The following is a 57671-nucleotide window of genomic DNA, read 5'->3' on the forward strand; positions in this document are numbered from 1 at the left end:
CCTGGTCCCAGACACGTCAGACCAACGGGTTCCTGGAAGCCATCAACGGCCTGTTTCAGGCCGCCAAACGACGTGCTCGCGGCTACACGAACTTCGAAACTATGCGCACCGTGCTGTTCCTGATCGCTGGCAAGCTCGACTTCACTTCGATCAACCCGCATACCGCATAACCCATTCAGATTTCAAAAGAGCCGCAAAAACTCCTTTCAGTGGAATGACCTTTGGGCTGACGACGTTGCGTGCAAAGTCGTTGCCGTCTGCGAGCATCTACTCGAATTCGCACCTTGAGAACGCCGACGCGTGGACCTGTCCTGGGACCAGCGATACGTATGGAAGAACGCCCTGGGGCGTCCGGAACGAGAAGGAGGCGCGGCGCAAGACGGATTGTCGAACTCACAATCAAATTGTGCAATCGACAGTGTAATTGTGTAATGCACAATCTCGACACGTATGACGAGGGATGGACCCGACCGGGCCGTCGCGACCGGAAAACTGTCGCCGATCGCAGACGCGTAAATTTCGACTTGCGTCGCGATCGGCCAGGCGTTGAGCACGGCTGCAAGTGGCCGGCCAACCCATGGTTGGACCGATCCGTGTGACGCGCCGTTCGTATGCCCTGGGGCACTACAAAAACAAACGATAGGAAGGGTTATCGCTTTCCTCGACATACGCATAACCAAGCGTCGCGAGGAAGCGGTCGAATTCAACGTTGTCCACCGGCGGTACCTGAATGCCGACGAGAATCGAGCCGTAATCCGCGCCCTTATTCCGGTAATGGAACAGGCTGATGTTCCATTCCGGCGCCATCGCCGACAGGAACTTCATCAGCGCGCCCGGGCGCTCCGGGAATTCGAAGCGGAACAAGCGCTCATCGTTAGCGAGTGGTGAAGGACCGCCAACCATATAACGGACATGCTGCTTCGACAACTCGTCGCCGGTCAGGTCGACGGTCTGGAAGCCGTGCGATTCGAAGTTCGCGGCGATCTCCGCCGATTCGCCGCGCCGCTTGATCTGCACGCCAACGAAGATGTGAGCAGACTGCGCATCGGCGATCCGGTAATTGAATTCGGTCACGTTCCGATCACCCACCAGCGCACAGAAGCGCTTGAAACTGCCACGCTCCTCGGGGATCGTGACCGCGAACACGGCTTCGCGCGCTTCGCCGACCTCCGCGCGCTCCGCGACGAAGCGCATCCGGTCGAAGTTGATGTTTGCGCCCGATGTAATCGCAACCAGCGCCTGGTTCTCGATTCCTTCGCGCTCCGCGTAGCGCTTCGCGCCGGCGACCGACAGCGAGCCGGCTGGCTCGAGTACGCTCCGCGTGTCCTGGAACACATCCTTGATCGCCGCGCACAGCGCATCGGTATCGACCGTGATCACCTCGTCGAGCAATTCGGCGCATAGCCGGAAGGTTTCCTCGCCGACGAGTTTCACCGCAGTGCCGTCCGAGAACAAGCCGACCTCGGTCAGCTCGACGCGCTTGCCGGCATCCATCGACTGCGCCATTGCGCACGAGTCTTCCGTCTGCACGCCAATCACCTTGATCTCGGGGCGCACGGCCTTCACGTAGGCTGCAACGCCAGAAGCCAGGCTACCGCCACCGATCGGCACGAAGATCGCGTGAATCGGCCCCTGATGCTGACGCAGGATCTCCATCGCGACTGTGCCTTGGCCGGCGATCACATGCGGGTCGTCGAACGGATGCACGAAAGTCAGGCCGCGCGCCTCCTGCAGCTTGACCGCGTGCGCGTACGCGTCGCTGTACGATTCGCCGATCTGAATCACCTCGGCGTTCGGGCCACCGTGTGCGCGCACCGCGTCAACCTTCACCTGCGGCGTCGTGACCGGCACGACGATCACCGCCTTCACGCCCATTCGCGCGGCCGAGAACGCGACGCCCTGCGCGTGGTTGCCGGCCGACGCGGTGATCACGCCACGTGCGAGTGCATCAGCGGGAATGTGCGCCATCTTGTTGTACGCGCCGCGCAGCTTGAACGAGAACACCGGCTGATTGTCCTCGCGTTTCAGGTAAACGGGGTTGCGCAGCCGCGTGGACAGGTTGCGCGCCAGTTCGAGTTCGGTCTCGAACGCAACGTCGTAGACGCGTGCCGTGAGGATATTTTTGACGTACTCGCTTGGCGTGAGGGCGCGCCCGACGGGTTGAGCGCAAGTGTCCAATGAGTTTCGGTACGAAGGCACAATGATTTCCTCTCCAGATCGCGTTTGATGTAACCGGAGGCGGAAATAAAAAAACCCGCCTCTCGGCGGGTTATCGTCATTGCGCGCAGATGTGCACTAACCCACCATTCTGAGAATGGCGGGAATAATCAGCGCGATAGCGAATGTTCGATAGTTCATGTCGAGAATCTTTGACCATTGCTCTGGCGTTGTCAACGGCTTGTTTCGGACGAGCCGGTTCGCGTCGGCCGTCATACGGTGCGCAACCGCATCGTGTCGGTGCCTCGCGACCGTGTGCCGCGGCGGCGCGCATGCTCAAAATGGTTCGTAGCATTCGACACGCGTCTGCCATGCGCGTCGCTTAATTTGGATGCGCACCGGCCGCCGCCACGCCGCGCGACGCGGGCCGGCGCATCGATATCCGAGACCTGACTGACGCAGTGGTGCCGCGAACGGGTGACCAACGGGGGCGCATGCGTGACGACCGATCGACAGACGTGGGCCATGTGCGGCGACCAGGCAGACCAAGCATTCCAACCAGACCGAAGAGACCATGACGCCAGCCGCGTCCGTCGCGTGCCGCACGCAACGCCGCTGCCGCAAACGGGCTTCACGCTGATCGAGGTGCTGGTCGCGCTCGCGATCGTCGCGGTCGCGCTGGGCGCGGTGATGCGCGCGATCGGTTCGCTCGCGTCCGATACCGACACCGCGCGCATGCGGCTGCTCGCGCTCTGGAGCGCGGACAACGCGCTCGGCGCGATCCGCATCGCGTCGGGCTGGCCGCCCGTCGGCAGCGACATGTTCGCGTGTCCGCAGGGGCCGTACCGGTTCGTGTGTCGCCAGTCGGTGACGGCGCTGCCGAGCCCGCTCGTGCGCGAGGTGACGGTCAGCGTCTATCCGTCCGCGTCGAGCCGCACGGTGCTCGCGCAGATGACTACCGTGGTGCAGGATGAAGCGCGGCACTGAAGCGCGCGTGCCGCGGCGCGCGCGCGGCTTCACGCTGATCGAGATGCTGGTCGCGATCGCGCTGCTGGCGGTGATCGCGCTGCTGTCGTGGCGCGGGCTCGACGCGACGATCCGCGGACGGGACACGATCGCGTCGACGCTGTCGCAAACGCGTCTGCTCGGCCGCTATTTCTCGCAACTGCAGTTCGATCTGCTGAACCTCGTGACGGCCGACGAGGTGTTCGGGCCGCCGCTGCGGCTGCGTCCGAACGAGCTGGTGCTCGTGCGGCATGTCGGCGTCGGCGGCGGGCCGACGCACGTGCAGGTGGTGCGCTACGCGCTGAACGGGCGCGAGCTGACGCGCAGCGCGTCGCAGCCGCTTGCGTCGCTCGCCGAGCTCGAGGACGCGCTGCATCACATGGACGCGTTCGCGAGCGTGGTCGTGAGCCGCGACGCGCGCGCGATGCAGCTGTCGGTATGGATCGCGCCGGGCGGGTGGACGGCCAGCCAGGCCGTCGTCGAAGAGACGTACGCAAAGTTTCTCGCGCAGCACGGCATCAGCAACATCACGTCGCTCGGGATGCCGCTGCCGCGCGGCATCCGGTTCGCGGTCCAGATCGGGACGCCGCCCGTCGAATACGTGCGCACGATGCCGATCGGCCAGTGAGCGGCTGGTGCGGGTGCGGGGTTGCCGTTATGCGAATTTGCGGATTTGCGGATTTGCGGTATTCGGCCGCTCGATACGTCTTGGTTAACGTGAGCCGGACGGAGGTTCGGCGTGCGGTATTGAAGCGTTGAGGAGTTGAATTCGTGAAATCAGTTGTCGAAGGTATCTGCAAGGCAGCGCACGCCGTGTTGCGGCAGCGTCCGGGTTTCGTGCTGCGATTCGTTTGCCTGCTGCTGACCGGTGCCGTGACGGCCTGCGCAGCGGAGGGTGGCGCCGATGCCGCTGACGCCGGCGCGGGGGCCCGGCGGGTGAAGGTCGCCTGCGTGACGGCAGCGCGCCGTGGCGAATCGCCGTGTGCGGAAAACGCGGTGCGCGCGTGCGGCGGCCCCGCGACGTTGCGTACGGTCACGCTCAACGCAGCCATTCCGGTGACTGAAGGTGTCGATCAGCATCCGGCGCCGATGTATCAGTATTCGGCGATCTATACCTGCGGCACGGATACCGGGAAGTAGCGCAATCAGTCGCCACCCGTCGCGCCGACAAGCGGTTTGTCATGTTCGCGTCAGGTCATATCGATGTCATCGGGCGCCTTTACGATCGCGTGATCCGTTCCACGCGTGGCGCTGGTGTCGCGCGCGACGGGCTGATCTCTTTTCCCTGTCGATCCGATGAGCCGGACCTGGGCTTCAATTGCGGTCTTGGCGGCGGCCCTTGCTTCCGTCGCGTTGCCCGAAGCGGTGCGGGCCCAGGCGTCGTCGACGTCGATCGCGGCTCCCGCGGGCGGCGACGGCGGCGGCCCGGTCGATTTCGATATTCCCGTGCTGCCGCTTGCCGCGGCGCTCAAACTCTTCAGCCAGAGAAGCAACTTGTCCGTGATGGCGCAAAGCAGCCTGCTGGATCAGCACACGAGCACCGCGGTGCACGGCGTCTACACGCCGCGCGACGCGTTGCAGCGTCTGCTCGGCAACACGGGGCTGGAGGCTCGCTTCCCGTCGTCGAGCGCGGCGGCGATCGTGCCGTCGCCGGCTGTGCCGTCCCCGTCGTCCGGGGCGATCACTGCCGACTCGCCGCTGTCGTTCGAGATCGCCGAGTCGGCGATCGACGGGATCCATCGCGGCGGCGCGGATTACGGCCCGTACGTCGCGTCGATGCAGGCGGCGCTGATCGGTGCACTGTGCCGCTCGCCGCGGACGCGCCCCGGCGCGTACCGGCTGGCGGTGCAACTGCGCATCGGCCCGGCGGGCGACGTGAGCGCGTTTCGCACGGCGGGTTCGACCGGCGATGCGACGCGCGACGCCGCGATCGGGCGTGCGATCCGGTCGCTCGCACTCGACGCGCCGCCGCCCGGCATGCCGCAACCGGTGACGATCCTGCTGCGTCCGGCGCAGGGTGGCGTCGTGCCGGGCTGCGCGTCGCAGGACGGAGGCTAGCGATGGCCGAAGACGCGCGAACCCGCTTGCGCTCGCTGTTCGTCGCGAAGTACGCGCACCTGCGCCGCCGGCTCGAGTTCATCGTCGGTTCGCGCGATGGCGCGGCCGACGCGATGCAGGAGACGTGGCTGCGGCTCGACACGATGAACGATCCGGCGCAGGTCGCCAATGCCGACGCGTATCTGCTGCGGATGGCGGCGAACGTCGCGATCGACCAGCACCGGCGCGAGCAGCGGCACCTGAGCGCGGGCGAGGTCGACGAGCTGTTCGAGGTGCGGGACGAACTGGCCGATCCCGACCGGATCGTCTCCGCGCGCCGCGACGTCGACGCGCTGCAGCAGGTGCTCGACACGTTGCCGTCCCGGCAGCGGGGGATTCTGGTCGCCGCGCGGATCGACGGGCTGCTCAATCGCGAGATCGCCGAGCGCTTCGGCATTTCGGAGAGCCTCGTCGAAAAGGAGCTACGCTATGCGTTGCGCGCGTGCCGCGACGGCCTGCGGCAGCAGATGGCGCTGGAAGATGGCAGCACGCGCGGGCGGCGCAAATTCTGATGACTTTCTCGATGACGAACACCGAAAGCTCGCGGCAGGACGCGATCGACGAACAGGCGGAGTCGTGGCTGATCCGGCTGCGCTCGGGCTCGGCGTCGCCCGAAGACGCCGCGGCGTTCCGGCATTGGTGCGAACAGGATCCGCGTCATCGCGAGGCCGCGCAGCTGCTCGGCCGTATGTGGGGCAACCTCGCGCCCGCGCTTCGCGAAGCGGCGCCGGCGCGCGGCGCGGCCGCGCAGTCCGGCCGCCGGCTTGCCGCAGGCGGCCGTGCGCAGATGGGCCGGCGCCTGTTCGTCGGCGGCGCGGTGGCGGCCGCGGCCGGCTGGCTCGCGTTGCGGCCGCCGCTCGCGCTGTGGCCGTCCGTCGCCGATCTCGCGGCCGACTACCGCACCGGAACGGGCGAGCAGCGCAAGCTGACGCTCGCGCACGACGTCGTCGTCGACCTGAATACCCGAACCCGGGTCGACCTGCTGTCGTCGGCGGCGCCTGCGGCCGGGATCCGGCTGCTGGCCGGCGAGGCCGACATCCAGACGGACATCTCCGGCACGCCAGGCGCGGCGGCCCGCCCGTTCGACGTCGTGGCCGCCAGCGGACGGGTGCGTGCGTGGCGGGCCGGGTTCAATGTGCGGCTGTCCGGCGATGCCGGCTGTGTCACGTGCGTGACGGGCACAGTCGAGCTGCGGCATCCGCACGGCCGGGCGACGCTGTCGGCCGGGCAGCAGGTCGTTTATGACGATCGCGCAGTGCACGCGCCGTCGAACGTCGATACCGCGAGCGTGACCGCGTGGCGTCGGGGCGTGCTCGTGTTCGACGACGTGCCGCTTGCCGCCGTGATCGACGAGATCAACCGCTACCGGCCGGGCAAGCTCGTGCTGCGCAATCCGCAGCTCGGCGACGCGCGCGTGCAGGCGCAATTCTCGCTGCGCCGGCTCGACGACGCGATCGTGATGGTGCGCGACGTGTTCGGCGCCCATGTGACGACGCTGCCGGGCGGCATCGTGCTGCTTAGCTGATCGGGCGGTCGGGCGATCGGGCGATCCGGCGATCCGGCGTGCGCCAGGACGAGCGGCGCGGCCGGCTGGGCCGGGCTGCCGCACGCCGCAAACCAGTGTGTGGTCGAACTCCGCTGACCGAAAAACCGGGTTCCGTGTTGCACGGGACCCGGTTTTCTTTGTGCCTCATTCGAAACCTCGAGACCAACAGCTCAGGAATGGCACAACCGCAACGTCACCTGCACGTCGAGAGCGCACCCGTCGTGAAACAAACATACATGTTTGTTTAAACCCTGCCGTCGCTGACTTGGGAACCTTCGGGTCGGCGTGACACAGGCAACGACAAGGATTCACCCGATGTTCAAGTTTCTCCGGGCAGGCTGGCTGTCCGCCACCTGCGTGGCCCTCGGCGCTGCTTTCGCGCTCGCGGCCGCTTCCCGCGCATTCCATGTGACACAGTCATGACTATTCCATTCTCGAACGATCGCCGGCGATTCTTTGGTCAGAGCACCGCCGTGATCCGCAGCGGGTTGCTGTCCGCGTGCGGCGGCGACATGAGCGGATCGCTCCCGACCTTCCCCGACGGTTTCGTATGGGGCGTCGCGACGGCGGCGGCACAGACCGAAAGCCGCGACGGCCGCGGGCAAAGCAATTGGGACGTGTTTGCCGACCAGCCCGGCAAGATCGCCGACGGCTCCACGAACGCACGGTGCATCGAATTCGAAAAGCGCTATCCGGGCGACCTGGCGCTTCTCGGGCAGGCCGACATCCAGGCGTTTCGCTTCTCGGTCGCGTGGCCTCGCGTGCAACCGGATGGCCCCGGAACAGTGAGCAAAACGGGCCTGTCGACCTACGACCGCATGGTCGGCACCATGCTGGCGAACAACCTCACGCCGTACCTGATTCTCTTTCACTGGGACATCCCGGTCTGGGCAGGCGACTTCCGGAGTCGCGACATCGCGTATCGCCTGCCCGTCGAGGCCGCGGCCGTCATCCCAACAGCGGATGAACTCGCCTCGAAGGTCGGGAAGACGGAACGTATTGCTGCCGTTGCCCGTGGAGAAGCAGCCGGTGCGGCCGTTGTGCCAATCGGCATCCGACACAATCGTGCCGCTTGCCTGCGCATAGGCCCAGAGGACGGGATAGTCCACGCGCTTCAGTTCGGCACCATTCAGCTTCAGGTAGCCCACCCGGGCCGCTGTACGCGCTTCCCATACGATCTGGCCGATCTGAGCGTTGAGCAATGCCGCCGCGAACCAGGCGGACGTGATGAGCTTGTTCGAGCTGTCGCCGGCCGGCGAGGCGCCCGCCGCGCTCAGGCCGCCAACGTTGACGAGTACCGACGCGGGATCCTTGGCCGGCGCGACTAACACGCGGCCGCCGTTTTGCATGAGCGCCATATTGCCAACCGAGTAGCCGCTGCCACGTGTGATCGAGATCGCATTCTGCGAACTGCAATATTTCCAGAGCCCTTCGAGATCTTGACGGGGCCGGTGAAGCGGGCGTCGGTGAGCGCTGCGTATCTGTTCGCCGCGGTCTTCGGCGTCAATGCGCGCGTGTCGTCGGTTCCGGCGTCGACCTCGGCCTGCGTCGCGATTTTGATTACGCCTTTCTGCTCCGTCGTCGCTGGCGGATTGAGGAGCGTCGTCGGCCCGAACGCCGGGTTCGAGATGTCGATCGATTTGAAGACGGCAACAGCCTCGAGATCGAACCGTTGAAGGCGAGCCTGCGCGAGGTGAACGACTGGCTCGGGATAGAAGTCGTGCGCTTCAGGGACTTCGAGACGCCGACGGGCTGACGCCCGACCGCGCAACCGGCAGAGAGAAGCCGCCGGGTACTTCGGTGCCGGCGGTTTATTTGAGTCTGGCGTCCGTGCGCGGGCGCGGCGGAATAGGGCGCCTCAGAGCGGCCGTTGGGCTGGCCGTCGGCGCACCTGCCGAGCCTGCTGCAGGGCCGTAGCGGGCCGCCTGACGCGCTGGGGAGGCATTAATGGAGCCGGACCCTGTCAGGATGCTGCTGATCTCGACCCCGCGCGCAGTTGTGCCCACGCCCCACCTGCCCGCAAAAACGAGCGTTTTTTTGCATACATGCAGTGGGCGCTCCAGCTCGGCCGGCGCGGGCTGTGCGGGGATCGATCGATTTTGATGTGCAGTTTTATGCACGTTGGTTATGCAGGCTCGAAAAAGCATTACCGTTTCAACAGATATCATCAGTAAGGGGTGAAAATAGTTGCATACGTAAGTAACGTTTGCTAGAGTTCGCTGCATCTAGCCCTTGGCAGTACGCCGACGCACCATATCCAGCGCCGCGCCGAACCCTTGGGCTTTTTTGCGCTCTGGGGTCAGAAATAGACAAGAGTCGGGGACAACGATGCCAACTGCGATCCTTATCGACGGCGCATTCTTCATCAAGCGCTTCCGCGCCATCGAGCCGCAGAACGCGCACAACGCGCGGCGAGCTGCCGAATGCGCACACCGATGGGCATGCGCCCACCTCACACCACCGACTCGACCCGGGCGGCGAAATCCTGGCGAGGCTCCAGATCCTGATCGTCAGCCAGTTCGTCAGCAACGACACGAGCTGTACCGCATCTTCTTCTACGATTGCCCGCCGCTCGACAAGAAGATGCACAACCCGATCAGCAAGCAATCGGTCGACTTCGGTAAGTCGAATGAAGCAGCATTCCGACTCGAGTTGCACGAGCACCTTCGCGGCAAGCGCAAGGTCGCACTGCGCTTGGGCCATCTGTCAGCATTCACTCAATGGATCATTAAGCCGGACAAGGTCGCGGCGCTGCTGGCGGGGCGCATTGAGATGAAGGACATTACACCCGACGACGTGACGGTGGACGTTCGCCAGAAGGGTGTCGACATGCGGATAGGTGTAGACGTGTCGTCACTTGCGTTCAAGAAGCAGGTCGACCAAATCGTATTGATTGCAGGTGATGCCGATTTTGTTCCTGCAGCGAAACAGGCGCGCCGTGAGGGAATCGACTTTATCCTCGATCCAATGTGGCAGCGCATCCCGCCGAATCTCAACGAACATATCGACGGGCTACGATCGACCTGCCCACAACAGCGCAGACCTGGTCTACAGCCGGCTGCACAGCAGGCACAACAGGCCCAGCAACAACCCGACCCGGAGGAGTGAACTGCCACCGGCGTCGAGGTAACGCGGTTCCGGCCTGTCAGACTGGCCGTCAGTCACTACCAGATCAGGTCAATCTGACAATGGTGTCTGACCAGCGCATGTAAAAAAGCATGTAGGGATCTCGAATGTTCAGGACTTCATTGTCGCTGTCCCATTCGATCAACACCTTCGACTGACCGTCGTTCGCAAGCTGCGCGATGTGCAAACAAGCGCCTGACGTGCTTGAGCCTGATGGAGTCGTGGTTTTGCACACATCGCCGATGCGCGCGAGTAACTGCGAGTACGTAAATCGAAACTGTGGCGGATCTGCGGCAAGCGCGCGGAGCACAATCGTATATACGTCGCCGTTATCCCCGTCGGCCAGACGGTAGTTCAACCGCTCTGTCCCACCCGTTTTCGGGCCTTCGCGCAGTTTCTCCATGGTGCTAGAGAAGTCGGTGCTGGACGTTCGGCTGCAGACGTCCTTGATAAACTGCTTGTCGTCCGGCACGTTGAGCGGCGGCTGCCTAGTTTCGCGTGAGTCGAGCTGAAAGCACGCATTGAGACATATCGACTGCATGAGCTGCGGCGACCCCGCGGCTTCGCCGGCGAATGCCGCCATGAGTCCAGCGTCGACGTTCAGGCCGAGCTCGGCGAATCCGCGCTCGGCGATCTGCGTCAACGTCGGCGTATCCCAATAGTCGAAGTCGATGGCTATGAATCGGCCTTGCAGGTCGGGGTTCGCGCGAAGCATGTCCTCAGAATGATACGGAACCGACGCACCGACTATTTCGACGCCCTTGTCGATCGCTTCCTTGATCTGTTCGGCGACTTGCTTCTGCACGTCGCGAGGGATGTAGTGAAAGTCGTCAATGAATACGACAAGGCCTGTCCCGGCAAGCTCCTTGATCAGCAACTGTAAGGTGATCATATGCGACCGCCGCGATGGTATCTACGGACTTTGTGCCGGACGCGTGTGTGACGTTGCCGTTCAGTTCGACGCTGGCACCGAAAAGCTTGAGTTGTCCCTTGCCGCCGCCAGTTCCAGACGTCGAACTGTTCGCTTCCGCCGACGACGTCGTTGGGACAGTAGTGCCGATCTGGTGAAATACTTTCAGCCAGAGTTGATCTGGCGATTGCACACCCGCGCCCGTAACGGACACGAGGTTGTCGGCACCGACTACGTTGCGGACGAAAACCGTCTTGCCTGACTTTGAGGGCCCCGAGATCGTGATCAGCAAATGCTGCTCTCGTGCATCCCTGAACGTCTGTTCTCGGCGCTCGAGGTGATCTCGAACGAAGGTAACGGTGGGCGTTTGCCCAGGGGTGAAAACTTCAGTCGCCCGCATGGACTGGCTCTCCATATAGTGGTGCACAGTCATCCATCGGACGGGCTGTTGGTGCAAGCAATCGCTGTCTAACTTGCGTTGGAAGACTGGCGGAGATCCGCGCCGGATGCTGCTCAAAATTTCCGCAAAATGTTAGAGAGGTTTGTGTAATGCTTTGATTTTCCTAGATTTTGGATCCGTAAGGCGTGCGGCTTGGCGGGGTGTTCTATTGGGCCGGCCTCGACAGTTGGGAGTGGGGCAGCGGGTTCACGAAGAAATTCGGCCTGATTCACGTTGACCCGAACACCCAGCAACGCGTCCCGGAGCGCAGCCTCGCCTACTATTCGCGCTGCATCGCGGCCAACGCGGTCGCCTAGGCGCGATCGCGCTGGCGCCGGCCAATCCCGGCCCGGCGCGCCGCGCGTGCATACACGCGACATACGGCTCCGCAAGAATTCCCCCATCGGCTGTCCGGCGCCGTGCCGGTTCCGACCCGGTCGCCACACAGAAATGCGATATCCCGCGAGCCGCTTCGTCAGGGCGTTAGATGACGGATGTTGCTAACGGGGAATTCGCTATGAGCGGTCGTACGCAGAGGCAGTCGAAATCGGTCCAATCCGCCGCGCAAGCGCGCTTGCTTCGGGTCCGCCCGCTGTGTCATGCGATCGCGCTGATGCTCGCGGCGGGCGTCGGCGCGCATGCGCACGCGGCGGGCATCATGAATCTCGGGCAGGCCACGGCGCGCGCGTCCGGCGGCGGCACGGGCGGGGTCGGCGGCGTGCCGGGCATGCCGAACCTCGGGGTGTCACCGCAGCAGGCGCTGCAGGCGAGCCAGCCGTCGATCCGCAACCTCGGGCACGCAGCGCAGGCGGTCGCCGCGCAAATCGCCGCGCAACAGAGTGCGGCCGCGGCTGTGGCCGGGTTGCCGTCGACCGTGCCGAACGGGCTCGTGCCGGGCGGCCTGCAGGTGGCTCCGGGCATCACCTTCGTGACGAACGACAAAGGCGACCGGGTCAGCCAGAACACCGACGCGAGCAATCCGCTGTTGTGGGTCAACGCGAACGGGCCGCAGCAGACGATCGACAGCAGCGGCCACGTGAACGTCGACGTGAAGCAGACCGGACAGAACGCGGTGCTGACGTGGGAGACGATGAACGTTGGCCGGCAGACGACACTGAACTTCGACCAGTCGGCAGGCAAGCAGACGAACGGCGCGAACAACTGGGCGGTGCTGAACCGGATCAATGATCCGAGCGGGCGCCCGAGCCAGATTCTCGGCAACGTGAACGCGCAGGGCGCGGTGTATGTGATCAACCGCAACGGCGTGCTGTTCGGCGCGGGTTCGCAGGTGAACGTGCATTCGCTGGTGGCGTCGTCGCTCGACCTGCTGAACATGAACGACTACAACCAGACGTTCGTCAACCGTCTCCCGGTGGTGGTCGGCAACATGATCCAGGACGCGGCCGGCATCGCCGCGAGCAACCAGCAGTTCCTGAGCCTGCCGGCCGGCACGACGGGCGGACTCGCATATCCGGCATCGGGATCGTCGGGGACGGTGCAGGGCGTGGGTGGTGTGCCGTACGAACTGCTCGGGCTCGGCAATCAGGTCGGCGTGAGTTCGCTGAGCCAGTATCAGCCGCCTGGCGACATCACGATCGAGCCGGGCGCATCGATCACCACGCACATCAACGGCACGATCAGTGACGGCGGCTTCGTGCTGGTGGCAGCACCCAACGTGAGCAACGGTGGGCACATTACCGCGACCGCCGGCCAGGTGGTGCTGGCCGCGGGCGTCGGCGTGAGCCTGCGGCCGAACGTGGACAACCCGCAGGTGCTGCTGCCGGAACTAAGCGGCAGGATCATGATTCCGATCGACCCATACACGTCGATCGATCTCACACCGCCTGGCACACTGACCAATACCGGGATTATCGAGGCCGCGCGCGGCAACGTGAACCTGCTAGGCAGCCGCGTCGCGCAGAACGGCGTGGTGGGCGTGACGACGAGCGTGAACGCGCCGGGCACGATCACGATCTCGACGGTCGACGAATACAACGCGAACAACCCGGCCGGCAATGCGTATCTCGGCAGGGGCTTGCTGACAGCGAGCGACGGATCGGGCGTGAACGACACCAACCGCGCAGGATTGCTGAGCTTTGGCCCGACCTCGGTGACCGCCGTCCTGGCCGATCAGGACGGCCAGACGGTGACATCGTCGCCGGGCACGACCTTCACGCCCGGTGCGCTCAAGGTGACCGCCGGCTCGGTCTGGTTCCAGGGCGGCTCGCTCGTCGAGGCGCCGGGTTCGACCGTTTCCGTCGCGGCACTGTCCGCCACGACTTACGCACCGTCGCCGGACATCCAGGCCGTGGGCGGCCGGATCTACGTGGACAACGGCGCGACGATCGACGTATCGGGGCTCGCGAACGTCGAACTGCCGATCTCCGATACGCTGGTGACGGTCGGCCGCGTCGGCCTGAACGAGCTCGCGGATTCGCCGCTGCTGCGCGACGGTTTCCTGTTCGGACTGAAGAATGTCGTCGTCGACAGCACGCTGACCGGCACGCGCAGCGACGGCGTGCAATGGGTCGGCAGCCCGATCCTGAACCTGTCGGGCTACGTGAACCTGATCCCGCGCACGGTGGACCAGCTGCTGATCAACGGCGGCACGATCACGCTCGCGGGCAACGATGTGATGACGGCGCAGGGTTCGTCGCTGAATCTGAACGGCGGGTACATCCACTACGACGGCGGGATCGTGAACACGACGCGCCTCGTCGACGCGAACGGCGCGCTCGTGCCGATCGGTCAGGCGAGCCCGTACGACACCTACGTGGGCATCGCCGGCCAGTTCACCGAGACTCACCCCCGCTGGGGCGTGACGAAGACCTGGTACAACCCGCTGCTCTCCGGCGGCATGTTCGCGAGCGACTACATCGTCGGCGGCAACGCCGGCACGTTGAACGTATTCGCGTCGCAGGCGCTGGTGCTCGACGGCGACATCAGCGCGCAGGCGTTCGCCGGATCGAAGCAGGTGCAGGGCAATGCCGAGCCGACGGGCGGCACATTCAGCCTCGGCGGCAACGCGCAGCTCACGCAGGGCAACTCCGCGACGACGTCGGGCGATCAGAGCCTCGTGATCCTTCAGCCGCAGGCGCCGCAACTGGACTCCGTTGCACCCGGCTTCGGGATCGCGACACCACTTGACCGGAACGCGCTGAATGCGCTGCCCGACACCGATCCGGACAACCTGCTCGCGACGCACGTCGTGCCGGTCGACACGCTGAACAGCGGCGGATTCTCGAAGCTCAACGTCATCGAGGACAAGATGGGGGGCAAGGGGTATGTCGTCACGGACGGGACGCAGCTGAAGCTGCAGCCGGGCGGCAGCATCACGCTCGCCACAGGCGCGCTCAGTAAACGCCCGATCACGGTGCTCGGGGATCTGGTCGTGCCGTCGGGCACGATTGCGCTGTCGACCGCGGGCGACATCGTTGTGGGCACCGACGCGCTGCTCAGCGTCGCCGGCCAGTGGGTCAACAACGACACGCAGACCGCGGCCGGCACGACGCCGGGCGGCAGCCACTACGTGAACGGCGGCAGCATCACGCTGTCGGCCGGTGGTGGTGTCGACCTGCAGGCGGCCAGCGTGCTCGACGTGTCGAGCGGCGGGCAGATGCTGTCGAATGGCCGGCTGCTGTCGAGCAACGGCATTCCGGTCGGCAAGGGCGGCAACGTGTCGCTGATCGCGGACGCGAACCCGCTGTCGTACCTCGCGCCGCCGCCGGACGTCAACCTGAAGATGGACGGCACGATCCGCAGCTTCGGGTTTGCCGGCGGCGGTGCGCTGACGTTGCAGACGTCGGGATTCCAGATCGGCGGCGACGCGGCGTCGGCGCCCGCGTGGGCGCTCGCGTTGCCGACCGATTTCTTCGCGAGGCAGGGCTTCGGCAGCTATGTGCTGAAGGCAATGTTCGATGCGAGCGTGGCACCGGACACGACGGTGTTCGTCACCCAGCAGAACCTGATTCCGAACGTGCCTGCGCTGCAGCAGGCGGCGAGTGGCGCGAATCTCGCATCGGGCGGCCTCACGTCGATCGGCGCGATCGACGCGTATCACCGGCAGCCGACGAGTACCGTGCTCACCGGCGGGAACTACCTGTGGGCCGGGCCGAACTACCTCAACATGACAGGGCTTTCGGCCGGACCCGTGCCGATCTACCCGGACGCGACCGGCCGAGTGATCGTCGGTCATGGTGCGTCGATCGTCACCGATCCGGGCGGTAGCATCGGGCTCGGTTCGCCCGTGCAGGTTACCGTGCTCGGATCGCTGGTGGCGCCGGGCGGCGCGATCACGCTGAGCGCCGACTCGCACACCAACAGCCCGTACTCGCAGAGCGGACAGTTCGACTCCGGCTATGCGAGTGCCGGCAAGTCGGTGTGGCTGGGATCGGACGCGGTGCTCGACGTGTCCGGGGTCGCGCTGACGAACCCGCTCGCGGCGCCGGTGAAGAACGGCCAGACGACCTACCTGCCCGTGACGGGCAAGGTTCTGCCGGGCGGCACGGTGGCGCTGTCCGACGATTCGGGTTACGTGGTCACACAGGCGGGTTCGAAGATCGACGTGTCGGGCGCGTCGGCGAACTTCGACCAGTTGCAGGCGAACGGCACGTACGCGTCGCAGCCGGTGTGGAGCGATGCCGGCTCGATCGCGCTGGCGGTGTCGCAGGGCCTGTTCCTCGACGCCACGCTCGACGCGCATCCCGGCGCGGCGCAGGCGAAAGGCGGCGCACTGACGATCCTGCCGCGTCAGAACTACAGCGGGATCGGCGCGACCGCGCTGGTCGTGCGGCAAGGTGGCACGCTCGTGCCGGCCGGATTGACGCCTGGTCAGGATTTCGCGACGGCGATCGATCCGACGACCGGGCTGCCGCTCGTCACGAAGGGCGGCGTGATCCAGTTCGCGGCCGATCGCCTGAATGGCTCGGAAATCGCCCGTCTCGTGCTCGGCGATGCGAACGTGGTCGGCAGCCCGGTTCCGATCGCCTTTGCCGGCGACGTCGATCTGAAGCTGGCGGAATCGGTGATCGTGAATACCGGACGCATCGCCGCGATCAGCGACGCGCAACTGAATACGCTGCTGTCGACGGTGCCGCCGCAACCCGACCCGAACTCGGCCCCGACGCCCGTGCTGCCGACCCTGCTCGCGCAGCCGCAACACGCGATCGGCAGCACGGTGACGATCGATGCGCCTTATGTCGCGTTCGCCGGGCCGGCGATCACGGGATCGTCGGCGCAGTTCAGCCCGGTCGCCGCGGCCTCCGATGCGACGCTGAACGTGAACGCCGCGTTCATCGATCTCGAGAACCAGTTCCAGCTCAACAACTTCGGCAATGCGAACTTCACGAGCCGCGGCGACATCCGGCTCAGCTCGACGAACCCGCCGCTCACGACGAATGCGTCGCTTGCGCCCGGCAAGCTCTATACGCCCGGCAACCTGACGTTCAAGGCGGCCGACGTGTATCCGGCGACCGGCAGTACGTTCATCGTCGACGCCGTTGGCCCGACCGATCCGGTCACGGGCACGCCCGCGCCGACGACGGTCACGTTCGCGTCGAACGGCCCGTCGGGCACGCCGCTGTCGGCGGGCGGCACGCTGCTGGTGGACGCGACGAACATCGTGCAGGGCGGCACGGTGCGCGCGCCGTCGGGCACGCTCGTGTTCGGCGTGGGCGACCCGACGAACGCCGCGACGAAAGCGCAGTTCGACAACTTGCCGCTCGTCGTGACCGATTCGGTGACGCTGGCCAACGGCAGCGTGACGTCGGTCTCGAACAGCGGACTGACGCTCCCTTACGGCACGACCCTGGACGGCGTCGAGTGGCAGTTCAACCCGTCGGCGGCCGATTCCCGCGCGGACCTGACGGCGCCGCCGGCGAAGACCATCGGCGTGAACGGCAGCCGCGTGGCGCTCGACAAGGGTGCGACGATCGACCTGTCGGGCGGCGGCGGCCTGCAGGCGGCCGAGTGGGTGCCGGGCACGGGCGGCACGCGCGATGTGCTGTCGCAATACAACGTCAGCTATGCGACCAACGCGTCGGGTGTCGCGCTACCGGTGAACGTCGGGGCGAGCAACGTCTATGCGATCGTGCCGGGCGCGCAGTCGCCGGTCGCCGCTTACGATCCGGTATTCGCGCAGACGCTGCAGCCGGCGACGAACGCGAACGGCACGGTAGGCTCGCAAACGCTCAGCGCAGGCGTGGGCCAGGCGTCGCTGACGAGCGCGGTCGGGCAGGCCGTGTATCTGTCGGGTGTGCCGGGGCTCGCGGCGGGCTATTACACGTTGCTGCCGGGCAAGTACGCGACGCTGCCGGGCGCGTACCGCGTGACGGCGTCGAGCATGACGGGCAACGTTGCGCCGGGCGCGAGCAAGGTGCTGCCGGACGGCACTGTGGTGACGTCCGGTTACTTCGCCGACGCGATCACGGGCAGCCGCAGTGCGACACCGACGCTGTTCAGCGTGCAGTCGGGGCCGGTGTGGCAGCAGTATGCGCAGTACACGCTGACCGACGCGAATCGCTTTTTCCCGGCGCTTGCGGCAAGCAAGGGGAACGTGACGCCGCCGTTGCCGAGGGATGGCGGGCAACTGGTGCTGGCCGCGACGAAGGCGCTCACGCTCGGCGCGACGCTGAACATGGCAGCCGCCGCCGGCGGTGCGCCGGCAGAAGTCGATATCGCGTCGCAGGACATTCAGGTCACCGGCAATGGCGCACCGGCGCTGGCCGGCTATCTGCAGATCAGCGGCGATGCACTGGATTCGCTGAACGCGGGAAGCCTGCTGATCGGCGGCACGCGCGCGGCGACGACGAATGGCGTGACGATCACGCCGATTGCGAACAGCGTGGTGGTGTCGAACGACGGCAACACGTCGCTGAAGGGACCGGAAATCCTGCTGGTCACGAAGACCGATGCGAGCAGTACGGATCCGAACGCGGCGAACGGGCTGCGCGTCGATGCGGGCGCATCGATTGCGGCAACGGGCGATTACCCGGCCGCGCAGGACCAGCCGCTCACGATTGCGGGCGATGGCGCGCTGCTGCGCGTGTCGAACGGCGCGATGGCGCCGCTCAAGCGCACGGGCGGCACGGGTACGGGCCTGATGACGGTCGGCGCGGGCGCGACGCTCGCGGGCGGTCAGGCGCTGACGCTCGATTCATCGGGTGACCTGAAGGTCGATCCGAGCGCCGTGCTGTCGGCGAAGGCGATCACGGCGGACGGCTCGGCGATCACGTTCACGAGCGCGAATGGCGCGGCTGCCGCGAGCCTGCCGGGCTTCGTGATCGATCCGACGGGGCTCGCGCAGTTCGCGAACACGCAGCAGGTGACGCTGCGCAGCTATGGCGCGATCGGCTTCGTCGGCGACGTGAATGCAACGTTCGGCAATAGCGTCGACCTGAGCGCGGGCACGTTCACGAGCGACGGCGGGCATGTGACGCTGAACGCGCCGCAGATCGCGTTCACGAACGAGACGGGCGCGGCGAACGCGACGGCCGTGCCGGGCAACGGCACGCTGACGGTCAACGCGAAGGAGATCGACTTCGGCACCGGCACGAAGACGGTGAGCGGATTCTCGTCGGCGACCATGACCGCGACCGGCGGCATCGTCGGGCAGGGTACGGGCACGTTCGATTTCGGTGTGCTGCCGGTGACGCTAAATGCGCCGGTGTATCTGGCCGACACGAGTTCGGCATCGACCGTGAAGACGACGGGCGCGCTGACACTGAATGGCGCGACCGGCACGGCACTGACGAAGACGCCGGTGGGTGGCGCATTCAGCTTCATTGGCGGCACGCTCGCCGACAACGGCGCGACGATTACGGCGCCCGCGGGCAACGTGAGCCTGGAAGCAACGAGCGGCAACCTGACGATCGGCAGCGGCGCGACCGTGAGTTCGGCGGGGGTGTCGAAGCAGTTCTTCGATGTGACGCAATACGCGCCGGCTGGCGCGATCACGCTGACGGCCGACAAAGGCACGGTGGACGTGCAATCCGGCTCAACGCTGGACTTCTCGGGCGCGACCGGCGGTGGCGCGGCCGGCAGCCTGACGCTGTCGGCACCGCAGCAGGTGGTGAACCTGAACGGCACGATCAAGGGCGGCGCGGCGGCAGGCTTCACGGGCGGCTCGCTGTCGCTCGACACGGGTGGCGCGGCGGACCTGGACGCGCTTGCGAAGACGCTCGCGTCGAGCGGCGTGAACCAGTCGATCGCAGTCCATACGAAGACGGGCAACCTGACGCTGTCGGCCGGCAACGCACTGACCGCACGCACGGTATCGCTGACGGCGGACGGCGGCGCGGGCAACGCGTCGGATACGGCGAACGGCAACGTGAACGTGCTGGGCACGATCGACGCATCGGGCAACGCGGGCGGAGGAATCGACCTGTACGGCAAGAGCGGCGTGGATATCGAAGGCACGCTGCTCGCGCGCGGCTCGGATCCGAACCAGCGCGGCGGCAAGGTGAACATCGGCACCAGCGCGGTGTTCGATCCGACCGTCGCAAATCCCTACAACGCGACCTATGGTTACGAGAACATCGATCCGTCGCGCGCGGGGCTGATCCGCGTCGGCGCGAACGCGTTGATCGATGTATCGGGCGGCACGGCCGGCGGATTGTCGGGCGGTACGGTGAATTTCCGCGCGCCGCTGCTGGCGGACGGCACGGTGAACGTATCGCTGCCGGCATCGGGTTTCAACGCGGGCAAGGGAATCGCGGGCTCGCGCGCGACGACGCTCGAAGCGTATGCGGTGTGGAGCACGACCGACGCAACGACAGGCGCACAGCACTTCGACGGCATCATCGATCCGGCCGGATGGTATGACGCGACGGGCAGCCTGGTGTCGGGAACGTTCACCGACGGCAGCGGCAACACGGTGCTGAACTACACGGCCGGCAGTCTGACTGCGGACCAGCTCCGGGCGTACCTGAACGCCGACTATTTCGTGCCGGCAACGGCGAATGCCGAACACCAGACCTTCTACGGCTATCAGCACGGCGACGCGACGGCGGCGGTGCCGGGCACGCTGATGGCCTTCGTCCGGCACGGACTCGACGCGACCGCGAATCCGTTTGCCGGCGCGAACGTGGCGAACGCGCGCGTGGTGCCGGGCATCGAGCTCGACAACCCGAGCCCGTCGATCAATGGCGGGAATATTCAGGTGCTGACGAACTGGAACCTCGGGGCCGGCACGTCGCAGGCCGATCCCGTGTTCCGTTTCCATGGCCAGGCGCCGATCGTGACGCTGCGCGCCGAGAACAACGTCAAGCTCAACGCGAGCCTGACGGACGGCTTCTTCCAGATCGGGAATCCGTTAGGCGGCGGGACGATCCCGGTTCCGCCACTCTCGTCGCAGAGCGCGGCGCTGCACACTTACCTGGCACCGTCCGGCACTTACGCGAACATGGGATATGGAATTTCCTACTACGGAAACAACCAGACCGGGCCGAATCACAACCTGGCCATCGGGCCCGGTCAGCCAGCCGGTGGCACACCCGACGAAATCGCGGAGTACTACACGCTTTACACGGCGTACGCGGGCTATCTGGGCCAGACGGCGTCTGCCGATATTACCGCTCCGCTCGGCTGGCAGCCGAACAACAGCACGATCCAGATCATCAGTCAGTTTCATGCTTACGGAAAGCCCATGCCTGGCGCACCTGTTGCACCCGTCGCGCCTTCCGCCGCAGAACAGGCCTCGAATCCGGCTTCCTACTTGATCTACCTGAACGACTACAACAAGTTTCTCGTGGCGGCGAGTCAGTTTTTCATCAAGACCCGGCAGACGCCCCTTACTCCCACTGTCACACCGCCGGCAGTGCAACCGGTCGCGGTGATCACGTCGACGACGATCGACCTGCCTGTCCAGACCGACAACACGCCGTCGCCTGTTGCCACTGCGACGAATCCGCTGCCGCTTCAATCCGCGTCGCTGGCGGGCGGGGACAGCAGCTCGTTCCGGGTGGTGGCAGGCGCCAACCTGGGTAGCACGAACCCGCTGGCGCTCCAGGCCCGATCGACCTTCAACGGTGCAGCGGACAGCGGGAGCGTGACGTTCGACGGGCATACGGCGTATCTCGACGGCAGCGGCATGCTGCTGCTTGCGCCGACGATGCTGCGCACCGGCACCGGTTCGATCGACGTGGCTGCGGGCAACAATATCGCGCTGTTCAACGCAGCCAGCACGACCGATCCTGCCGGCCCGATCGTGCCGGGCGTGATCTATACCGCGGGTGCCCGCAATCCGAATGCGCCCGCGATGGGGACGTCAACGGTGATCGTCAGCGCCGGCAACAACTCGCAGTTCCCGGATATTCTGGTTTCGCCGATGGTCAATCCGGACTCGGCGGGCGACATCAGCCTGCGCGCACAAGGCAATATCACCGGCATCGAATACACGACCGACACGACCGGGCTGGTCACCGGCACGGTGGGCACGAACACCAGCCAGTACTGGTGGCAGTGGATGGAGATCACCCCATACCGCACTTCCAACAGCAACAGCAGTGGCGCGATTACCTATTTGCCGATCACGCGCACGTCGATCGACTTCGGTGCGTTCGACCAGGGGGTGATGAGCGTTGGCGGCAACGTGTCGGTCAGCGCGGGCGGCAACATCGCCGATCTCGGCGTGTCGTTGCCGACCACCTGGTATCTGGACGGCGGCGGCAACCCGGTGACGGTCGGCGGCGGCAACCTGAGCGTGCATGCGGGTGGGGATATCCTGAGCGGCGACTATTTCGTCGCGAAGGGAACGGGCACGCTGACCGCGGGCGGTCGGATTGCCGCCGATTTCAGCGTGCCGCCCGCGTACCTCGGGCAGCCGCCGCTTGCGACGTCCACGGTGCTTGCCGTGCAGGACGGGATCTTCAATGTGAGCGCGCGTCAGGGTGTCGATATCGGCGCGGTCATGAACCCGTCCTACACGAGCGGAAGCGTCGGGCGCTACATGCAGTACGCCGACGGGCAAGGATACTCGTCGACGTCGGCGGTCGACGTGCTGTCGACCACCGGCGACGTGCAGTTCGGCACGCTCGGCAATTACCTGGTGGGCGGCGGGACGGTCATGCCTGCGAGCCTGAACCTGACGGCGCTCACGGGCGGCATCACGGTCGAGTCGAGCGGCATGCTGTATCCGTCCGCCGTCGGTCAATTGAACCTGATCGCCGATCAGACGGTGAATCTGTCGAGCGCGGGCATCGATGCGTCGGGAACCTTCGGCATGTCGGATTCGGATCCGGCTGCGATGCCGTCGCCGACGCAGCCGCATGCCATCGCGAATGCACACGGGACGAGCGCGCTGCACGCGAACGATACGGAACCGGTGCGTATCTACAGCCTGAACGGAAGCATCGTCGACGGCTTGCCGCCGGCTGCGGGCGACGCGAGCGGGGGCGCCTACCTGAAGCTCGTCAAGGTTGCGGTCGGCAAGCCCGCGCTGATCCAGGCCGGCCAGGACATCGTGAACCTGGCCTTCGAAGGACAGAACCTGCGCGCGGCCGACGTCACGCGTATCGTGGCCGGGCGTGATATCTACGATACGCCGGCGGTGGAGGTCGACGTCGGTGCGCCGCAACTCGTGCTGGCCGGCCCCGGTACGTTCGATATCGAAGCCGGCCGCGACATCGGGCCGCTGACGAACCAGGCGCAGCTCTACGCGTCGATGCGCGCGGGATATCGCGCGACGCCCACCGGCATCGACGCGATCGGCAACGCCGACAACCCGGCGTTGCCGCACGAGAGCGCGAACATCAACGTGCTGTTCGGCGTCGGGCCGGGCGTCGACAATGCCGCGTTCATCTCGGCGTATATCGATCCGGCGAGCGCGGTGCCCGGCGTGCCGAGCGCGACGTCGGCGCTGATCGCGTTCATGGAGCAATACGATGCCGGGCAGGTCGTCGACACCGGGTTGGCAAAGGACAAGCAGGCCGCGCAGCAGAGCGTGGGCACGCTCACGGCTGCCGACGCATGGAAGCAATTCCAGGCGCTGCCCACCTATGTGCAGCAGCTCTTTGCCGAGCAGGTGCTGTTCAGCGTGCTGAGTCGCGTCGGGCTCGACTACAACGATTCGGCGAGCCCGTACTACCAGCAGTACGCGCGTGGCTACCAGGCGATCAACACGCTGTTCCCGAGCGCGCTCGGCTACACGGCGAACAACCTCGGCGGCGGCAGCAATGGTGCGAACAAGCTGGTGACCACCGGCAACCTGGATATCCGCAGTACGACGATCCAGACGCAGCAAGGCGGCAACATCTCGATCCTCGGGCCCGGTGGACGGGCGCTGGTGGGCAGCACGTCGGCACCGCCCGCGATCGTCGGCTCGTACGGCAAGGTCGTGGCTGGCCCCGGCACGATGGGTATCCTGACGCTCGAGCAGGGTGACATCGACATCTTCACCGACCAGAGCGTGCTGCTCGCGCAAAGCCGGATCTTCACCGAGCAGGGCGGCAACATGACGATCTGGAGTTCGAACGGTGACATCAACGCCGGCAAGGGCTCGAAATCGGTCGCCGATACGCCCGCGCCGAATTACGTGTGCGACCCGAACCATTACTGCACGATCGACGCGCGTGGCGAGGTGACGGGCGCCGGCATCGCGACGTTGCAGACGATTCCGGGCGCGCCGGTGAGCGACGCGAACCTGATTGCGCCGCGCGGCACGGTCGACGCGGGTGATGCGGGGATTCGTGTTTCCGGGAACCTGAACGTCGCGGCGCTGCATGTCGCGAACGCCGACAACATCCAGGTGCAGGGCAAGGCGACCGGCATTCCGGTGGTGCAGGCGGTGAACACGGGTGCGCTGACTGCGGCGAGTTCGGCTGCGTCGGCAGCGAGCCAGATGGCGCAGGACCTCGCGAAGAACAACGCGGCGCACGGCAACCAGCGGCGCTGGACGATCTCGGTGCAGGTCGAGGGTTTTGGCGATGGCGGCGCTGCCGATCAGAAGAAGCGGCGCGGGAGCGAAACGCTAGGCTATCGGCCGAACGCGTCGGTCGCGGTGCTTGGCCTCGGCGGCCCCGGTGATACGCAGCGGCGGTTTCTGACACGGGAGGAGCAGAACCGTTTGAGTGGGGGCTAAGCGGCGGGTCTTGCCGCTTGAACGGAGGCTTGCGCGTTCAAGCGTAGCGGCGCGGTCCGACCTCTCGGCCCGCGCCGATTGCGAGCAGTCGCCGCGCCGATGTTTACTCGCGACCGCGCACGCGGCGCTGGAACGGATGGACCGGCACCGAAGGTCCGGACGGCATGCCGGGGGGATAGCCTCATTGGCCTGTGGCGCATGGAGTAGGACGGTAATGCCCTGGGTCAATCGACAGAATGATCTGCGAGCAGTTGCCCGGATGGACCGCCACTCGCTTTCGCTTCTATTCTTGTTCGGCGCTGCGTGCTATTCGGCGATCCCGCCGCGGCGTTCGGTCTGGCTCTGGCTGAAGCTGAATTTCTGCAGGATGCCATCCGTGTCAAACATCAGCACGAGTTGCTTCTTGTTGACATCGGCACCGTGCGAAAAAAGGCTGACGATCGGGACGTAGCTCGCGACGGTTGGCGTCGAATGCGCGTAGACGTATGTCCAGACTTCGCGACCGCCGTCCGTGTATCCGACAGCGGAAGGATCACCAAATGCGTCACGGACCTCCTGCTTCGTCGTTTTGCCCTGGACGAGCTTTTGATCAAGCGACTCCCGCGTCGTCTCCTTCAGTTGAGTGTTGCCGGTACTTGCGCAGCCGACGAGCGCGCCGACAGCAAGCACGATTGCAAGAGTAGCTAACGTATTCTTCATGATGTGGTATCCGTACCTCGCGATTGAAATCAACTGGTTAATAATTGGAATTTCACCCTGCTCGCCCGTCCCCGTCTGAAGTAGGAATTAGACAGGCCGTGATCGGCAGATCTACCCCGTGGTCTGGTAGTTCGCTTGACGTGGCGGCGGACCGGAGCGCCAAGAATATCGTCGCAATGTCGCTTGTGACCATCGGGCGGTAGAGGACGTCTCGGCAGGGGATTCCGTGCGGCATCCACATCGGCGTGCCGGGTTGATCTACACCAGAGGCATCGGAATGGAGCCTGGGTCTGGCGTGCAACACCAGCAATGATTTCGGGTGTGAGACGCGGCATGGAGTAAGAGAAACTCACGTCTGGTTTATCGACAAGATCGCATTGTCCACCCCATATTTGGGAGACAATTTCTTGTATTCCGCCGCCAGGTATCCATATCGAGTGGTTGCGAACACCGAGACGATGGTTAAAAACATCTCCCTGCCCGCGCGTCCCTGAAGTAGGGATTCGACACTCGGGATCAGCGGGTCTACTGCGAAGCCTGTTGAATCGCTCGACATGGCGGCGTACCAACGTGTCGTCGATGGCGTCGCGATGTCGCTTGCGATAATTTGGGCGACGAAGAGCGTCGCTACAAGTGCTTGCGTTCGACCGGTGGATCAACAACGTGAGTTCCACGGTGTCAGTATGTGGAGAGGAAAGCCCTGGCCTTCGTCGCAAGACGATGGTGAAACCAGTCTCGTTAAAGCAGGAAATCGGCCTTGTTCCTGTTCGAGAGGGAATGTGCAAGTCCGACGGAACAGTACCTCGCCACAGAATTGGGCCCAAAAATTTACTAGTCGGCGGTTGCGGACGGTTCACCGTTTTCCGCCAAGTGAACCAATTACTTCGGATTGTCACATCCGGTTTCTAGGATATGCCGTCCAGTTTGATGCGGATGGCGCGTTGGAGACCACGACACGCCGAACCTATTTTCCGGTTTCGAGCTATGACAGGCTACCGGGCGGCGGCCGGTGCGCTGGCGCTTGCCGTATGCGTCGGATGGTGGGGTTTCCTGACGACGCAGTGTGCCTGGGCGCGGGACGCCGATGAGGCCGACGTAGCCAACGCGCCGGGCGCGCGGCACTTCGATCTTCCGGCGCAGCCGCTGGCGGAGCTGTTGCGGGCGTTCTACTCGACGAGCCTCGTGGTGGTGGCGCCGAAGCCGCTGATTGACGGCCGGGTCAGCGCGCCGGTTCACGGCACCTATCTGCCGGCGGACGCGTTGCGCGTGGCGCTGGCCGGCACCGGACTGCGGGCGAAAATCGTCGGCGCCGATCAGGCGGTCATCGAGCAGGACGATGCGGCGCCGGCACCGCCGGCCCGTCCGCAGCCAACGACGAACAACACCGACGGTGCGCTGGATGGCGGCGACTACCGTCCATATATCGCGATGATCCAGGCGAACCTGACCACTGCACTGTGCGCGACACCGCTGACCCGGCCGGGTGATTACCGGCTGGCCGCGCAATTGCAGATCGACCGCGGCGGCAAGGTCACGATGGTCGACCTGCTCGCATCGACCGGCATGCCGGCGCGGGACGCCGCGATCGGCCGTGCGCTCCGCGCGCTGACGATCGACGCGCCGCCGCCCGCGGGATTCCCCGTGCCGGTGACGATTCTGCTGCGCCCGGCCGGCAACGGGATCCACGCCGACTGTCCGCCTGCCGACCAGGAGGCGCGGTAACGCATCATGACCGACAGCACCCGCAGCCACCTGAAGAAGCTGCTCGAATCCCGCTACGCGCACTGGCTTCGCCGCTTCGAGCGCCTGGTCGGCACGCGGGATCGCGCGGCCGACCTGTTGCACGAAACCTGGCTGAAGCTGGAGAATGCCAGCGTGCCCGGCACCGTGTCGAATTCCGAAGCGTATCTGATGCGCATGGCGAACAACCTCGCGATCGACCAGCATCGCCGCGACCAGCATTACGTCGATCAGGCGGACATCGACGAGGTGCTGGAGATTCCCGACGATCGCGCGGACCCCGAGCGGATCGTCGGCGCGCGGCTGACCATCGACCTGCTGACCGAGGTGCTGCAGGAACTGCCGCCGCGGCGCAGGGCGATCCTGCTGGCTGCCCGCGTCGAAGGCCAACTGAACAAGGAAATCGCCGAGCGGATGGGGATTTCGCTTCGGCTCGTCGAGCTCGAGCTCCGTCAAGCGATCGGCCATTGCCTCGAGCGCATGAACGAGCGCGGCGAGAGTGGCGAGAGCCATACCAGCGGGCGGCGGAAATTTTGAATACCACGATGATGACCCACTCGGACGACCCTCGCGACGACGTACAGGCCCAGGCGGCGATGTGGCTCGTGCATCTGCGCTCGGGGCAGGTCACGCCGGACCAGCTCAACGCGTTCAAGGACTGGTGCGCCGCGAATCCGCAGACGGCAGCGACGGTGCGCGAGATGTGGGCCGGCCTGCGGCCGGCCGGCGTTCGCGTCGCCGAGCAGGAGGCAGCGACGGCAGCGGCCGCGGCCGCGCGGTCGGCCGTGGGCCAACCCCGCCGGCAGCCAGCGTTGCGGCCCGGCCGGCGCGCGTTCGTCGGCTTCGCGGTCGCGGCGGGCGCGTCGTGGCTCGCGTTGCGTCCGCCGTTCGAGTTGTGGCCCGCGCTCACGGATCTCGTCGCCGACTATCGGACGGGCACCGGCGAGCAACGCCAGATCGCCGTCGGTGAAGGGGTGACGGTCGCGATGAGCGCGCAGACGCGGATCGATGCGCTGCGCGTTTCGTCCGGATCCGCGCCGCACCGCGGGATCGACCTGCTGGCCGGCGAGGCGGAGATCGTCGCCGAGCCGCCGGCGCGCGAGCCGGGGGGCACGGGCGGGTTCGTCGTCGTCGCGGGCCGGGGCCGGATGCTCGCGACGCGGGCCCGGTTCGACGTCCGTCGCGGCGGTGACGGGCAGGTCTGTGTCACCTGCGTGTCCGGCTCGGTCGCGTTCGAGCATCCGCACACCCGCCTGACCTTGTCGGCCGCGCAGCAGCTCGTGTATGACGACCGCGTCGTCCATCCCGTTTCCACCGTCGATCCCGCTGCTGTCGTCGCGTGGCGCCGCGGGATGCTCGTGTTCGATGGCGTGCCGCTCGCGCAGGTCATCGACGAAATCAACCGCTATCGCCCCGGGCGGGTGGTTCTCAGGAACGCGTCGTTGGGCCGCATGAGCGTGGCCGCGCAGGCGCCGATTGCCCGCCTCGATGCGCTGATCGACACGCTGAGCCAGGCGTACGGCGCGCGCATCACGCGGCTCCCCGGCGGCATCGTCGTTCTCACCTGACGCGCGTCCGTCTGCCGTCCGCCGGCGGCACCCGCGGGCCACGCGCTTGCGGTATTCGGCGCGTCACCCGTCATCTCCCATGAGGCCGTGAAATCCGGCGCCTCGCATCGCGCGCGTGCAACACGCGGATGAGAGGCTGCGGATCAGGGCTGTGCGCGTCCGGACGGCCGTCGTTCGAGCAACGCCATTTCGCAATCTCTTGCGGTATCCGGATTCTCGCGCGTCATCGTAAATGAGTCGTCCAGTTCCGGCCTCGTGCTCCCGAGCCTGCCCGGTATCGGCGCGTGCGTTTGCGCACGCACGCCGGTATCCGCTGCTCGTCCCGTGCGAGGCGGAGGGCTGCCTGTCCTCGAACTGGCCATCCATTCGTTGTCGTTTGCCTAACCAAATCGGGTTCGTTATGCCATCGCGGGTGTCGGAAAGCAGCGGTCGTACCAGCCAGCAGTCGGGCGCAGCCAGGGTCGCTCAGGAAGCGTTTTTGCTGCGGCTTCGGCCGCTCCGTCATGCCGTGGTGCTGATGCTCGCGGCGGGCGTCGCCGCGCATGTGCAGGCAGCCGGCATCATGAATCTCGGGCAGGCGACGGCGCGTGCGTCGGGCGGCGGTGCGGGCGGCAGCGGCGTGCCGGGCGTGCCGAACCTCGGCGTGTCGGCGCAGCAGGCGTTGCAGGCGAGCCAGCCGTCGATCCGCAATCTCGGGCATGCGGCGCAGGCAGTGGCCGCGCAAATCGCCGCGCAGCAGAGTGCGGCTGCTGCGGTGGCCGGGCTGCCGTCGACCGTGCCGAACGGGCTCGTGCCGGGCGGGTTGCAAGTGGCGCCGGGCATCACCTTCGCGAAGGACAACAACGGCAACCTGATCAGCCAGAACACCGACGCGAGCAATCCGCTGCTGTGGGTCAACGCAAACGGGCCGCAGCAGACGGTGGACAGCAGCGGCCACGTGAACGTGGACGTCAAGCAGACCGGACAGAACGCGGTGCTGACGTGGGAGACGATGAACGTCGGCCGGCAGACGACGCTGAACTTCGACCAGTCGGCGGGCAAGCAGACGAACGGCGCGAACAACTGGGCGGTGCTGAACCGGATCAACGATCCGAGCGGGCGGCCGAGCCAGATTCTCGGCAACGTCACCGCACAGGGCGCGGTGTACGTGATCAACCGCAACGGCGCGCTGTTCGGCGCGGGGTCGCAGGTGAACGTGCATTCGCTGGTCGCGTCGTCGCTGAACCTGCTCGACATGAAGAACCAGCCGGTGCCGACGCCCGACGGGATCGCCGCGAGCAACCAGCAGTTCCTGAGCCTGCCGGCGGGCACGACGGGTGGCCTCGCGTATCCGGAGTCTGGAAATTCGACCACGGTGCAAGGGGCGGCCGGGGTACCGAACGAAGTGCTGGGCCTCGGCAACACGGCGAACGTCAGCGGTCCGTATCAGGCGCCGGGCGACATCACGATCGAGCCGGGCGCATCGATCACGACGCATACCAACGGCACGGTCAGCGACGGCGGCTTTGTGCTGGTGGCGGCGCCGAACGTGACGAACGGCGGCAGCATCACGGCAACGGCCGGGCAGGTCGTGCTTGCGGCGGGCGTGGGTGTCAGCGTCCGGCCCAACGCGTTCGGCGCGAAGAATCCGCAGATCCTGCTGCCGGAGTTGAGCGGACAGCTCGTGACGACTGACCTGCAAAGCGGCGCGTCGATCGACATCACGCCGGCCGGCACATTGACCAATACGGGCATCGTGCAGGCCGCACGCGGCAACGTGAACCTGCTGGGCAGCCGCGTCGCGCAGAACGGCGTGGTGGGCGTGACGACGAGCGTGAACACGCCGGGCACGATCACGATCTCGACGGCCGACGAGTACAGCTCGAACAATCCGTCGGGTAACGCGTATCCGGGACGAGGGCAGGCGACGGGCGGGGTCGGCGGCGCGGACGATGTGCACCGTGCGGGCCTGCTGAGCTTCGGCCCCGGATCGGTGACGATGGTGCTGCCGGACGACAACGGGCAGACGGCGACGTCGACGCCGGGCACGGTGTTCACGCCGGGCAGCATCGCGATGACGGCGGGCGCGGTGTGGTTCCAGGGCGGGGCGTTGGTCGAGGCGCCGGGTTCGAGCGTGACGGTGACGGCATTGACGCCGTCGGTTGCCGGTGTCGTCCCGCCGGGGCAAACCGCGGTGCCCGGCCGGATCTATCTGGACGACGGCGCGACGATCGACGTGTCGGGCCTCGCGAACGTCGAGTTGCCGATTTCGAAGACGCTGCTCACGATCGACCGGATCGGCCAGAACGAGCTGGCGGATTCACCGCTGCTGCGCAACGGGTTCCTGTTTGGCTTGAAGGGCGTAGTGGTCGACAGCACGCTGACAGGCACCCGTAGCGACGGCGTGCAGTGGGTCGGCAGCCCGATCCTGAACCTGTCGGGTTACGCGAACCTGATGCCGCGCACGGTCGATCAGCTGCTGACGAACGGCGGCACGATCACGCTGTCGGGCAACGAAGTGATGACGGCCGCCGGTTCATCGATGAACCTGAACGGCGGCTACGTGCATTACGACGGCGGGATGGTCAACACGACACGGCTCGTCGATGCGAACGGCGCGATCGTGCCGATCGGACAGGCGAATCCGTACGATACCTATGTCGGCATTGCCGGCGAGTTCACCGAATCGCATCCGCGCTGGGGCGTGACGAAGTCGTGGTACAACCCGCTGCAAACGGGGGGCGTGTACCAGGGCGACTACATCGTCGGCGGCAACGCGGGCACGCTCGATCTGTATGCGTCGCAGGCGCTGGTGCTCGACGGCGACATCAGCGCACAGGCGTTCGGCGGATCGAAGCAGGTGCAGGGCAACAGCCTGCCGTCGGGCGGCACGCTCAACCTCGGCGTCGATCCGAAGCTCGGCAGCGGCGCGGTGATCGGCCTCGCATGGAACAAGAGCAGCGGCGCGCCGTCCGGTGTTTCGGGCCTCGTGATCCTGCAGGACCAGGCGCCGCCGCTGGACGATCTGATGCCGGGTTTTTCGATCGATACGCCGCTCGCAGGGAGCGCGTCGCCAACGCCGGCCGCCAGCGATCCGCAAAGCCTGCTGACGACGATGGTGGTGCCGGTCGCGACGCTGAACAACGGCGGCTTCGCGAACCTGAGCGTGACCGAGGACTACACCGCGGGCAAGGGCATCGTGGTCGGGCAGGGCACACAACTGAACCTGCAGCCGGGCGGTTCCATTACGCTCAGCAGCCCGCCGGTCGGCGCGGACGTCAACGTGGCGGGGCGTCTGTCCGCGCCGTCGGGCACGATTTCGATCGCGAGCGGCGGCAACGTCGTGGTGGGACCGCAGGGCGTGATCAGTGCCGCCGGCCAGTGGGTGAACAACGACGTGCGGGTGCTGCCGGGCACGACGCCCGGAAACAGCCAGTTCATCAACGGCGGCAGCATTTCGCTGTCGGCGAACGAGAGCTCGGTCGGGTTGAGCGACGGCACTTACTCGGACACGACCGGCTCGATCGTGCTGCAGCCGGGCAGCGTGCTGGACGTGTCGGGCGGCGGCGAGATGCTCGCGAACGGCCAGCTGCTGATGCAGAACGGCGTGCCGATGGGGCGGGCCGGCAATGTGTCGCTGAGCACGTACGTGGCGCCGCAGAACCTGCAATTCGGACATATCGACGTTCACGGGCACTACCTGCCCACCGCGCAGCCGACGGCCGGCACGCTCGCGCTGGGCGGCACGATCCTGAGCGAAGGATTTTCCGGCGGCGGCACGTTGACGCTGCAGGCACTCGGCTTCCGGATCGGCGGCGATCCGTCGGCGGCGTCGCCATGGGACGTTTATCTGCCCGCGAGCTTCTTCTCGCAGCAGGGCTTCGGCAAGTACGTGCTGAACGCGTTCTACGACACGACAGTGGCGCCCGGTACATCGATCGTGCTGACGCAGCAGAACCGCCTCCCGGACGTGCTGGCGCTGCAGCAGGCGGGCACGGGCACGAACCTGTCGACGGCGGGCCTGACGACGAGCGGCCAGTTCGATGCGTATCACCGGCAGGCGACGAGCCTCGTGCTGACGGCGGGCAGCGACGTGTCGTGGCAGGCATCGCCGACTACGCTGCCGTCTTATCCGGACGTGACCGGCGCGGTCACGCTGTCGGCCGGCGCGTCGATCCAGGCGGATGCCGGTGCGAGCATCGGCTTCGGTTCGCCGACGCAGGTGACGGTGCTGGGTTCCGTGCATGCGCCGGGCGGTTCGATCATGCTGAGCGCGGACTCGGGCGGCTCGTTTGCGCAGCCAGGGCAGTTCAGCGTCTACGTCACGAGCAACAGCCGGTCGGTCTGGCTCGGCCCCGATGCGACGCTCGACGTGTCGGGCGTTGCGCTGGCCAATCCGCTCGCCGCGCCGGTCAAGGCAGGCGGTCAAACTGTCTTGCCGAACATCGGCAAGGTATTGCCGGGAGGTTCGGTGACGCTGTCGAGCGATGCCGGCTATGTCGTCGCGCAGGCCGGTTCGAAGATCGACGTGTCGGGCACGGTGGCGCACTTCGACCAGTTGCAGGCGAACGGCACGGTTGCGTCGCAGCCGGTGTGGAGCAACGCAGGCTCGATTACGCTGTCCGCCGCAAACGGCCTGTTTGCGGATGCAACGCTGTCCGCCCACGCCGGCGCTGCACAGGCAGGCGGTGGCACGCTGACGGTCCTGCCGCGCCAGAACGGTGGCGTGCCGGGCGCGACCGCGCTGGTCGTGCGGCAGAGCGGGACGCTCGCGCCCGCCGGGCTGGCGCCGGGCCAGGACTTTACGACGGCGATCGACCCGACCACCGGTCAGCCGATCGGGCAGCCGACCGGCGTGATCCAGTTCGCCGCCGATCGCCTGAACGGCTCGGGGATTTCGAACCTCGTGCTGGGCGACAGCACACCGCCTCCGCTCCCGATGCCGTTCACGCCGATCGCGTTTGCCGGCAACGTGAACCTGACGTTGCCGGGGTCGGTGACGCTGAATACCAGCCGGATCGCCGCACTGGGCCTCGACCAGCTCGACACGCTGCTGTCGACGCCGGCTCAGCAGTGGGGCAGCAACACGGCGCTGTCGGCCATGCTCGCGCAAGCGCCGGCGAATCCGCTCGGCACGCATGTGACGATCGACGCGCCGTATGTCGCGGTGGTCGGGCCGGTGAATACGTCGTTGTCTCCTCAATTCACGCCGGTCGCGACGGTGTCGGATGCGACGCTGAACGTCAATGCGTCGTTCATCGACCTGCGCAATCAGGTCCAGCTGAACAACTTCGGGCACGCGAACTTCGACAGCCACGGCGATATCCGGTTGAGCTCGACGAACGTGGCGACGAACGGCCCCGTCGCGCTGATGCCCGGCGCGTTGTATACGCCCGGCGATCTGACGTTCAACGCGGCAAGCGTGTATCCGGCGACGGGCAGCACGTTCATCGTCGACGCGGTCGGGCCGGCCGATCCGGTCACGGGCACGCCCGCGCCCACGACGGTCACGTTCGCGTCGAACGGCGCGTCAGGCACACCGCTGTCGGCCGGCGGTGCGCTGCTGGTGGACGCGACGAACATCGTGCAGGGCGGCGCGGTGCACGCGCCGTTCGGCACGCTCGTGTTCGGCGTGGGCGACCCGACGAACGCTGCGACGCTGGCGCAGTTCAACAGCCTGCCGCTGGTCGCGACCGATTCGGTGCGGTTCGCGAACGGCAGCATCACGTCGGTATCGGGCAGCGGCGCGATCATTCCGTACGGCACGACAATCGACGGTGTCGAGTGGCGGTTCAGTCCGCTCGCGGGCGTGACGGCGTACGATCTGAGCGCGCCGCCGGCGAAGTTCATTGGTGTGAACGGCAGCCGCGTCGCACTCGACAAGGGCGCAACAATCGACCTGTCGGGCGGCGGCGACCTGCAGGCGGCCGAGTGGGTGCCGGGCACGGGCGGCACGCGGGACGTGCTGTCGCAGTACAACATCAGCTACGCGAGCGGCAAAGGCGCGACGGCCATGCCGATCAACGTGGGCGCGGGGAGCGTCTACGCGATCGTGCCGGGCGCGCAGTCGCCGGTGGCGGCGTACGACCCGGTGTTTGCGCAGACCGTGCAACCGGACGTCGCCAGCAATGGCACGGCGACGACCACGACCGTGACGCTCGGTGTCGGCCAGGCGGGCCTGAATGACGCGATTGGCAAGGCCGTGTATCTGGCCGGCGTGCCGGGGCTGGCGCCGGGCTACTACACGCTGCTGCCGGGCAAGTACGCGACGTTGCGCGGTGCGTATCGGGTGACGGTGTCGAGCATGACGGGCAACGTGGCGCCGGGCGCGAGCAAGGTGCTGCCGGATGGCACGGTGGTGACGGCAGGCTACTTTGCGGATGCGGTCACGGGCAGCCGCAGCGCGACGCCCACGCTGTTCAACGTGCAATCGGGGCCGGTGTGGCAGCAGTACTCGCAGTACACGCTGAGGGACGCCAACAGCTTCTTCACGTCGCTTGCGGCAAGCAAGGGGAACGTGACGCCGCCGCTACCGATGGATAGCGGGCAACTGGTGCTGGCCGCGACGAAGGCACTGGCGCTCGGTGCGACGCTGAATACGGCGGCCGCTACAGGCGGTGCGCCGGCGGAAGTCGATATCGCGTCGCAGGACATCCAGATCACGGGCAATGGCGCGCTGGCGCTGGCGGGCTATCTGCAGATCAGCGGTGACGCGCTCGATTCGCTGAACGCGGGCAGCCTGCTGATCGGTGGCACGCGCACCGCGACGACGAGCGGTGTGACGATCACGCCGATTGCGAACAGCGTGGTGGTGTCGAACAACGGCAACACGTCGCTGAAGGGACCGGAAATCCTGCTGGTCACGAAGACCGATGCGAGCGGCACGGACCCGAATGCCGCGAACGGGCTGCGCGTGGATGCGGGCGCGTCGATCGCGGGCACGGGTGATTACCCGGCCGCGAAGGATCAGCCGATCACGATCGTGGGCGATGGTGCGCTGCTGCGCGTGTCGAACGGCGCGATGGCACCGCTCACGCGTACGGGCGGTAAGGGCACGGGTCTGCTGACCGTGGGCGCCGGTGCGACGCTCGCGGGCGGTCAGGCGCTGACGCTCGATTCGTCTGGAAACCTGAAGGTCGATCCGAGCGCGGTGCTGTCGGCGAAGGCAATTACGGCGGACGGCTCGGCGATCACGTTCACGAGCGCGAACGGCGCGGTTGCGGCAAACCTGCCGGGCTTCGTGATCGATCCGGCGGGGCTCGCGCAGTTCGCGAACGCACAGCAGGTAACGCTGCGCAGCTATGGCGCAATCGGCTTCATCGGCGACGTGAACGCGACGTTCGGCAACAGCGTGGACTTGAGCGCCGGCACGTTCACGAGCGACGGCGGGCATGTGACGCTGAACGCGCCGCAGATCGAGCTTACGAACGAGACCGGGGCACCTGTCGGAACGGCGACGTCGGGCAACGGCACGTTGACCGTGAACGCGAAGGAAATTGACTTCGGCGCGGGCACGAAGACGGTGAGCGGATTCGGGAGCGTGTCGATGACGGGCACGGGCGGCATCGTCGGTCAGAACACGGGCACGTTCGACTTCGGCGCGCTGCCGGTGACGCTCGCAGCGCCCGTGTATCTGGCCGATACGAGTTCGGCATCGACGGTGAAGACGACCGGTACGCTGACGCTGAATGGCGCGACCGGCACGGCCCTGACGAAGACGCCGGTGGGTGGCGCATTCAGCTTCATCGGCGGCACGGTCAGCGACAACGGCGCGACGCTTGCCGCGCCGGCGGGCAACGTGAGCCTGGTCGCAACGAGCGGGAATCTGACGATCGGCAGCGGCTCGACGGTGAGTTCGGCGGGCGTATCGAAGCAGTTCTTCGACGTGACACGGTATGCGCCGGCGGGGTCGATCACATTGACGGCGGACCACGGTACGGTGGACGTGCAATCCGGCTCGACGCTGGACTTCTCGGGCGCGAACGGCGGCGGCGCGGCCGGCAGCCTGACGCTGTCGGCACCGCAACAGGTCGTGAACCTGAACGGCACGATCAAGGGCGGTGCGGCGGCGGGCTACACGGGCGGCTCGCTGTCGCTCGACACGGCCGGTGCGGTGGATCTCGATGGCCTCGCGAAGACGCTCGCATCGAGCGGCGTGAACCAGTCGATCACGGTCCACACGAAGTCGGGCAACCTGACGCTGTCGGCCGGCAACGCACTGACCGCACGCACGGTATCGCTGACGGCGGACGGCGGCGCGGGCAACGCATCGGATACGGCGAACGGCAACGTGAACGTGCTGGGTACGATCGACGCATCGGGCAACGCGGGCGGCGAGATCGATCTGTACGGCAGGAGCGGGGTGGACATCGAAGGCACGCTGCTCGCGCGCGGATCGGATCCGACCCAGCGAGGCGGCAAGGTGAACGTCGGCACGAGCGCGGTGTTCGATCCGACGATTGTCGATCCGGCGACACACCAATCGATCGCGACCAATGCGACCTACGGCTACGAGAACATCGAGCAGGCCAACTCCGGCCGGATCGTGCTGGGCGCGAACGCGCTGATCGACGTATCGGGCGGCACTGCGGGCGGGCTGTCGGGCGGCACGGTGAATTTCCGTGCGCCGCTGCTGATGGACGGCTCGGTCAACGTCACATTGAATTCGCCGTCGGAGCCGAAGTACGGCATCAAGGGTACGCGCGCGACGACGCTCGAAGCATACGCGGTATGGAGCACGACCGACGCGAGCACCGGCGCGAAACATTTCGACGGCATCGTCGATCCGGCCGGCTGGTACGACAGCAACGGGCACCTGCTGGCCGGCACGTTTACCGCGCAAGGCACCAATCCGCCGACTTTCACATTCACACCGAATGCGACCGGTGATGGCGGCGGCACGTTGACGAACAACGCGACCGGTGCGCAGGCGAACCTGACCGGCAGTCAGGCCGATCTTGCGTCGCTGCACAGCGGTATCGCGGCGATCGGTTTCGCAGGAATGGACAGCACGTACTTCGCGCCGACCAATCCGAACACCGATCACCAGACGTACTACGGCGGACAGATCGTGAAGGCCAGCGACGGCACGCTGTCGATGATGCCCGGCACGCTGATGGACTTCGTCCAGAACGGTGTCGGCGTTAATGGGCCGAAGCTGCAGGGATCCACGGCGAACGTCGCGAATTTCCGGGTGGCGCCTGGCATCGAGTTCGACAATCCGAGCACGGCGATCAACGGCGGCAACATCTCGATCCTGTCGAACTGGAATCTGGGAACCGGGTTGCCGAACAATAACGGAACGATCGTGCCCGTCTATCGCTACCAGCACACGATCGCGCCGATGCTGACGTTCCGGGCTGCGAACAATTTCGATGCGCAGGCCAGCATAACGGACGGGTTTTACCAGAGCGCGGTGGCGACGATCCTGGGGGCGGCGGGAAGTGCGTCGGCCACCGGCACCTATACCGATGCCGTGTCGCTGTACGACAGCCTGATGTCGCTCGACGATCCGGCATCGATCACGGTGCAGTTCACCGACGGGACGAGTCAATCCCTGACTTCAATCAGCAGCGACGCGACGAACCCGCTCCATGACCCGAATGTCGCGCTGAGTGCACCGCTGAAGAATCAGTCGGCCGACTACTACTCCGACTATCTGCAGTATGCGAATTCGTGGGGGACGTATTACGGAGACTGGGCGAGCGGACGCTACGCGCTCCATATCATGCCTTGGTCCCCTTTGCGTGTCGCGGCTCCCGTTCTTTCGGACTATTCGTCCTATCAGGATTATCTGGCGGCATACAACGGGCCGGGCAGCTGGTTGTGGGGATATACGAGTGTGACCGTCACCGGGATAGTCCGAAACGGGGTAGTCCTTTTCCACAAGTTCGGCACACCGACGCCGCCGGTTTTTTCGTCGAGTCCTGGCGATTACGGACAATACATCTCCGTCTATAACGCCTATCTGGATCGGGTATCCGGTACAAAATCCCTACCGGTACCGCTCGCGAACCCGAAGAACGCGTACAGCTTCTTCTACGCGCCGACGGCACCGTTGTCGATCCCCTATACGGGGATCAATATCGGCACCTTGCCCGGCAATGTGCCAGCCAATGTCGCGACGGCCGACAACCCGCTGCCGATCAGTTTTGCGGCGCTGCTGGGCGGCCAGAGTTCGTCGTACCGGATCGTCGCCGGCGCCGACGTCGCGAGCGCCAACCCGCTCGCGGTGCAGCCGATCGCCGCGTTCGGCGCCGGCAGCGCATCGGGCGGCAACGTGACGCTGAGCCAGCATTCGGCCTACGTGGAGTCGAACGGGCTCACGCTGCTGCAGCCGACGACGATTCGCACCGGTACGGGGTCGATCGACATTGCCGCGGGCAACGCTTTCACGCTGGCGGATACCACCGCGCCCGGCGTGGTGTATACGGCCGGCGCGCCGACCCAGGCCGGGCCGCCGCCGGGCATTGTCTCGGCGGTCATGAGCGGAGGGGCGGGGAAGCCCGACATCCTGGCCACGCCGACCGTCAATCCGGATTCGGCCGGCGACATCACGATTCGCGCGCAGGGAGACATCAACGGTGTCGAATACGTGACCGATACGACGGGCGCGGTGACGGGTAGCGCCGGCAACAGCATCAGCCAGTACTGGTGGCAGTGGATGCAGATCTCGCCGGGCAAGACCACCGATATCAACTCCGGTGTGCCAGTCGCGCCGTTGACGCGCACATCGATCGACTTCGGCACCTTCGATCAAGGCGTGATGAGCGTCGGCGGCAACGTGTCCGTCAGCGCGGGCGGCAACATTTCGGACCTGGCAGTGTCCTTGCCGACCACGTGGTACAAGGATGACACCGGCAACCCGGTCACCGTCGGCGGCGGCAACCTGACGGTGCGCGCCGGCGGCAATATTCTGAGCGGCGACTATTTCGTCGCGAAGGGAACCGGCACGATCTCGGCCGGCGGCAGCATCGGGTCGGATATCTCCGTGGCTTCCCGATCCCTTGGCCAGGGGTCGGTTGCCGTATCGACGATCCTTGCGGCGCAGGACGGCGTGTTCAACGTGACCGCGCGGCAAGGCGTCGAGATCGGCGCGGTGCTCGATCCGTCGTATTCGAGCAGCTTCGTGCAGGCTGGCGGTTCGCCGACACCTGTCGTGACCCTCGCGAATTATTCGCAGTACGCCGACAGTCAAGGTTACTCGTCGACTTCCGCGGTGAACGTGCTGTCCACGACCGGCGATGTCAGGCTCGGCGGGCTCGGCGGCATGTTGACCGGCGCGACCGGGGTGCTGCCCGCCAGCGTGAAGCTGACGGCGTTCGATGGCGGCGTCGACGTCGTATCGGGCGGCACGCTGTATCCGTCTGCGGTCGGGCAGTTGAACCTGATTGCCAATCAGTCGGTGACGCTGTCGAACGTCGCGGGGCTCGCCACCGGGGTGGGCCTGTCCAGCAACCTGGGCATGTCCGATGCCGATCCTGCGATGATGCCGTCGCCGACGAACCCGCAAGCAACGGTTCCGCGGTTGACGGACACGACGCTCGGCGCCCATGCGCTCGAGGCATTGCACAACGACGACACGACGCCTGTGCGGATCTACAGCCTGAACGGGAGCATCGTCAACGGTACGCTCGATACGTTCGGCGGCAGCGACGGCTTCTACCGGAATCTCGTCACGCTGTCGATCGACAAGCCGGCGCTCGTGCAGGCCGGGCAGGACATCGTCAACCTGGCGTTCCTCGGCCAGAACCTGCGTAGTTCGGATGTGACCCGTATCGTGGCCGGCCGCGACATCTACGACACACCGCTCCCGAATAACGGCGGTGGCGCCGTGCCGGTGCTGGCGATCGGCGGGCCGGGCTGGCTCGATGTGCAGGCCGGTCGCAATATCGGTCCGCTGACGAGCCGGGTCGAACTGTACAACACGCACGCGGACACCGGCTCGGTCACCCAGGTATTCACCGGCATCGACGCGGTTGGCAATGCGAACAATCCGAACCTGCCCCATGAAAGCGCGAACGTCAACGTGCTGTTCGGCGTCGGGCCCGGCGTCGATCTGTCGGGGTTCATCTCCACCTACATCGCGCCGGGCAGCTCGGTCGCGGGCGTGCCGAGCGTGACGCCGGCGCTGATCGCATTCATGAAGGACTACGACGCGGGGCAGATCGTCGACACCGGTTTGGCAAAGGACCTGCAGGACGCGCAGGCGAAGGTGGACAAGATGACGGCCGACGATGCGTGGAAGCAGTTCCAGGCGTTGCCGTCTTACGTGCAGCAGTTCTTTGCGGAAAAAGTGCTGTTCAACGTGCTGACCCAGGTCGGGGAGGACTACAACAATGCCGCGAGCCCGTATTACCGGAAGTACGCACGGGGCTACGAGGCGCTCAACGCGATGTTCCCGGGGTCACTGGGCTATACGGCGAACAATCTCGGCGGCGGCAGCAATGGCGCGAACAAGCAGGTCAGCACCGGCAACCTCGACATGCGCAGCACGACGATCCAGACGCAGCAAGGCGGCAACATCTCGATCCTCGGGCCGGGTGGGCAGGCGCTGGTGGGCAGCTCGTCGGCGCCGCCGCAGATCGTCGACGGCTACGGGAACGTCATCGCCGGCCCCGGCACGATGGGTATCCTGACATTCGAGAAGGGCGACGTGAACATCTTCACGGACCAGAGCCTGCTGCTCGCGCAAAGCCGCGTGTTCACCGAGCAGGGCGGCGACATGACGATCTGGAGCTCGAACGGCGACATCAACGCGGGCAAGGGCTCAAAGTCGTCGGCCGATACGCCTGCGCCGCAGTATGTGTGCGATGCGAACCACTATTGCACGGTCGATGCGCGCGGCGAGGTGACGGGCGCGGGCATCGCGACGCTGCAGAGTGTGCCGGGCGTGCCGCCGGGCACGGTGAACCTGATCGCGCCGCGCGGCACGGTGGACGCAGGCGACGCGGGGATTCGCGCGGGCAACCTGAACGTCGCGGCGCTGCGCGTGGCGAACGCGGACAACATCCAGGTGACGGGCAAGGCGACCGGCATCCCGGTGGTGCAGGCGGTGAACACGGGTGCGCTGACTGCCGCCAGCTCGGCCGCGTCGGCGGCTAGCCAGATGGCGCAGGACATCGCAAGGAACAACGCGTCTGGCGGCAGCCAGCGGCGCTGGACGATCTCCGTGCAGGTCGAGGGCTTTGGGGAGCAGGGCGGCGACGACAAGCGGCGGGGCCGCGGCACGCAGCAGCTCGGCTACGACGCTTCCAGTGCGGTTGCCGTCCTCGGGGTGGGCGCGGTTGGCGACGCACAGCGCACGTTCCTGAATCCGGGCGAGCGGGCGAAGCTGGGGAGAACGATCAAGGTCGGCAGGCTCTGATGCGGGTTTGCGTCGCTGGATACGTCTTGTGCGTATGGCGGCATTTCCACGCGTGCGAAGCGTACGAAGAGAGCGAAGAGAGGTGAACGATGCGCAAGACCCTGGAAACGATCACCCCGCTCACGGACGCGGACCTGGCGGTATTCGACAGGATGAGGCGGTGGCTGCTCGAGCCGCTCGATGACGGCCACGAATTCCTGTACGACAGCATCAGGGGAAAGCTGCTGATCGTCCAGGCGGTCTTGATGGCCAAACGCTTCGGTCCGCACAACGTGCTCGAGCTGCAGGCGCTCGGCGTTGCGTTCGGCGACGCCCTCGCGCAGAAGCTGGATCTGGCCTGGATGATTTCCGACAGTGCGCACTTCGGAAGGGAGCCGGTACTCAATCTGCCCGGTACCAGCCTCGCGATCGGCGCCTTTACGGCGATCCAGAAAAGGGTGGTGCAAGGCGAGCCGGTCGACGTACCTGCGCTGTTCGACGCATTCTGCCAGTCGACGGAGCGGCTGATCCGGCCCAGGCGATCGCTTTGGGGGCGCGTGTTCGGGAGGCGGCTCGCCTGATTGAAATGGCATTCGGGAACGCAACCGGTGGGCGCAGCGGCATCGAGGCGACGGCGAATCCTGACTTGTCGCTGACACATGCCGTTTCTGCGCTACGGCGTCCATGCCGCGCTTCGACGCTTGCGAAGCGCTGTACTTTCTTACCGGTTTCCCAACATTCCAGGTGACGGGCAAGGCGACCGGCATCCCGGTGGTGGCGGCGGTGAACACGGGTGCGCTGACCGCGGCCAGCTCGGCCACATCGGCAGCAAGCCAGATGGCGCAGGACATCGCGAAGAACAGCGCGGCGCACGGCAGCCAGCGGCGCTGGACGATCTCGGCGGTACAGATGGAGGGTTTCGGCGACACCGGGGGCAATGACCGTCAGCGCTGAAAGCGACAATGGGTACGGAGGGGACCATGCCGATGACGATGGAGTCGGGCCGCGCTGCCACGGACGGCATGTGTGGCAGCGCGGCGATCCGTGCCGGGCGGCGTCGGGCGTCCGCGGTGAAAGGGTTGTCCCGCGCGGGGTGGGCGGCGATGATTTTCGCCACCGCCGCGATAGCCCAGACGACACGCGAGCCCGCCATGATCGCGCCGTCGAAACAGATCGACGGGTTCGCGCTCGAAGCCAACGCGACAGGCTTTTTCGTGAATGAGCAGGGCGACATGCTGACGGCGCGTCATGTCGTCGAGACGTGCAAGACGCTGTTCGTGATCAAGGATGCACGGGTCGCCCGAGCGACGGTCAAGGCAGTGAGCCGCGATCAGGATCTGGCGGTGATCACGAGCACGATCCGGCCGTTGCTGGCGGCAAGCTTCGCGACGAGCGGGACCGTGAGAGGCGCGCAGCCCGTATTCGCGGCGGGCTACGAAGTGCTGCGGCACATGCCTGACCGGGCGACGGCAATGTACAACGCATTCACGCGCACCGACGCGCGCAACGACGCATCGGGCGAATTCACGCTGATGTCATCGGCGACCAACGGCGCGAGCGGCTCCCCGGTGCTGGATCAGGCGGGGCTGGTGGTGGGCGTGATTACCGATCGGGCGACGGTGTCCGGCGACGATGCGCGTTCGGTGGCGACACGCTCAGGCGCGGCGAGCTACGTGATTGCGATCCCGGGCGATCCGATCAAGACATTTCTGAGAACCTCAGGGGTGCCGTTCACGGAATCCGACCAGCCGCAACTCGAGCCGATGCAGGCACACGCGCCGCGCGCGGCGACGGTGGAGGCGGGCGTGTTGTGCGGTGGGTGAGTGCCAGGTGTGGCGAATCGACACCATGCGACTCTGGCAGCATTGCTGACCCGCGTTTGATCCCGCGCTGCAGGCCAGCCCTTCCGCCTCACGGAAAGTCAAACTGACAAGCGTTGCGTATCGAACGCAAGCCATGCGTGCAGCACACTCGCCGGCATGAAAGACAACAAACCGAACGCGAGGGTCACAATCGCGGTCCACAGCGTCGGACCCAGCGGGCCCACGATTCCGAACGTCACACCGAGCGGCCCGGCGAACGCCTCCAGTACGCCCGCCATCCACGCCAGCAGCAGGAACAGCGCACAGCCCACGTGCATGCCGATGCCGAGGTAATGCCGGACGATCTGCGCGGAGCCGGCGAACGGCCGACGATGATGGCGCTGATTCGTGTGCACGATCGCGATCGCGTTGGTCATCGCGATGATGGCCATCAGCGAAGGCCAGAAGAAAGGCTGATCGCTATGCGGGTTGATCGCAAGCAGCGAGCCGACTACCCAGAACGGCGGCGCGAGCAGCGTGCCGGTTAGCCAGGACAGGATCTGCCACGCAAGCCACGGCGAACGCCAGCGCGCGGCGCGGAACGTCAGCGAGCAGGACGCGCGATGCAACCCGCCGCTGGCGTTCGCAGAAGAGCGGGCTGGACGTGCAGGACGCGCAACGTGCCCCCACCATGCCGCAATCCGTCGCAGGAATATTGAAGCGATTGACATGCGAATTCTCCGGTGCACGGTTGTGCCATCAGGGAGCGAGCAATTGGCGGACGCGACACGTTGCGACGTCGATGCGCGGCTGGCGTCTGCGACGCATGCCACTCACACTTCGCATGAGGTCCACATCTCTATAGCCAAGACGGGTTGGACATGAAAATGCCGCACATGTCGATGTGTCGACGATGGATGGAGCACGGGCAAAGGGAACGGCGAATGGCAGTTGCCTCGCAGTTCAGCGAGGTCTTCACGGCGGAGAGTGTGAAAGCAGGTTGAAGCCTGGCGCTAGAAATCGGTCGGGCAGAGCGGGACACGCTTGCCGTCGGCAGCAAAGCCGCGGTTTGTTACGGCTCGCGAAATTCTGTCGGACTCGCGCTCGAATATCTGTTTCAGATGTGTGCCGCTGGTGTCTGATGCACCGAGCTTGACGCGCGCGACCTCGCGGGGAATCTCGAACGCGGTGTAACCCCATCCGAGGTGGTACGCGGAGAACCACAAGTTGCTGTCTTCCGTGACGAAGGGTGCCGTCAGCGATACGCTCGTTTCGTGCATGGTTCGGAAGTCGCTCCTGGATGACACGATGGAATTATCCGGCTTTATTGCGAAAGCGCAATATCGACTCGAGCGCGAAGGACGCAGATCGATTCCGGTCGCCGATCGTCCTGCCTCGGAGGATCGTGAGGAATCCTGTGGTTCGTTTGGAGAGTGCGGTGGCGACGGTTGTGCCGGTGCAATCCTCGCAGTAGAGGCCGCCGAACCCGGCAACGTGCCGTCGCGTCTGGAAACGGGCGACTCGTCGTTTATCGGCACGAGTGCGGGCGGCAACCGGGCGGTCGACATGCCGCCGCGTGTCGGCTTTGTGTCCAGTCGACCCTGCGCGAGGCGCTTCGAAACATACTGGTCATTACCTATTTGAACTGAGCCGTGACCCGACACTTCCGATACGGGTCATCGGTCATCTCCCCGCATTCGGTGACTCCGTCCTGCCTATCGTGACGCAGTCACGGAACAAGACAGGCTTGCGTCAAGCCATTTGCAGGGCAGAACACGGAAAGCCCCGTTTCATCGGGGCTTTCCCACATCGCAGGACGACATCAGCCCTGGATCGTCGACGCGAGGAAATTCCAGTCGTGCAAGAAAATCTGCTGGAAATAGGCCGCTGCGTCGGCATGGTAAATGATCAAGCCGGCATCGCGGTTTCGCAGGGTGCCGTCTGCGGACCAGTTCTGGCTGCTCACCATCACCTTGTCGCCGTCCACCACGATGCCCTTGTTGTGTACATTGGCCTGGCGACGCAGGACCGACGAGGGTATGCCGGCTTGCACGAGCTTGTCGACCCACGCATCGGTCTGGTACTCGCTCGTGATCAACCGCACGTCGAGTCCGCGGTCGATGAGGTCCTTGACCGCGGCGATGAGCGCGTCATGCTTTTCGTCGTCGGGGTGACCGCTCGGATGGATGTATTGCGTCTGCATGTAGAACGAACGCTTCGCGGACGCGATCAGCGCCTCGACGTGCTCGCTATAGTTGTCGGGCGTGAGGAGCGGTTGAATGCGGATGGTGTCCGTCAGCGTGCGCGGTGTGAAAAATTGCTGCGGGGCCTTGCCGGCGGCGAACATTTCGACGGGAACGCCCTGCTGCAGGACTTGCTCCATCGCAGCCCGCGCGCCTGCCGCCTGCGCCGCAAGCTCGGCGATGTTCTCCCTGGCGATGTCGAAATCGTGCTGAAGAAAGGCGCGAAATGTTTCGGCCAGTTTCGGGCTGGCGGCGATGACATGCCAGTCGCGGTCGCTGACGGCCGCAATTTTGCGGGCGGATGCCGGATCCGACAGATCGATCTCCGGCTGGTTACTGTTGTTCCAGTTACCGGACGAAAGCCAGAAGGTGTCGTCCTCCCGCACGGCCACCTTGATGTGATACGCATTCGGGTAGATCCAGACCGGCGCCTTCGGGTCGGAGTTCGTGAGTGCCCAGGTGCCTGCAAAGTTGCCGCCGAGCGACTCGTGCAGGGCGTGTTGAGTCTCTTCGTCGGTCTGATCCGCAGTGTGGTTTTTCGCGGGGTGATCGAGCGTGAGCGTCAATTTCTTGCCGCCCGCAAGCGCGTCTTCGACCGCCGTGAGGATGTGTGCCGACGTGAAATCGTACATGCCGACCACGAGTTCCTCGCGAACGCCCGCGATGAAATTCGACAACTGCGACCAGCCCGCGTCCGGACTCGCGTGCAGGACGAGCGTGACCGGCGCAGTGACCTCGTCGAGGGTGGCTTCAGGGGCAGGCGTGTAAGGGATTTGCTCCTTGTGAGCGCGCGCGGTGGCGAACGCCGTGAGCGGCGCCGGATGGTCCTGAACGGCGTTGCCTTTGCCGTCGAAGAAAACCTCGCCGTCGAAGTCGGGTTGCCGAAGCTCGTGCCGTGCATCGGCAATGGCGAGATAGCGGCCCGGATCCAGCACGCGCATCTCCTCCATCGCATTCGCGGCGCGAACTTCGACCGGCACGTTGTCCAGCGTAGCGGGCAGTTGCGCGCGCAACGCTACAACCTGGTCGGGTTGCGCAGTGACCACGATGGTGTGTCGGGGGGCAGCGGGCGGAAGGGGCCAGGAAAGTCCTGCACGTACCGACAGTACGCCCTCGTTTGCGAAGACAGGTCGGTTGGCGGCCAGCGCGTCGAGCGCGGCCTGTGCGGTTCCCGCTTCGGCTTGCCGATTCGCGGCGGCATCCGCGGCTGCCTGCTTCGCGCTCTCGAGCGCCGCGGAGAACATCTGGCCGCGTGCGGGGGCGGCCATCGCGAACATCGCGCGCCGCGCATCGCGTCGTTCGACCGCCGGGGCGGCCGACGTGAGCTGCGAGAGGCAGCGCGGCGGCGGGGTCATCGCGTCGACGAAGCTGCGCAGCGAACGGCCGCCAGTCAGAGAACCGGCGCCGGGCTCGTTCTTCGCGAGATCGACGATCTCCGGTGCACCGAAATGGCGCACCTGGCGCAGCGTGTGGGTCTGTGGGTCGAACCACGTGAGATAGCCGTTCGGCAGCACCTGGCGAGGCCGCGAGATGCGTCCGCTGAAGCTGTAGCGTGCGCCTGAAGTGCCGGCAGGTTCGAAGAAGTGAGGCGTATAGAAGTCGGAGACGAGTACCTCGTCAATCAGATAGGCGTAAGCGGGATCTTCGGACGGGTCGCAGATCTCGACGAGGTATTCGACCTTGCCATCGCCGTCCTGCACCTCGTTATTGACGATTTTTACCGCGTTCGCCGCCGTCAGGCGATTGCCGCTCGGGTCGACCAGCATCTCGAGCGTTTCGTGGCTCGCGGAGAGCGACCAGGTCGCGCCCGACTGGACAATCGCATAGGGTTGGTTGTGTTCTGTGAGATGGAAACCGGCGGTGCCCTCCGGAACCTCGTCAACGATATACACGGGCCAGAGGCCGGGATCGAGCCTGTCTGGCGAATCGAGCGCCATCACCGTGCCGGAAACGTCCCAGATCGGAGCCAGATCGCGATTGACCTGCAGGTTCAGCGCTTGGGCGACGCGTACAAGATCGGCATAAGCGACGCTTGCGGATTGCGATACGAGTGCGATTCGTGCTGGAAGCATGGCAGTCCCCTCCGTGCGTGATGGATCCGTTGACACCGGTGTTACGTCCGCTAATCGGACGATTCGTTTTTTCCAGCGTGCGACGCGCATGTGGCAGCATCATGACGCCCCGCACCCAGTGAAACTACCTACTGCTTGCCTGCACGTGCCGCGACACCGGCTGGCCTGTCGGCTTGGCGATTTGCCTCGGGTCGGTATTGCCGCGCTTCGTCGATTGCGACACGGAACCTGTCGACGCATTGCGCCTGAAAGGCGTAAGTCAGCTTCATGTCGATGGGGGGTGTTGAGCGACGCGCTGGCAAAAATGGTCCGTAACATTCGTCACACGCGTGTTGCGGCCCGCCCGCTAGTCTGATGCAGGAACGAGCGGCCACCCGAAGCAATCGCTTCGAGCGACAGGTGGCGTTGCGTTGTGCAACACGACGAGGGGGCGAAGATGGAGGTTGAGTACCCGCATGACGCAGGGGCAGGCGCGCCCGTGGCCAGCGCGTCCGAGAGCCGCAACCGGGCGGCGAACCTGTCGCGCGCACGGGACTGGCACGCGGCCGGCCGGTTCGACGACGCGGCGCGCGAATACGAAGGCGTGCTCGCGAACGAGCCGGATCGCGCGGATGCGTTGCATCTGTTTGGGGTTCTTCAGCATCAGCGCGGCAACACGGCCGACGCGAAGCGGCTGATTCGACGGGCCGTGTCGATCGCGCCGGACGCCGGCGCATTGTCGGACCTGGGCGTGCTGCTGGCGGCGGATGGCGACTTCGATGCGGCGCAGGCGAATTTCGAGGCGGCATTGCAACTCGATCCGCATCATGTGCAGACGCTGGTACGCCGCGGCAACGCGTTGATCGGCATGCGCCGATACGCGGCGGCGCTGGCGGATTACGACCGCGCGCTGGATGCGTCGCCGCTGTTGCTGGATGCGCTGTGCAACCGGGGCGCGGCGCTGCGTGCGCTTGGACGGCTTCAGGACGCGCTCGATACGTATGAGCGCGCGCTGACCGTCGAGCCCCGTTCGTTCGAATCGATGTACAACCTCGGGAACGTGCTGCGGGATCTGCAGCGCCATGCCGAGGCGCTGTTCAACTACGAGCGCGCGCTCGAGTTTGCGCCGAACCATCCGGAGATCCTGTCCGTGAAAGGCCGCACGCTCGTCGATCTCGGACGCCCGAAGGAAGCGCTCGCGAGCTTCAACGAAGCGATCGCGTCGAAGCCGGATTCCGTCGAAGCGCTGTACAACAGCGCGGTCGCGCTGGAGCGGCTCGGGCGCGCGGAAGAAGCGATGAAGCGTTGCGATCGGGTGCTGATGCTCGAGCCGCGTCACGCGAAGGCGTATGCGACCCGCGGCAATGCGCTGCTGAGCCTGAAACGGCACGAAGACGCGCTCGCCGACTATACCCGCGCGCTCGACATCGAGCCCGGCGCGGTGGACGTGTTGTGCAATCAAGGCACTGCGTTGCGCGAGCTCGAGCGTCATGACGCGGCGTTGCAGAGCTATGACGCCGCGCTCGCCTCAAACACGGAGTTTGCGGAGGCCTGGTGCAATCGCGGCAACGTGTTGCAGGATCTGCATCGTTACGACACCGCGCTGGCGTCGTTCGACCGGGCGCTCACGATCAATCCGAAGTACGCGATGGCGTGGTTCAACCGGGGCAGCGTGCTGCTCGAGATGCTCAGGTTCGATGACGCGCTGGAGTCCTTCGATCGCGCGATCGCTTTCGATCCGAACTACGTCGACGCGCATTTCGCGCAGGGTTTCATCCACTTGCGACGAGGTGACTTCGCGCGCGGATGGCCGAAGTACGAATGGCGGCTGCGGGATCCGAAATCCGAACATCATGACCGTGTGTTTTCCCAACCGCGCTGGACCGGAGGCGAGTCGCTCGATGGCCGCACGATCCTGATTCATGCGGAACAGGGTTTCGGCGACACGATACAGTTCTGCCGCTATGCGGAGCGCCTGGCCGACGCGGGCGCGCAGGTCGTGCTGGAAGTGCAGCCGGCGCTTCGCTCGTTGATGGCGTCGCTGCGTGGCCCGGTGCGTGTGATCGCGCGGGGCGAGCCGTTGCCGGCCTTCGATTTCCACTGCCCGCTGCTCAGCCTGCCGTTCGCATTCCAGACGGATTTGCCGACCATTCCGGCCAGCACGCCGTACCTTCACGCGGATGCGGGCCTGATCCAGAAATGGGAAACCACGCTCGGTGCGCGGCGGAGCCTGCGCGTGGGCCTCGCATGGTCCGGCAATCCGGAACACCGCAATGATCGCAACCGTTCGATTGGCCTTGCCGACCTGATGCCGCTGCTCGATCTGGACGTCGAATGGATCAGCCTGCAGAAGGTCGTGCGCGATCGCGACGCAGCGTTGCTCGAACAGAGCCCGATCGACAGCTTCGATGCGGATCTGCGGGATTTTTCGGACACCGCGGCGCTGGTTCAGTCGCTGGACCTGGTCGTTTCGGTCGATACGGCTGTTGCGCACTTGGCCGGTGCGCTTAACCGTCCGGTCTGGATACTCGTGACCCATCTTTCCGAATGGCGCTGGATGAGCGAGCGCAATGACAGTCCGTGGTACCCGAGTGCGAGACTGTTCCGGCAACCCGCTCCGGGACGCTGGCAAGACGTGATCGAATCGGTGCGAGCGGAGATCGCCAGCTTGATTTAGCCGCATGAAAAAGGGCGCATAGCGTCCAGGAGATAGACAAATGGGGTCTCGGGTGGGTAGCGGTTCGCAGCGCGAAGCGCGTCCGCGGACGGCGTCGACGACGGTCGACGGTGCGTTGCGACGCGCGCGTGCGTCTCACGAGCGTGGCGCGCTGCTGGATGCGGAACGGGGATATCGCGAGGTGCTCGGCGTCGATCCGGATCATGCGGAGGCGTGGCATCTGCTGGGCGTGCTGCACTTTCAGCATGGCCGGATGGGCGAGGCCGACGCGGCGATGCGGCGTTCGATCGAGCGCATGCCGTCGGCGCTTGCGCTGGCCAATCATGCGTCGGTGCTCGTCAGTCTCGGCCGCCGGGACGAAGCGCTGACACGGCTCGATGCCGCGCTGTCGCTCAATCCTGCGCACCTGCGCGCGCTGCTGTTGCGGGCGGGGGTGCTGGCGGATCTGGGGCGTCACGCCGAAGCCATCGCGGCGTACGACCGTTTGCTCGAACTCGCGCCGACGTTGATCGAAGCGTTGTGGCGGCGTGCGGCCGCGCTGCAGGCGTTGCAGCGTCATGTGGAGGCGCTTGAATCCTGCGATCGGGCGCTGGCGGTTGATCGCCGGTCGTTCGACGCACATCGGCAGCGGGCGCAGATACTGCGCGAGCTGGGCAGGTTCGACGACGCGCTCGAGCACTATGCGCGCGCACTGGCGGTTACGCCGAACAGCGCGGAGATGCTGCTGATGCAGGGGATGACGCTGGCGGATCTCGGTCGGCTCGATCAGGCGCTGGCCAGCCTGAATGAAGCGATTGCGGGGCAGCCGGATTTTGTCGACGCGCTTTACAACAGCGGGGTGATGCTCGAACGTGTCGGCCGTTATGAGGATGCGCTGGCGCGCTGCGATCGCGTGATCGCGCTGGATGCGCGGCACGCGGGGGCGCTTGCCAACCGAGGGAATGCGCTGTTTGGGCTTGCGCGGTACGCGGAGGCGCTGGCGAGCTATGACGCGTCGCTGGACGTTGCGCCCAAATTCGTTGAAGTGCTGTGCAATCGCGCCAGAACGCTGACGCGCATGCGGCGTGAGACGGAAGCACTCGAGAGTTGCGATCGGGCCATCGAGATCAATGAGGCCTATGCACTGGCGTGGTTTACGCGCGGTCGCATATTGCAGCGGCTACACCGCTACGACGGCGCACTCGCCAGCTACGATCGCGTACTCGCGATCGACGTCGCTGACCAGTTGGCTCACTATCAGCGCGGTAACGTGTTGCGCTCGATGATGCGCCACGAAGAAGCACTGATCGCATACGACCGTGTGGTCGCGCTGGACCCGGAGAACATCGCCGCGAATTTTACGAAGGCGTTCGTCTATCTGCAGATGGGCGATTTCGAGCGGGGATGGCCGGCCTACGAATGGCGCTGGCGCGAAGATCAGGTCGGTGCGCACAAGCGGGCGTTCGCGCAGCCGCTATGGCTCGGGAAAGAAGCGATCGATGGCAAGACGATCCTGCTGCATGCGGAACAGGGCCTTGGCGATACGCTGCATTTCTGCCGCTATGCGAAGTTCGTCAAGGCGCTCGGCGCCCGCGTGATCATCGAGGTGCAGGGCGCACTGAAGTCGGTGCTGGCGGATGTCGAGGGTGTCGACGAGGTGGTCGGCTATGGGGAACCGTTGCCGCCGTTCGATGTGCACTGTCCGTTGCTGAGTCTGCCGCTCGTGTTCCAAACCGATCTGGCGTCGATGCCGTCCGACGTGCCTTACTTGCGGGCGCGGCCCGAGAAAGTCGAGAAGTGGCAAACCCGGTTGGGCGAGCGGACCCGTGCGCGTGTCGGCATCGCATGGTCGGGCAACCCGAACCATCTGGACGATCACAATCGCTCGATTCTGCTCGAACATCTGTTGCCGCTGCTTACCGACGAGGTCGAGTGGATCAGCATCCAGAAGGTGGTGCGCGACGAGGATCGGCCGGTGCTGGAAGCATCGCGTATCCGGCACTTCGGCGACGAGCTTGGATCGTTTGCCGATACAGCTGCGCTGATGGAGTGTCTCGACTGCATCGTGAGCGTGGATACGTCGGTCGCTCACCTGGCCGGCGCGCTGGGCAAGCCGTTGTGGATCATGTTGCCGTACCTGCCCGACTGGCGCTGGCTGCTCGATCGCGACGACAGTCCGTGGTACCCGAGCGCGCGGCTGTTCAGGCAGTCGCGCGCGGGGGAATGGAGCGACGTGTTCGACCGGATCGGGGCGGCATTGCGGTCCGTGGCGAATTCGTCGCCGGCTGCATTGCCGACGTGAACGGGTGAGCGATGGAGCGCGAAAAGAGGCATGAGGATCGGGCGCGCGGCGGGCGCACAGCGGAATCCAGCGCGGCCGTGATGGACGTGACGGGCGGCCGCGCCGCCGTGATGGGTGCGGCGATACGCCATTCGCTGCAAAAAGCGCGCGCGTTGCTTGAGCGTGGCGAGTTCGCGCAGGCGCAGCAGCTCTATCGCGGCGTGCTCGCGATCGATCCTGAGAATACGGAAGCATTGCTGCTGCTCGGTGCGGCCTGCGATCAAAGTGGCGATTGTGTCGAGGCGGAACGCCTGATGGCTCGCGCGCTGCGGACCGAGCGGCGTTACGCATGGGCGTTCGCCAACTACGGCCTGGTGCTCGTTAAGCTCGGGCGCCACGAAGCCGCGCTTGCGCCGCTTCGGGAAGCGATGCGTCTGGACGGGCGGCATGCATCCGCGCATGTCAGCCTCGGTAACGCCCTGCTCGGGCTCGAACGCTATGCCGAAGCGCAGAAGGCCTATGAGCAGGCGTTGGCGATTTCTCCGGGGCTCGCAGAGGCATGGAGCAACCGGGGCAACGCATTGCGTGCGCTCGGCCGCCCCGCGGATGCACTGATCAGCTTCGATCGTGCGCTGGCGATTTCCCAACGCGATTTTGCGACCCATACGAATCGCGGTCACGCGCTGCGCGATCTTGGCCGGCACGACGAGGCGTTGCGCAGCTACCGTCTTGCGCTGGTCATTCGACCGCGCGTGCCCGAGCTGCTGTCGCAGTGCGGGATGATGCTTCTTGCACTCGGAAACGATGCGCAGGCGCTGGTCTTTTTCAACCAGGCGCTCGAGGTGAAACCGGACGACGTCGACATCCTCTACAAAGCCTCTGTTGCACTTGACCTGCTGCACCGCCATGAGGAATTGCTCGAGCATTGCGATCGCATTCTGTCGCTCCCATCGAATCACGCGGGAGCATGGTTGGGACGGGCGAATGCACTGCACGGATTGCGTCGTCACGCGGAGGCGGCTGACGCCTATGCTCGGGCGCTCACCCATGATCCAAACCTGCTCGCTGCGCTAAGCAACCAGGGTGTTGCCTTGCGGATGCTGGAGCGCTATGCCGACGCGCTGGATAGCTACGACGGCGCCCTTGAGCAGATCGGGGCGAATGCGCAACTGCTGATGAGCCGTGGGCATACGTTGCAGAAACTCGGGAGATACGACGACGCGCTCGCGAGCTTCGCAGAGGCGGCCGCTGTCGAGCCGCTCGACGCCAACGGTTGGGCGCTGCGGGGCGCAGCATTGCAGCAGCTGTGGCGTTTCGACGACGCAATTGACTGCTACCGCCAGATGCAGTCGTTGGAGCCCACCAAAGGCGCGGGACATCACGAAGAAGCGTACTGCCGTCTGCTGATCGGGGACTTCTCCGAAGGGTGGAAAAAATACGAATACCGCTGGGTGGACGCGGTCGCCGCCCGGTCACGCCGTCACGCCAACCGGCCATTCTGGTCGGGGCGGGAGCCGGTTGCCGGCAAGACGATCCTGCTCCATTCGGAGCAAGGCTACGGAGATACGCTGCAGTTTTGCCGCTACGCAAGGCTTGTCGAAGCGCGTGGCGCGAATGTCGTGCTCGAGGTGCCGCCAGCCCTGAAGGAGTTGTTGTCGTCGCTGCAGGGCGTGCCGCAACTTGTCGCAATGGGTGAACCGCTGCCGGCCTTCGACCTGCAATGTCCGCTGCTGAGCGTGCCGCTGGCTTTGGGTACCGATCTGGAAACCATTCCGGGACATACGCCCTATCTGCATGCGGACCTCACGCGTGTGCGCAACTGGCAGCGCCGGCTGGAAGGGCTGGGGGCGTCGGGGCAACTCAAGGTGGGACTCGCGTGGTCGGGTAATGCCGCGCACAACAACGACGTGAATCGGTCAATCGCGTTGGCGGCGCTCGCGCAACTGTATCGGCAGCGCGCGACGTTTGTCAGCCTGCATCAGCAGGTGCGCGAGCGCGACGCAGCGACGCTTTCGGAAAGCGGCATGCTCCATTTCGGTGCCGATCTGCAGGATTTCGCGGATACGGCGGCACTGATCGCATGTCTCGATCTGGTCATCTCGGTCGACACGTCGGTGGTGCACCTTGCCGGTGCACTCGGCAAGCCGGTCTGGGTGTTGTTGCCGCGCGTGCCCGACTGGCGCTGGCTGTTGAAGCGGGAAGACAGCCCGTGGTATCCGACGGCGCGGTTGTTTCGCCAGGACAAGCCGGGCGACTGGCCCGCCGTGATCGAGCGTGTCGGGCAGGCGCTGGCGCAACACATCGATGAAGCGATGGTTCGGGCTGAAGGCGGCCTTGCGAACGGGGCTGGCTGAATCGTCCGGATTTGGACGGCCCGAAAAGGTACGGACCTTTCCGGACGGCCAAAATCGTTCGTAACACCCGAAACGCGTCTGCCACGTCAAGTCCGTACCTTTTGCATATTTGCCGGCCGATTCGGATGGGCGTCGTCGGGGCTGCGTTTCGGCCCGCGCGATGGGCGCCTGTCGGATGCGGCGCTCCATTCATTGTGTTCGGGACAGTCAACAATGGCAGCACGTGTGCGCGTACAACGAGCGGTTTTCCACTCAGAGGCAGGTTTGGGATCGAATCTCCGGCCGCTGTGTCAGGCAATCGCGTTGATGCTGGCGGCGGTTGTGCCGGCGCACGCGCACGCGGCGGGGATCATGAATCTCGGGCAGGCGACGGCGCGCGCGTCGGGCGGTGGCGCGGGAGGCGTTGGCGGTGTGCCGGGCGTGCCGAATCTTGGGGTGTCGCCGCAGCAGGCGCTGCAGGCGAGCCAGCCGTCGATCCGCAACCTCGGGCATGCGGCGCAGGCGGTTGCCGCGCAGATCGCCGCGCAGCAGGGTGCGGCGGCGGCCGCGGCGGCGCTGCCGTCGACCGTGCCGAACGGGCTCGTGCCGGGCGGGCTGCAGGTGGCGGCGGGCGCGACGAACGACCCGAACAATCCGGTGCTGTGGTTCAACGCGAATGGGCCGACGCAAAGCGTCGACGCGTCTGGCCACGTGAATGTGGACGTGAAGCAGACGGGGCAGAACGCGGTGCTGACGTGGGAGACGATGAACGTCGGCCGGCAGACGACACTTAATTTCGATCAGTCGGCGGGGACGCAGACGAACGGGGCCAACAACTGGGCAGTGCTGAACCGGATCAACGATCCGAGTGGTCGGCCGAGCCAGATTCTGGGGAACATCACCGCGCAAGGGGCGGTGTATGTGATCAACCGCAACGGTGTGCTGTTTGGGGCGGGTTCGCAGGTGAATGCGCATTCGCTGGTGGCGTCGTCGCTGGATTTCCTCAATAAAACGGATTTCCAGAACGGCACCTCAAGCACCGTCGTCGGGAATTTGGTACAGAGTCCTGCTGACATTGCCGCGAGTAATCAACTGTTCCTGAGCACACAGGGCGGACTCGCGGGGCTCGAAGCGGGGGCGAGTCAGGTTGGTTCCTCGGTCGGCAGTCCAAATGAAGTGCTCGGCCTGGGCGGTCAGGTTTCGGTGAACTCGGCCAGTCAATATCAGGCGCCGGGCGACATCACGATCGAACCGGGGGCGTCGATCACGACGCATACCAATGGCACGGCCAGCGACGGCGGGCTTGTGCTGGTGGCGGCGCCGAACGTGACGAATGGCGGTAGCATCACGGCAACGGCGGGCCAAGTCGTGCTGGCCGCAGGCGTCGGCGTGAGCCTGAGGCCGAATCCAGGCAATCCGCAGGTGTTGTTGCCGGTGCTGAGCGGTCAGTTGTTGACGGGCAGTGGCGCAAGCCAGGCGGATATTACACCGGCAGGCACGTTGACCAACACCGGGATCATTCAGGCGGCCCGCGGCAACATCAACATGCTTGGCAGCAACGTGGCGCAGAACGGTGTCGTGGGGGTGACGACGAGCGTCAACACGCCGGGCAACATCACGATCTCGACAGGCGACGAATACGTCTCGAACAACCCGCTGGGACAGTCCTATACCGGCGGGAATCCAGTTTCGGCGGCCGACCAGACGAACCGCGCTGGCCTGTTGAGCTTCGGTCCGAATTCGGTGACAACGGTGCTGCCGGACAACAATGGCCAGACGGCGACGTCGTCGCCGGGCACGGTCTTCACGCCCGGCGGCATCATGATGACGGCGGGCTCTGTGTGGTTCCAGGGCGGGTCGCTGATCGAGGCGCCGGGCTCGACGGTATCCGTTGCGGCGCTGACGCCGTCGGCCGCGCTGAACAGGACCCCGCCCGGCGATACGGCGGTGCCCGGCCGGATTTATGTGGACGCCGGTGCGACGATCGACGTGTCGGGTCTCGCGAACGTCGAGGTGCCGATCTCGAGCATCCTGGTCACGATTCCGCGCGTTGGCCAGAACGAGCTGGCCGATTCACCACTGTTGCGCAACAGTTTCCTGTTCGGCTTGAAGGGCGTGGTGGTCGACAGCACGTTGACGGGCACGCGTAGCGATGGCGTGCAGTGGGTCGGCAGCCCGATCCTGAACCTGTCAGGTTACGTGAACCTGATGCCGCGCACGGTCGACCAACTGCTGACGAACGGCGGCACGATCATCCTGTCGGGCAACGAGGTGATGACCGCGACGGGTTCGTCGATGAACCTGAATGGCGGGTATGTTCACTACGACGGCGGGATGGTGAACACGACGCGCCTCGTCGATGCGAACGGTGCGATCGTGCCGATCGGGCAGGCGAATCCGTACGACACCTATGTCGGCATTGCCGGCGAGTTCACCGAATCGCATCCGCGCTGGGGCGTGACGAAGACCTGGTACAACCCACTGCAGACGGGTAGCGTGTACGAGGGCGATTACATCGTCGGCGGCAATGCGGGCACGCTCGATCTGTTTGCGACGCAGGCCATGGTACTCGACGGCGACGTCAGCGCGCAGGCATTCGGCGGATCGAAGCAGGTGCAG

Annotated in this window: 33 protein-coding genes and 2 pseudogenes (1 of these 35 running past the window's edge); 24 read left to right on the plus strand and 11 right to left on the minus strand. The window is 65.7% G+C overall.

Going from position 1 to position 57671, the window contains the following annotated elements; translation table 11 throughout:
- Window positions 1-170: transposase (locus DID96_RS27300; protein ID WP_148094503.1), on the plus strand; the 170-nt coding region annotated here is incomplete at its 5' end.
- Window positions 171-624: 454 nt separating this feature from the next.
- Here DID96_RS27300 and ilvA read toward each other — a convergent pair.
- Complete coding sequence (gene ilvA / locus DID96_RS27305; protein WP_124602356.1) at window positions 625-2178, minus strand: threonine ammonia-lyase, biosynthetic; 1554 nt, start codon at window positions 2176-2178, stop codon at window positions 625-627.
- Window positions 2179-2682: 504 nt separating this feature from the next.
- Between ilvA and gspI the strand changes: the two genes are divergently transcribed.
- The 3 genes from gspI to DID96_RS27320 all read left to right on the plus strand — a co-directional run bounded on the left by gspI (window position 2683) and on the right by DID96_RS27320 (window position 4302).
- A complete protein-coding gene (gene gspI, locus DID96_RS27310) occupies window positions 2683-3144 on the plus strand; it encodes a type II secretion system minor pseudopilin GspI (RefSeq protein ID WP_124602382.1) in 462 nt (153 codons plus the stop codon).
- Window positions 3128-3790, plus strand: a complete 663-nt coding sequence (locus tag DID96_RS27315; RefSeq protein WP_124602357.1) for a type II secretion system protein J — start codon at window positions 3128-3130, stop codon at window positions 3788-3790. The genes gspI and DID96_RS27315 overlap by 17 nt, the downstream gene beginning before the upstream one ends.
- Before the next feature lie 143 nt (window positions 3791-3933).
- A complete protein-coding gene (locus tag DID96_RS27320) occupies window positions 3934-4302 on the plus strand; it encodes a hypothetical protein (RefSeq protein WP_124602358.1) in 369 nt (122 codons plus the stop codon).
- A gap of 50 nt (window positions 4303-4352) precedes the next feature.
- Here the strand turns inward: DID96_RS27320 and DID96_RS27325 are convergent, their stop codons facing one another.
- Window positions 4353-4655, minus strand: a complete 303-nt coding sequence (locus tag DID96_RS27325; protein WP_124602359.1) for a hypothetical protein — start codon at window positions 4653-4655, stop codon at window positions 4353-4355.
- Window positions 4656-4665: 10 nt separating this feature from the next.
- Here DID96_RS27325 and DID96_RS27330 point away from each other — a divergent pair, with 10 nt between their 5' ends.
- The 4 genes and pseudogenes from DID96_RS27330 to DID96_RS39095 all read left to right on the plus strand — a co-directional run.
- Window positions 4666-5220, plus strand: coding sequence for an STN domain-containing protein (locus tag DID96_RS27330; protein WP_124602360.1), 555 nt, complete (start codon window positions 4666-4668; stop codon window positions 5218-5220).
- 2 nt (window positions 5221-5222) lie between these two features.
- A complete protein-coding gene (locus tag DID96_RS27335) occupies window positions 5223-5771 on the plus strand; it encodes an RNA polymerase sigma factor (protein ID WP_124602361.1) in 549 nt (182 codons plus the stop codon).
- 11 nt (window positions 5772-5782) lie between these two features.
- The gene (locus tag DID96_RS27340; protein WP_124602362.1) at window positions 5783-6784 is read left to right on the plus strand and encodes a DUF4880 domain-containing protein; all 1002 of its coding nucleotides are present in this window, start codon (window positions 5783-5785) and stop codon (window positions 6782-6784) included.
- Window positions 6785-7317: 533 nt separating this feature from the next.
- A pseudogene (locus DID96_RS39095) lies at window positions 7318-7713 on the plus strand (family 1 glycosylhydrolase); the annotation flags it as partial.
- A gap of 30 nt (window positions 7714-7743) precedes the next feature.
- On the opposite strand, the pseudogene DID96_RS39100 reads toward DID96_RS39095, so the two are convergent.
- A pseudogene (locus tag DID96_RS39100) lies at window positions 7744-8061 on the minus strand (phage tail protein); the annotation flags it as partial.
- 210 nt (window positions 8062-8271) lie between these two features.
- On the opposite strand from DID96_RS39100, the gene DID96_RS39615 reads away from it, so the two are divergent.
- Both DID96_RS39615 and DID96_RS27355 read left to right on the plus strand, forming a co-directional pair.
- Complete coding sequence (locus DID96_RS39615) at window positions 8272-8481, plus strand: hypothetical protein (RefSeq protein ID WP_185732373.1); 210 nt, start codon at window positions 8272-8274, stop codon at window positions 8479-8481.
- A gap of 652 nt (window positions 8482-9133) precedes the next feature.
- Window positions 9134-9913, plus strand: a complete 780-nt coding sequence (locus DID96_RS27355) for an NYN domain-containing protein (protein WP_124602364.1) — start codon at window positions 9134-9136, stop codon at window positions 9911-9913.
- A gap of 64 nt (window positions 9914-9977) precedes the next feature.
- Here the strand turns inward: DID96_RS27355 and DID96_RS27360 are convergent, their stop codons facing one another.
- Both DID96_RS27360 and DID96_RS27365 read right to left on the minus strand, forming a co-directional pair.
- Window positions 9978-10823, minus strand: a complete 846-nt coding sequence (locus DID96_RS27360; protein WP_124602365.1) for a hypothetical protein — start codon at window positions 10821-10823, stop codon at window positions 9978-9980.
- The gene (locus tag DID96_RS27365; protein ID WP_124602366.1) at window positions 10762-11241 is read right to left on the minus strand and encodes a hypothetical protein; all 480 of its coding nucleotides are present in this window, start codon (window positions 11239-11241) and stop codon (window positions 10762-10764) included. Before DID96_RS27365 ends, DID96_RS27360 begins: the two co-directional genes overlap by 62 nt.
- Before the next feature lie 185 nt (window positions 11242-11426).
- Here DID96_RS27365 and DID96_RS27370 point away from each other — a divergent pair, with 185 nt between their 5' ends.
- Together DID96_RS27370 and DID96_RS27375 are read left to right on the plus strand one after the other, a co-directional pair.
- Complete coding sequence (locus DID96_RS27370; protein WP_311767771.1) at window positions 11427-11597, plus strand: family 1 glycosylhydrolase; 171 nt, start codon at window positions 11427-11429, stop codon at window positions 11595-11597.
- Window positions 11598-11893: 296 nt separating this feature from the next.
- Window positions 11894-24355 (plus strand): filamentous haemagglutinin family protein, encoded by a 12462-nt coding sequence (locus DID96_RS27375; RefSeq protein WP_124602383.1) that lies wholly within the window; start codon window positions 11894-11896, stop codon window positions 24353-24355.
- 306 nt (window positions 24356-24661) lie between these two features.
- Here the strand turns inward: DID96_RS27375 and bamE are convergent, their stop codons facing one another.
- Window positions 24662-25054, minus strand: coding sequence for an outer membrane protein assembly factor BamE (bamE, locus tag DID96_RS27380; RefSeq protein WP_124602367.1), 393 nt, complete (start codon window positions 25052-25054; stop codon window positions 24662-24664).
- Window positions 25055-25403: 349 nt separating this feature from the next.
- A complete protein-coding gene (locus DID96_RS27385; protein WP_124602368.1) occupies window positions 25404-25610 on the minus strand; it encodes a hypothetical protein in 207 nt (68 codons plus the stop codon).
- Between the two features lie 371 nt (window positions 25611-25981).
- On the opposite strand from DID96_RS27385, the gene DID96_RS27395 reads away from it, so the two are divergent.
- The 7 genes from DID96_RS27395 to DID96_RS27425 all read left to right on the plus strand — a co-directional run bounded on the left by DID96_RS27395 (window position 25982) and on the right by DID96_RS27425 (window position 43509).
- Window positions 25982-26776, plus strand: coding sequence for a TonB C-terminal domain-containing protein (locus tag DID96_RS27395; protein WP_260464023.1), 795 nt, complete (start codon window positions 25982-25984; stop codon window positions 26774-26776).
- A gap of 6 nt (window positions 26777-26782) precedes the next feature.
- On the plus strand, window positions 26783-27331 hold the full coding sequence (locus DID96_RS27400) for an RNA polymerase sigma factor (protein WP_124602369.1): 549 nt from the start codon (window positions 26783-26785) through the stop codon (window positions 27329-27331).
- 8 nt (window positions 27332-27339) lie between these two features.
- The gene (locus tag DID96_RS27405; protein WP_124602370.1) at window positions 27340-28362 is read left to right on the plus strand and encodes a FecR domain-containing protein; all 1023 of its coding nucleotides are present in this window, start codon (window positions 27340-27342) and stop codon (window positions 28360-28362) included.
- Between the two features lie 517 nt (window positions 28363-28879).
- Window positions 28880-41707: a filamentous haemagglutinin family protein gene (locus DID96_RS27410; RefSeq protein WP_124602385.1), complete on the plus strand. Its 12828-nt coding sequence runs from the start codon at window positions 28880-28882 to the stop codon at window positions 41705-41707.
- Window positions 41708-41796: 89 nt separating this feature from the next.
- Entirely contained in the window at window positions 41797-42267 is a 471-nt protein-coding gene (locus DID96_RS27415; RefSeq protein WP_124602371.1) for a DUF3806 domain-containing protein, read from the plus strand.
- A 103-nt stretch (window positions 42268-42370) separates the two neighbouring features.
- Window positions 42371-42640, plus strand: a complete 270-nt coding sequence (locus DID96_RS27420) for a hypothetical protein (RefSeq protein ID WP_124602372.1) — start codon at window positions 42371-42373, stop codon at window positions 42638-42640.
- A 149-nt stretch (window positions 42641-42789) separates the two neighbouring features.
- Window positions 42790-43509 carry a serine protease gene (locus DID96_RS27425; protein ID WP_185732374.1) on the plus strand — a complete coding sequence of 240 codons (720 nt, stop codon included), beginning with the start codon at window positions 42790-42792 and terminating at the stop codon, window positions 43507-43509.
- A 98-nt stretch (window positions 43510-43607) separates the two neighbouring features.
- On the opposite strand, the gene DID96_RS27430 is transcribed toward DID96_RS27425, so the two are convergent.
- Together DID96_RS27430 and DID96_RS27435 are read right to left on the minus strand one after the other, a co-directional pair.
- Window positions 43608-44237, minus strand: coding sequence for a hypothetical protein (locus DID96_RS27430; RefSeq protein WP_185732375.1), 630 nt, complete (start codon window positions 44235-44237; stop codon window positions 43608-43610).
- 264 nt (window positions 44238-44501) lie between these two features.
- Window positions 44502-44768, minus strand: a complete 267-nt coding sequence (locus DID96_RS27435) for a hypothetical protein (RefSeq protein WP_124602375.1) — start codon at window positions 44766-44768, stop codon at window positions 44502-44504.
- A 28-nt stretch (window positions 44769-44796) separates the two neighbouring features.
- Here DID96_RS27435 and DID96_RS27440 point away from each other — a divergent pair, with 28 nt between their 5' ends.
- Window positions 44797-45132: a hypothetical protein gene (locus tag DID96_RS27440; RefSeq protein WP_124602376.1), complete on the plus strand. Its 336-nt coding sequence runs from the start codon at window positions 44797-44799 to the stop codon at window positions 45130-45132.
- Between the two features lie 178 nt (window positions 45133-45310).
- Here the strand turns inward: DID96_RS27440 and DID96_RS27445 are convergent, their stop codons facing one another.
- A complete protein-coding gene (locus tag DID96_RS27445) occupies window positions 45311-47803 on the minus strand; it encodes a phospholipase D-like domain-containing protein (protein ID WP_185732376.1) in 2493 nt (830 codons plus the stop codon).
- 436 nt (window positions 47804-48239) lie between these two features.
- On the opposite strand from DID96_RS27445, the gene DID96_RS27450 reads away from it, so the two are divergent.
- Genes DID96_RS27450 through DID96_RS27460 form a run of 3 tightly spaced genes read left to right on the plus strand, consistent with a single transcriptional unit; the run spans window position 48240 to window position 55073 of the window.
- A complete protein-coding gene (locus DID96_RS27450; RefSeq protein ID WP_124602378.1) occupies window positions 48240-50459 on the plus strand; it encodes a tetratricopeptide repeat protein in 2220 nt (739 codons plus the stop codon).
- Between the two features lie 40 nt (window positions 50460-50499).
- Complete coding sequence (locus tag DID96_RS27455) at window positions 50500-52740, plus strand: tetratricopeptide repeat protein (protein ID WP_124602379.1); 2241 nt, start codon at window positions 50500-50502, stop codon at window positions 52738-52740.
- Between the two features lie 11 nt (window positions 52741-52751).
- The gene (locus DID96_RS27460; RefSeq protein ID WP_260464020.1) at window positions 52752-55073 is read left to right on the plus strand and encodes a tetratricopeptide repeat protein; all 2322 of its coding nucleotides are present in this window, start codon (window positions 52752-52754) and stop codon (window positions 55071-55073) included.
- Between the two features lie 290 nt (window positions 55074-55363).
- Here the strand turns inward: DID96_RS27460 and DID96_RS39110 are convergent, their stop codons facing one another.
- Entirely contained in the window at window positions 55364-55723 is a 360-nt protein-coding gene (locus tag DID96_RS39110) for a hypothetical protein (protein WP_260464021.1), read from the minus strand.
- Window positions 55724-55769: 46 nt separating this feature from the next.
- Between DID96_RS39110 and DID96_RS27465 the strand changes: the two genes are divergently transcribed.
- Window positions 55770-57671, plus strand: the 5' portion of a protein-coding gene (locus DID96_RS27465; RefSeq protein ID WP_260464022.1) for a filamentous haemagglutinin family protein. The gene runs 10278 nt beyond the window's last position; only the first 1902 of its 12180 coding nucleotides appear in the window; it begins with the start codon at window positions 55770-55772; its stop codon lies beyond the right edge, outside the window.

It is taken from the genome of Burkholderia sp. Bp8963 (assembly GCF_003854275.1).
Lineage (GTDB): Bacteria > Pseudomonadota > Gammaproteobacteria > Burkholderiales > Burkholderiaceae > Burkholderia.

What these genes read in the sequence shown, in the direction of transcription:
- bamE (WP_124602367.1), bottom strand. Translation starts at nt 25,054, where the DNA reads ATGAAGAATACGTTAGCTACTCTTGCAATCGTGCTTGCTGTCGGCGCG.
- DID96_RS27460 (WP_260464020.1), top strand. Translation starts at nt 52,752, where the DNA reads ATGGAGCGCGAAAAGAGGCATGAGGATCGGGCGCGCGGCGGGCGCACA.
- DID96_RS27440 (WP_124602376.1), top strand. Translation starts at nt 44,797, where the DNA reads ATGGAATTATCCGGCTTTATTGCGAAAGCGCAATATCGACTCGAGCGC.
- gspI (WP_124602382.1), top strand. Translation starts at nt 2,683, where the DNA reads ATGTGCGGCGACCAGGCAGACCAAGCATTCCAACCAGACCGAAGAGAC.
- DID96_RS27340 (WP_124602362.1), top strand. Translation starts at nt 5,783, where the DNA reads ATGACGAACACCGAAAGCTCGCGGCAGGACGCGATCGACGAACAGGCG.
- DID96_RS27360 (WP_124602365.1), bottom strand. Translation starts at nt 10,823, where the DNA reads ATGATCACCTTACAGTTGCTGATCAAGGAGCTTGCCGGGACAGGCCTT.
- DID96_RS27400 (WP_124602369.1), top strand. Translation starts at nt 26,783, where the DNA reads ATGACCGACAGCACCCGCAGCCACCTGAAGAAGCTGCTCGAATCCCGC.
- DID96_RS27415 (WP_124602371.1), top strand. Translation starts at nt 41,797, where the DNA reads ATGCGCAAGACCCTGGAAACGATCACCCCGCTCACGGACGCGGACCTG.
- DID96_RS27375 (WP_124602383.1), top strand. Translation starts at nt 11,894, where the DNA reads ATGCTCGCGGCGGGCGTCGGCGCGCATGCGCACGCGGCGGGCATCATG.
- DID96_RS27405 (WP_124602370.1), top strand. Translation starts at nt 27,340, where the DNA reads ATGATGACCCACTCGGACGACCCTCGCGACGACGTACAGGCCCAGGCG.
- DID96_RS27395 (WP_260464023.1), top strand. Translation starts at nt 25,982, where the DNA reads ATGCGGATGGCGCGTTGGAGACCACGACACGCCGAACCTATTTTCCGG.
- DID96_RS27330 (WP_124602360.1), top strand. Translation starts at nt 4,666, where the DNA reads ATGGCGCAAAGCAGCCTGCTGGATCAGCACACGAGCACCGCGGTGCAC.
- DID96_RS27355 (WP_124602364.1), top strand. Translation starts at nt 9,134, where the DNA reads ATGCCAACTGCGATCCTTATCGACGGCGCATTCTTCATCAAGCGCTTC.
- DID96_RS27385 (WP_124602368.1), bottom strand. Translation starts at nt 25,610, where the DNA reads ATGTCGAGCGATTCAACAGGCTTCGCAGTAGACCCGCTGATCCCGAGT.
- DID96_RS27335 (WP_124602361.1), top strand. Translation starts at nt 5,223, where the DNA reads ATGGCCGAAGACGCGCGAACCCGCTTGCGCTCGCTGTTCGTCGCGAAG.
- DID96_RS27410 (WP_124602385.1), top strand. Translation starts at nt 28,880, where the DNA reads ATGCTCGCGGCGGGCGTCGCCGCGCATGTGCAGGCAGCCGGCATCATG.
- DID96_RS27315 (WP_124602357.1), top strand. Translation starts at nt 3,128, where the DNA reads ATGAAGCGCGGCACTGAAGCGCGCGTGCCGCGGCGCGCGCGCGGCTTC.
- DID96_RS27435 (WP_124602375.1), bottom strand. Translation starts at nt 44,768, where the DNA reads ATGCACGAAACGAGCGTATCGCTGACGGCACCCTTCGTCACGGAAGAC.
- DID96_RS27455 (WP_124602379.1), top strand. Translation starts at nt 50,500, where the DNA reads ATGGGGTCTCGGGTGGGTAGCGGTTCGCAGCGCGAAGCGCGTCCGCGG.
- DID96_RS27425 (WP_185732374.1), top strand. Translation starts at nt 42,790, where the DNA reads ATGATTTTCGCCACCGCCGCGATAGCCCAGACGACACGCGAGCCCGCC.
- DID96_RS27445 (WP_185732376.1), bottom strand. Translation starts at nt 47,803, where the DNA reads ATGCTTCCAGCACGAATCGCACTCGTATCGCAATCCGCAAGCGTCGCT.
- DID96_RS27450 (WP_124602378.1), top strand. Translation starts at nt 48,240, where the DNA reads ATGGAGGTTGAGTACCCGCATGACGCAGGGGCAGGCGCGCCCGTGGCC.
- DID96_RS27365 (WP_124602366.1), bottom strand. Translation starts at nt 11,241, where the DNA reads ATGCGGGCGACTGAAGTTTTCACCCCTGGGCAAACGCCCACCGTTACC.
- DID96_RS27420 (WP_124602372.1), top strand. Translation starts at nt 42,371, where the DNA reads ATGCCGCGCTTCGACGCTTGCGAAGCGCTGTACTTTCTTACCGGTTTC.